Genomic DNA, 44,238 nt, shown 5'->3' with positions numbered 1-44,238 from the left:
TCGCCACCGCGGCGAACTGCTCGACGAAGGTCGGCGCCTCGAAGGTCTTGTACATGAACATGGATGGCACCCCTTTCCGGCAACGGAGTGCGACGGTAGCAACCGCCATCGATGCTTGGCTTTAGGACAATTCTGAAAAATCGAAAAATTTTAGGAACAGACCGAAAGGGTAAGAATCACCTACCGCGCCTGCGCCACTCCACGTGGCCGAAATCCCGGAAGGTCCAGTGGCCACCCCAGGTCAACCCGAACTCCGTGGCCAACTCACCGAACAACCGATAGCCTTGCATGGCCCATGGATCCTTTTCGCTGATGACGAGCCGGCCATCCTTGATAAACGCACTGTCGGCCGCGAGCCCGTACTGGTGATAGCTCTGGTAGGCGGCAGCGCGGGTGACGTGGCTGCCCATGCCGGCCAGTTCGTTCTGGCGTTCCGGGCTTCGGTAACCTTCGATCAGCACCATGTCGTAGCCGTAGCGCTCCTTCATCAATTGATAGACGCGCAGCAGGCGCTGCGAGAACGCATCGTCAAGCAGGTCCCATTTACGGCTTGCGAAGGCTAGCCGCGGACGAACAAGTTCCACTTCACGTGTAGCGAAGATCGCTGGCGGGAGCGACGCCGGAGGCGTGAGGTGTTCCCCGCGAAGCAGTGCGGCAACGGCGCCATCAGGGAGCGTGTCGTAGGTTTCACTGCGGGCGAAGGATGCGAGGCGGGCATCGCCTCTCCATACGAGGATTGCGCTGGCTGGCACAGCCAGAGTGCAGACTAGTGCGACCGCAGGCCAACGGGGGCGCTTCGTTGACCTTGCGGCGCGTACCCACGTTTGCCGACTTCCTGCCCTGCGCAGTACGTGCCTGAGCGGCTGATACGTCGAAGCTGAAAGTCGTTGGGCGATCCGATGCAGCGTGTCGAAGAGGCGGCGGCGAAACCTCACCAGGGTCTCTGGATAAAGCAGGCTGATGCATATGGCAAGCGCAGCGGCGCAGGACAGCACAGCAAGCATTGTCGCGTGGTCTGCGACACCGTCGACGATGTACGTTATTTCCATGCCTCGTGATTACAGTTGGCACGTCGCGACGTGTTGTGTATGGTGCCTTCGATTCTTGAGGCACGCATGGAACCCGCGAATGGCAACGAACAGGCACATGGATTTGTTGGCCACCGACCCATCGGCGCGAGTCGATCCGTCGAAGCGTATGCTCGCTGGGTTGCCCGCTGGTCGTTTGCGCCGAAGGCGTTGGCGGATTGCTGGCGTCGCTGCGGTGTTGACCGCCGCTGCCTTCCTTGCTCTTGGGTTGAGGGGATCGCCTCCCCATGGCACCGCGGCTAGTGTCGTACACGATGATCCGCTGCCTGCCATACCGTTCGATCCGCTGTTCGTGCGCCCCGAGGTGCCGCGGGCGGTCTTCGATGTCATCACGCCGGAGCGGGTGGCTCGACGCCTTGCAACCGCTGCGTTTGTCAGTGGTCCGACCAGCGCAACATCGTCAGGCAAGCGCACACGACGTGCGACAAGACCCCCGTCGTTCGAGGTCGCCGTCCTCAGTGTGCTGGTCGAACATATCGATGCCGAGCGCCGCACGGCGCACGCGACGCCGCCCGGCGTGAAGTAAATGCTCCGCTTATTCACGGCGCGTCAGGGCGTTTATCGGCATCGAGGAGCTGGTTGAGTTGGCTCAAGGCATCGCCTTCGCCCAGTACCGCGTGCAGCCATATGTGCAGGGGCATCTCTCCCCAGCGGGCTGCCTTGTCGGCCAGATAAGCGACGGGGCTATGAGGCTCGGTGTCGCGAAAGAAGCGGGCGACGGCGCGGAGCGCCTGTAGCGCCTCCTCGCGGCTTTGCAGGCGATGATTCTCGCCTGTAATGGCCGTGACGGCTTTCTTCATGGTGGCCTGCTCGAAGGCTCGCGCGGGGACTGGCTGTGCCGATTGAGGTTTGTCCGCGGACCGTTCCACCCGGAGCAGGTCCAGTGCTTCGACGAGGGCCGCACCAGCCGCTGAGGCAGATGGAGCATCATCGCCCAGGTGTGTTTGCATCTGGGCATCCAAGGCATCCAGTGCAGCGAGCGCGGCCTCGACTTCTCTGGTCAGCAACTCCTGGTGCTGCGCCGGCATGGCTTCGCGCCACACGCCACGCCGCTCGGCAATCGCTTCGGGGCGACCGCCCTGTCTCACCGAGAGGTCGTCCAGTGTGTACGTATCGCCGAGAGGGATGCGTCTGATCCAGCCCGCGGATTGCACGATAAGCCAGCGTAGGGCGCCCGCACGCTCCTCGTCGTCGTCCGCCGGATGGAGCGTGGCCCAGAAGTCCCGGCACAGCGCGTGGGTGAGGGTGTAGCCCGCGGCAAGGCCAGAGAAGCCGTTAGCCTGAGTATGGGCCTCGGTGTACCAGCCCGCGACCCGGAGATCCTTGGTACGGCTTCCAAGCAACGCTTCACAGAGTCGGAGCACTCGTGGCCAGTCGGCCGTCTTGAGGTCGCGAGTCCATTCGCCCTGCGCGATCGTCGGATCGTCGTGCCGTCTGGCTTCGGCGATGGTGTCGAACTCCGCCGAGAACGTCAGATCTTCGCCGGCGGGAAGATCGCCAGCGATGGGATGCAGTAGATCGTCCATGGCGAAGGAGTCAGTCCTGCGCGTCGCGTGTATTCTTCTGGACCGCAATGGCTGCGAAAAGGCTCAGTGCGAAAGACATGGCGTAGAAGCCCTTTTCGCTGGAAGTGAGCGTGGCGTTGAACAGTCCGACGACGAGCAGCGTGATCGCAATGAGCAGCGATGCCCAGGCCAGGCCATAGTAGATAGCTGTCACCGGGATGTTCTGTAGCCGGTCTCGAACCGCCTTCTGTACAGACACGGCAGCGAAAAGGCCGTACATGATCACCGCGAAGTAGTAGCCCTTTTCATTGGATTGCATGTCCGAGCGCCAGAGGCCGGCGAAGAAGGTCACCATGCCTGCGACAAGAGCGAGCCAGGAGGCGCCGACGAAGGCAGGGGAGGGGCGTTGGGTGGTCGTGCTCATGGGTCACTCCTTTTCGTGGAGTGCGATGTTAGCGGCGAAAGAACGAGGAAACGACGTAGGCTCGAAAAAATCAGAATAGTCCTATGCCGGGCATTCTTTCGTAGCCTGTGTGTGGAGCTAAGACGTTTCTGAGTAAGGGAGCCGCGACGGCGCATTTCGGAATTCATTGCCGAACAGCAGGTCAGGGCCAGTAGCCCCTAAGAAGAGAGGCAAGCACGCACCACACGACCGCAAGGAGCGGGGGGCACCGGGCCGTCATCAATCCAACGAAGGCGATGACGGCGATGGCGAAATCCTTGCTGCCATGGATGGCGCCGATCCACACCGGGTCATAAAGTGCCGAGGCCAGCAGCCCAACCACCGCGGCGTTGACACCTGCCAGCATCCGAACTGCCTGCGTGCGCGCCGCCAACGCGCGCCAGACGGGTAGGGCACTGCTCACCACGAGAAGGCCCGGCAGAAAAATCGCCAGCAAACTGACGGTGGCGACCGCGACCAGTTTGAGGCCATGGATAACCGCCTGTCCCCACGTGCCTGCGAACTGGCTGCTGAATTCTGCATGAGTGCGTGCCCGGGCCGTGTGTGTTCGTGCGCGATATCGGTCATCCGGGTGCTCATGCTGCAACGCTGCATATAAGTCGGAACGGTTTTTTGCGCTCCAAGCGCCTGCATTAGAAATACCCGCGCACGCCCACGGAAACATTACGACCGGGGAGGGGTGCGACATCCTTGAACAGCGAGGTCGCCGGTCGCGCCGTCTGGTTCGTCAGGTTGTTGCCATCGACGAATGCTTCCCATTGGGTGCGCGGATCGTTGTGGAAGGTCCAGGCGAAGTGGGCATCCACAAGGGTGTAACCGGCCGTGTCGGTCTCGAACTCGGCCGTCTTGTCCTGCTTGAAGTAGCGCACCGCGCCCACGCTTGCGCGCAGATCCTCCATCGACCACTTGAGCTGCAGGCCGCCGCGGCCCGCGGGGATACGCGGCACGTTGCCACCGCCGTCCGACAGGGTGGCGCGAACGGTGTCTCCGAAGGCGCGGATATCCCAGTTTCCATTGGCGCCCTTGGCGACGTGGAACGTGGCCTCCGCTTCCGCGCCACGGAACTTGGCGTCGTTCTGTGCCCAGTTGCGGACGGGCAGGTCGTCTTCGACCTCACCGGTGTCGGCAAGGTAGATGAAGTTGTTGTAGCGGTTGTAATACACCGCCACCTTGCCCTCGATCAGGTCGCCATGCAGGTGCAAGCCGAGTTCTGCCTGGTTCGACTTTTCCTTGTCGAGGTTGGGATCGCCCACCTCGAACGTGCCCGACGCGTCATGCGGGCCGTTGGAGAACAGTTCTTCTTCGGCCGGTGCGCGCTCGGCGTGATCGAGGTTCAGGCTCAGGTGCCACATGTCCGAGAAGCGCCACGCGGCACCCGCGGAGAACGAGTTGGGTGAGAACGAGCGCTTGCGGCCGCCCTCGGGTGTAGCGTCCTGCTTGTCATGACGCGCACCGAGTTCGATCTTGAGAGGACCGAAGTCGCGCTGCTCGGTCAGGAACACGCCCACTTCCTTCGTGGTCGTGGCGGGCACGAACGTTTCGTCGCCCACCGCGGAGAACTGGCGATGCTCGGTCTGCACGCCAAACGCGCCGACCCAATCCGCCAGCGGGTCATGCGTAATGACCACGCGGCTCTGGTTGCTCATCGTGGTGAACGTGGTCCCCGGCGTGTCGCCGTCGTATTCGACGTGCTGGTAGCCGTTGTGCCCGAGGTTGAATTCGATCTTGCTGATGCCGTTGATCGGGCTGATGAGGCCGCCCTTCAAGTTGTAGTTGGTCTGAGCCATCTTGATGGTGACCGGATCTTCCCCTTCCGCCGGATCGCCGGGTTCGGCGGGGCTGCCATAGCGGTCCATGAAGCGCGACACGGATAGGCCCAGGAAACCCCAGTCTCCAAGCAGGGAGACGCCGACCGATCCTGCGGTGGTCTTTACCTGGCTGTTGGCCAGCGTGCCGCCCGGGATGTCGTAGCTGTCGTTGTCGCGGTGCATCGCGTCTGCATGCAGCGCAAACGACTTGTCGCCGGCATCCACGCGGAACATGCCCGTGTTGCCGTCCGACACCGAATCGTGGCGCGCTTCCACGCGGCCCGCGAATCCATTGTCAGGCGCCTTTTCCGGCACGCGTCCGTCCACCACGTTGACCACGCCACCGATGGCGCCCGATCCGTAGAGAAGGGTCGAAGGTCCCTTCAGCACTTCGATCTGGTCGGCGAGGAACGGTTCGAGCGTGACGGCGTGATCCTGGCTGACGTTCGAGACGTCCTGTGAGGGAAGCCCGTTTTCCAGAACGGAAACGCGCGGGCCGTCGAGGCCGCGAATGACCGGGCGGCCAACGGCGGTGCCAAGAGCCGTGCTCTGCACGCCCGGAATGGTCGACACCGTCTCGCCCAGCGATACGCCGCGCGCGTCGTCCAGTGCGCTGCCTGAGAGCACGCTGACGGGATGGACGATCTGGTCGACCGTCTGGCCGAGCGGAACGGCGTTGACGATGACGCCCTCGAGGTTCCGGGTTGCCGGAGTCGTCTGCGCGCTCTCCTGCGGAGTCGTCGCCTGCGTCGCCACGTTGGGGGTATCCGCAGCTTGAATGGTCGGTGCGGCGATGCCGAGAAGCGCGGCGATCGAAAGAGTGAGTGGGTTGTTGCGCATTTGGTCCTGCCCCTGGTGAAGATCGTAAGGTGCCTTGTACTGAATGTTATAACATACGGTTAATTCAAGTGGCACAACCATGTTGCAGGCCAGTCCGCATTGATCGGAGCCAGAAACTTCTTCAAGCTGGCGGTGGCGGGCACAACACGGTGGGTGACGAGAGCGATGGCGAGTCGAGGAGCCGAGGATGTGAGCCATACCCTCCCCATCGGAATGGTCCTGGTCGGAGCGATCTCTCCGCTGGCCGATTCTGGTAAACCCAGCGCCATCCATAAGGTTCCTGCGGATCGGCCCATGAGGGCCACCCGCACAGGCTTCGACGGCGACAGCCAGGCGGACCTGAAACACCACGGCGGCCAGGAGAAGGCCATCCATCACTATCCCTTCGATCACTACGCGGGGTGGCGCGATGAGATCGGTGCCGCACAGGTACTCGAACAGGCCGGCGCATTCGGCGAGAACCTGTCTACGAGCGGATGGACGGAGAAGGATGTGGCCGTCGGTGACGTCTTCAGGCTCGGCACCGCAACGCTCCAGGTAAGCCAGGGGCGTCAACCCTGCTGGAAGCTCAATGCCCGATTCCAGGTAGAGGACATGGCATCGCGCGTGCAGACGTCAGGTCGCACGGGCTGGTACTACCGAGTACTTGAAGAGGGCGAGGTATCGCCTGACGCCATGCTCGAACGCATCGACCGTGTTTCGCCGGAATGGACGATCGAGCGAGTATGGCGAGCGCTCTACGTCGAGCGACACAACCGTGAGTTGCTTCAATCGCTGGCAAGCCTTTCGACACTAGCGGAAGGGTGGCGGCAACTGGCTGCTCGCCGGGCTCGCTGACAGAGGTGCAGATCCGTAATAGACGCTTGCGGTAGCTCCTGTTCGATAACGTCCCGGACTTCCTGCACCACCGGACTATCCATCTCGGCATCGAGGAGGATCTTTCCCGATTCCTTCAACAACCCGATAGCCCAGCGTGCGACGAGGACGGAGCCAGCGACACCCATGACGGGGTCCAGCCAGGACGCGCCGTAAAATTTGCCGCCCAGGAGAGCAACGATAGCCAGCACGGAGGTGGCGGCGTCGGCGATCACGTGGATATAGGCAGACCGCAAATTCACATCGTGATGCCCGTGATGGTGATCATGGTCGTGCCCGTGCCCGTGCCCGTGGTGATGGTGGTCCGCGCCACGGAGCAGGCAGGCGCACAGCAGATTCACAAGCAATCCGAGCGCAGCGATGGCGATGGCTTCGTTGTAATGAATAAGGCTGGACTCGAAAAAACGTTCCACGAATTGGACAAGCATCAGGACGGCCACCACGCCGAGCAAGATCGCGCGGCTGAAACCGCCAAGGGGCGCGGTCAATGGGCTCATCTATCAAGTGATGGAGGGGCACCTGACTGCGCACCTTGGCGAGGACAACGTGAACCATGACGCTGAACTGGCGCCTGTGTTGGCCGTGTTGAAGACCTATCTGAAATGAGACGGTAAGTTATTGCGACTCATGGCGTGCGGCACATTGCACGGCAGACGGGCCGCCAGAGAGACCTTTCGCTCGTACGCAACCAGGCGTCCTGGCGCAGATTGTTGGCAGTGTGGAACGTGGCAACGAAGGGCAGGCTGCGGGTGGCTTGCTCACGTCAGGTGCTCCCGGTCAGGCATACGTTCTAAAATGGTCACCGGCTTCTCGCGATAGGTCCGCGGCTCAAGCATCCGGTAACCCAGCTTCTCGGCGACGCGGGTGGACCCCGTGTTCTCCGGATCGATAAGACACACGCTGCGCTGCTCTCCCTTGGTGTCGAATATCCATCGAAGCGCCGCCTCGGCAGCTTCGGTCGCATAGCCCTTGCCATGGGCATCGCTGGTAAGAATCCAGACAGCTTCCGCGCAGGAATCGAAGTCGGGCCCGAGCTCCCGCTGGAAGTGAACCAGTCCGGTTTCGCCGAGGTATCGCCGGGTGGTCTTTTCCCGTATGGAAAACATGCCGAAGCCGAACACAGACCAGTGTCCGATGCCCCTGAGGAACTTCGTCCAGGACTCGTTTCGCGTGAGGGGTGTATTACCGAAAAACCGGTACACCGGTGGTTCCGAGAACAGTGCGTGGTATGCATCGAAGTCAGCGATGGCCGGTGTGGACAAAATGAGGCGGTCGGTTTCAATCATGGAGATGGATCTTAGTGCGCCAGAACACCAGAGCCAACAGGCTGACGGTCGCACCCAGCAAGCAGACTCCGGTCCATTAACCTTGTTGCCTGATCCTCGCCAGCCAGCCGGCATCGGACGGCAGCAGCTGTCAGGAATACGTGCTCACGGAGCAGGGCGCGTTAATGGCTTTCGCACCGTGTTGACCCAACCCAAGCAATCATTAACTCCATGACCGCACTCTGGTGGCTAGTGCTGACTGGCACCCTCTTGTTGGCCACTTCCTTCCTGTCGGGGTGGATAAACAGGGGGCCGGTCACGACGTTCGCGATTTATCTCGTCGTCGGCATCGTCATCGGCCCAGCGATACTCGCCCTGGCGAAGCTTCCCTCTACAGCGGACCATATTCACTGGTTGCACTGGGCGACCGAGGCGGCGTTGGTCGTCTCCCTGTTCGTCACCGGCCTCAAGCTCCGCCTGCCGTTTAGCGATTCGGGATGGCGCATGGCGGTGCGGCTCGCGTTGCCGGCCATGGCGCTTACCGCATCGGGCGTGGTTGCCGTCGCTTACCTTGGCCTGGGCTGGCCCTTCGCAGCCGCACTGGCCCTTGCCGCTGTGGTCAGCCCCACCGATCCGGTACTGGCCTCTCTGGTCTCGGTCGACGATGCCCGCGACGACGACGCTCTCCGTGTGGCGCTGTCGGGCGAGGCCGGCTTGAACGACGGTACCGCGCTCCCGCTTCTTTTCCTCGCCCTTGCCTTGATGGATCAGGATGCCGGCACGGCGAACGTGCTCACCCATTGGCTGACGGTAGATGTTTTGTGGGGATTGGCAGGAGGCCTTCTCATCGGCTTCGTCGGCGGGTGGGGCCTTGGCTACGTGGGGACGCACCTGCGCCACGCATCCCGCGATGTCGCTCCAAGCGATTTCCTGGCGCTGGGCATCATGGTCGTCGTCTACGCGGTGAGTCATCTGGTGGAGGCATCCGGTTTCCTCGCCGCATTCGCGGCTGGCGTTGGTTTGCGCCGCGTAGAGCTTCAAGTCAGCAGCCGGAGTAAGGAATCGGTGGAGAAGGGCGAGGCGCCATTCGACGAGCCCGCGGAGACGCGGATCACTCCCAACGAGCGGGCGCAGGCGAGCGTCGTCCATCCGAAAGAAACCGTGGGCTGGGTCGTATCCGATGCCTTGTCGTTCGGCGAGACGATCGAGCGGCTGATCGCCGTGGCATTGGTGCTGGCCGTAGGCATCGCGGTCGTGCCGGCTGTCAACTGGCACGGCCTGATGCTTGCCGTAGTGCTACTGCTTGTGATCCGCCCGTTGTCGGTGTGGCTGGCAACCATTCGGAGCAGGGCACCCTGGCAACGGCGGCTTCTGATTGGCTGGTTCGGCATTCGCGGGCTGGGTAGCCTCAACTACATGGCTTTCGCGATCGGTCACGGATTCAGCGGGGTTCCGGGCCAGGTATTCGAGGGGGTAGTACTGACGGTGGTCGCGGTGAGCGTGGTCACGCACGGGATCAGCGTGACGCCTTTGATGCAATGGCGGGCTCGGGCGATGAAGGCGGCGGAGGGCAAAGCCTTCCGGGCCCCCGAGCAAGCCGATCGTCACCCGTCAGAGTGAGACAGCCATGAGTCCGGACTCGGAATGTACAGTAATCTGCAAGGTCAAGTCTGGGAGAATGCTCTAAGGCGGAGCAAGTACAGGCTGGGCGTCACTTCGCCAGCTCGAGCGGCACCGAGAGTGTCGGGCTTTGCCTGAGTCAGTGAAAGCGGCTCCCGACAAGAAAACTTGTAGGAATTTTGCTGTTGGTATGGACTCGGCCGCCAGCCGGGATGCCTTGATTCAAATTCTCCCGACAGGAAGAATATCCGGCGTTGGCAATCCGCCAATCAGGGGATCACGGAACGGACACTCAATTGGCTCTCGCCCTGGCGACCGTGGCGTCACGCATTGACGGTGGCAACCAGAATGCGAAGGTGCTCGCGGCACAGGCTTGGGATCGCGTCATGGTCAAGAATGGCAAGCCGCAGTGGTACCGCACCCAGTTCGTCAAGGACAAGGCCACGGGGCATTGAACGCCAAGTGACAGACCTGGGCAACCGGATCCTCAAGGTCAATCACGCCGGCGAGTTCGGCGCGGCCGGTGAAGGGGAAGAGCATGGAGGTCTTGCCGTTGCTTCCGCGGAAGCCGAAGGGACTCGAGGACCGCTCATAGACGCAGGGAAGTGGGTCTCGCGGACGCTCGTTGTCCGGCCAACGTCCGAAGCCGGTGTCCGCGGACACCTCACTTATCCCTTGGCTTGCTTCTAACCACCTGCCGTATCGGACGTTTTCGTTCCTTCCATCTGTGGCATGCCAATTGCAGACGTGTCCGAGAGCGGACGGGGTTCGCTGTCTATCAGGGGAAGGGATAAAGGCATGCTCAGGTACTACCTCGAATTGGCCGTGCGCAGCCTCAAGCGCAGCCCTGGCCTCACGGCCCTGATGGTTCTCGCTATCGGGTTCGGCGTCGCCGCTTCCATGACTACCTATTCGGTTTTCCGGGCGGTCTCGGGCGACCCGATTCCGTGGAAATCGTCGCGCTTGTTCGTACCGCAGATCGATGCCTGGGGCCCCAGCGCGCACCGCGACGGCAGCATCGAGCCGGTCGACGCACTGTCCTACACTGACGCTATGGCCTTGATGCGAGACCATCGCGCGAAGCTGCAATCGCCGATCTACATCATTTCTTCCTCGGTCGTGCCAACCCGGCCCGGCGAGCACCCGTTCAATGTCAGTGGGCACGTGGTGTATGGCGAGTTCTTTCCCATGGTCGAGGCACCGTTCAGATACGGCAGTGGCTGGAGTGCCGACGATGACAGGCAGCGTTCGGCGGTGGCCGTCATTAGCAGCAAGCTCAACCGGAAGCTGTTCGGCGGCGAGAACAGCATCGGAAAGTCCGTCAACGTCGAAGGCAGGAACTATCGCGTGGTGGGCGTGCTCGACGAATGGAATCCCCAGCCTCGCTTCTACGATATCCAGAATACAGGCGGATTCTCGACCGCGTCGGACGACTTGTTCCTACCTTTCGAGCGCGCCATCGAATGGGGCATTCCGAACGATGGCAACACCGGTTGCGTGAAACCACCTGAGGAATCCGGTTTCGTGGGCCTGCAGCGGTCCTCCTGCGTCTGGTTGGGTTACCTGGCGCAACTGGACAACGCGAAGGCCGTATCGGCTTATCGGGACTACCTGGAGAGCTACGCTCGCGACCAGCAGCACTCCGGGCGATTCACCTGGGCGCCGAATATCCGGCTACACGATCTTCCGGCATGGCTGGTAAGCGAGCAGGTGGTTCCGTCCGATACCAAGATATCGCTGCTTGTCGCACTTGGGCTCCTGGTCGTGTGTCTGGTCAACACGTCGGGCCTCCTGCTGGCGAAGTTCCTGCGCCGCAGTGGCGAAATTGGTGTCCGCCGTGCGCTTGGTGCAGGGCGGCTCGCCATCTACGCGCAGTTCCTCACGGAGGCCGGAATGATCGGCGTGGCGGGTGGCCTGCTGGGCATTGCCCTTACCGGCGTCGGGATACTCGGCGTGGGAGTCGTCCTGCCGAAGGGTACTGCCGCACTTGCGACACTGGATATGTCGCTGTTGCTGCTGACGCTCGCGGTGGCCGTTTTCGCCACGTTGTTGGCCGGCCTTTACCCGACATTCCGCGCAGCCCGCGTGCAGCCCGCGTGGCAGCTGAAATCGAACTGAGGACCAAGGATATGACCCTCCACCCCATACTCGCGGCGTTGCGCAAGCATAAATCCGGTGTCGTGTTGATCGCGTTGCAGATCGCACTCACCCTGGCGATTGTCTGCAATGCGCTTTTCATCATTGGCCAGCGGATACATAACATCAACCAGCCCACCGGCCTGGTCGAAGAAGACCTGTTCCTCGTATCCCAGCAATGGGTGGGTACGCCTGGCTCGGATACCGCGGCCGGAGCGGAGCGGCTCGATGCGATGCAAAAGGAAGATCTGGCGGCCCTGAGAAGCATGCCGGACGTGGCTTCGGTGGCGCCGACGACTTCCTTGCCGCTTTACAGCTCGTCGCGGGTAGGCTCGGTGGGCATCAATCCTGGCAACGGCGAGTACGACAGCACGAGCAAGGGCACCGCGCTTGCCAGCTATTTCTTCATGGACGAACAGGCCTTGACCACGCTCGGTCTGAAACTGGTGTCCGGCCGCTTCTTCCATGCCGACGAAGTGCAGCATTACTCGGGAGGCGAGCAGCGCACGCCGGACCTGATCGTGATCACCAAGGCGATGGCGGAAAAATTGTTCCCGGACAAGGACGCCGTGGGGCAGGTCCTGTATCTCGATGGTGCCGCGGCGCCCACCAGGGTCATTGGCGTGGTCGAACGTCTACAGGGTGCCGTTTGGGCGAAGACCTTCGCGTGGAACGGGGTGTTGGTGCCTGCGCGCCTCAACTCCACTTATTCGCGCTACGCCGTTCGCGCCCGGCCAGGAAGGCGGGACGCGGCAATGAAGGCGGTTCCTTCGGTGCTTTATGGGGTGAATCCGATGCGCGTGCTCGACGACGAAGAATCCGTGAAGTCGTTCGAGCGGATCCGCAACGATGCCTACCAGTCGGATATGGGCATGGCGATCCTGATGGGCGTGGTGTCCGTCATTCTTATCGGCGTGACGGCAACGGGTATCGTGGGACTGACCAGCTTCTGGGTCGGTCAACGTCGCAAGCAGATCGGCGTGCGCCGTGCGCTGGGGGCGCGCAAGGTCGACATACTGCATTATTTCCAACTGGAGAACCTCACCATCGCTTGCGGTGGGGCGATCATCGGCATCCTGTTGGCGCTAGGGCTCAATTTCTGGCTGATGCGGAATTTCGGGATGGACCGCATTCCAGTGCCGTGGGTCATCGTCGGCGTGGCGGCCGTGCTCTTGCTGGGGCAGTTTGCTGTTTTCGTTCCGGCCAGGCGTGCGTCGAACGTGCCGCCCGTGGCGGCAACGAGATCGGTGTAGGTCGATACAAAAACCGGTGTCTTGCATGCTTCGGGCGCGCCGTCTATCGCCTTGGTTCCACATACCTTCGTATAGACTTCCTTCTTTACCGGAGGAGCCCCCCGATGCTGAACGTCACTGGCCTGGTCAAGACTGTGCCTGGCGGGCGAATGCTCTTCGAGGGGATCGACCTGGCGCTGGCTCCCGGCGACTTCGTCGCCATTACCGGCGAATCCGGGGCGGGTAAATCCACCTTGCTGAACCTCATCGCGGGGCTCGACTCGCCGGATGCGGGGAGTGTGCACATCGCGGGTACGGACATCGCCAGTCTCGATGATGATGGTCGTACACGGCTGAGGCGTGACCGCATCGGCTTCGTGTTCCAGGCGTTCCATGTTTTGCCGCACCTCGATCTTGCCCATAACGTGGCCTTGCCGCTCGCACTCCGGGGATGCGATGCCGAGGAGTCGTTGGCCGCCGCCAACACCATGCTTGCATCCGTCGGGCTGGGAGGACGCGGCGACGCCTATCCGCGCGAACTGTCCGGTGGCGAACTGCAACGCGTGGCCGTTGCCCGCGCTCTCGTTCACCGCCCGAGCCTGATCCTGGCCGATGAGCCCACGGGCAACCTGGATCCCGATACGGCAGCCCGCACGCTCGCCCTGTTCGTGGAGCAGGTACGGCATGCCGGCGCCGCCGTGCTGCTCGTGACGCATTCCGCCGTGGCGGCCGCGGCAGCGGACCGGTCCCTCGTGCTGTCGCCCGCGGGTCTTGTCGAACGTGGCTAAGAGGCAGCTGTTTCCTGTCGCTCGCGGCTGGTTGCTGTGGAGCGAGTGGCGTGCCTATCCCGGGCGCGTGCTGGCGGCACTGTTGGCGATCGCCCTGGGTGTCGCGCTGGGGTTTGCCGTGCATCTCGTCAACGCTTCGGCGTTGGGGGAATTCGACAAGGCGGTGCGCTCCGTCAGCGGCACGGCGGACCTGACGGTACGCGCCACGAATGCGTTCGGTTTCGACGAGGCGCTTTATCCGCGCATCGCTCGTATCCCGGGACTTTCCGTGGCGCCCATCGTCACGACGCGTGCCGTTATCGACGGAAAGATTCCGGTGACGCTGGAGGGTATCGACGTTTTTCGCGCGGGAAGCATGGGTCAGGGGCCCAGCGGAAACGGCCTGGCGGGATATCAGGACTTCCTTGCAGGCAGGTCGATCATCCTTTCGGCGACCTCGCTGGCCGCGGCGGGGCGCAAGGTCGGCGAAACCATTCGTCTTGATGCCAATGGGCACGCGTTCCAGGTCAAGGTCGCAGGCACCTTGCCATCGGCAGCGGGAACCCAGCTGGCCGTCATGGACATTGGCGCCGTGCAGTGGCGCTTCGGCATGCTCGGCCGCCTTCAGCGTCTGGACGTCCATCTCGCATCCGGCGTAAATGCCGCGCAGGCTCGGAGAGCCTTGGCCGTGGTCTTGCCCCCGGACGCCATCGTCATCGATGCGGCGAGCGACGCGGCTCAGAACGACAGCCTGTCCGCAGCCTATCGGGTGAACCTCGACATGCTGGCCCTGGTCGCGCTCCTGACCGGAGGCTTTCTCGTCTATTCCGCGCAGTCCCTGTCGGTGGCACGGCGGAATGCCCAGTTCGCGCTGCTGCGCGTACTCGGTATGGAACGGAACCAGGTGCGGGGACAGGTACTCGTCGAGGCGGTGCTGCTGGGCGTGGTTGGCGCGGGCGCGGGTATCGGCCTCGGATTGCTGCTGGCGTCGCTCGCGCTCACGCTGCTCGGCGGGGACCTGGGTGGTGGGTATTTCCAGGGTGGAACGCCGCAACTCGTCTTCGCCCCATGGGCTGCGGGAATCTTTGGCGTCCTCGGTGTAGCCGCCGCGGTACTCGGCAGCATGGTGCCGGCACTGGCGGCCGCGCGTGCGCTCCCTGGCATCGCCATCAAGAATCCGGGCGACACCGTCGATCCGCGCGTTCGCGCTCGCCCATGGCGGGCCATCGTCATGCTGGCATGTGCCGTCCTGGCCTCCTTGCTGCCCGCGGTGCGGGGCATCGCCTTGTTCGGCTACGTGGCAATGGCGTTATTGCTTGCGAGTGGCGTCGCGCTCATGCCCTGGCTGGCTCGCGCGCTCGTTTCGCCGCTTCGAAACCTGCGGCTGAGGGCCGTGCCGTTTCGCCTGGCTACGGCGCGTCTCTGGGGCGCCCCGTCGCAGGCGTCCGTGGCACTGGCGGGCATTCTCGCGGCCACGGCGTTGACCGTGGCCATGGCGGTCATGGTGACCAGCTTCCGGGGATCGGTGGATCGCTGGCTTGGCGACGTGCTGGGGGCCGATATCTATTTGCAGGTCAACGACACGACGGCGGGTGGTTTCGACACGACTGCACAGGCGCGCATGCGCAAGGTGGCCGGCGTGGCATGGTTGGGTGTGCTCAAGGAGACGCCGCTGCGGTTCGACGAGCGGCATCCCGCCGTCATGCTGATAGCACGCACATTGGATGGTCCTGGGGCGCAGCACTCGTTGATCGGCAAGCAGGTCGCGGTTCCCCAGGGCGCGGTTCCCGTATGGGTTTCCGAGCCGGCTTCGCGTGTCTATGGCTGGAAGCCCGGGGACACGCTCGCGCTCCCGCTTGCCGGTTCGCCGAAGGTTACGGTGGCTGGCGTGTGGCGCGACTACGCGCGCCAGCACGGCGCCATCGTGGTGGACGAGCGAACTTACACGCGATGGACGGATGACGGTAGCCGCACCGCCGTGTCGGTGCTGGTATCGCCCGGTGCGACTATCGATGGGGTGGCTGCGGGCCTGCGCATGGCCATCGGCGCCGATAAAAGCGGCGTCACCGTGAGTCGCCCCCAGGACATCCGGCGGAAAGCACTCGAAGCATTCGACCGGAGCTTCCTCATCACCTATCTTCTCGAAGGCATCGCTGTGTGCGTCGGTCTTGCCGGCGTTGCCGCCACCGTCGGCGCGCAGGTGCTTGCACGCATCAGGGAGTTCGGCATGCTCCGTCATGTAGGCGCGACACGTGGCGAGCTTATGCGGATGCTGCTGATTGAAGGCGCGTTGCTGGGTGGAGTCGGCGGCGTGGCTGGCGTCGCCCTCGGCGTGGCCATGAGCCAGGTGCTCATCCATGTGGTGAACCCCCAGTCGTTCCATTGGACGATGGACACCATCCTGCCGTGGCCTTTCCTGTGTGGTGCCGTGGCGGGCCTGGTGGTGGCGACCGCGGGTGTCGCGCTCGTCGTGGGCCGAAGTGTCCTTTCCATGGATGCCGTGCGTGCCGTCAGGGAGGACTGGTAGTGCGGATGCGATGGTTGGCGCTCGTGCTGTCGACGATCGTCGGGTCGGGCCTGGCCGCCGATCACGTGGACTATGCCGCCGTCTCGCCGGATAACCCGGTGGTGTTGCCGCGCGATCACGGCGCACACCCGGCGTACAAGACCGAGTGGTGGTACCTCACCGGTTGGCTGGACACGAAGGGCGGGCCGGTTGGCTTCCAGGTGACGTTCTTCCGCACGCGGCTGCCGTTCGACGATGGCAACCCGAGCCGCTTTGCCGCACGCCAGTTGATCCTTGCGCATGTGGCGTTGGCCGACCCGGTCGTGGGACACCTCGAGCATGGGCAGCGGGTGGCGCGCGAAGGCTTCGGGCTTGTGGGCGCTTCCACCGCGGACACCGATGTGGTGCTGGATGACTGGCATCTCGAGCGCGACAAGGACGGGAGCTTTACGACAAAAGCGCGCAGCGATGGCTTCGACCTCGATCTCACGTTCGTGCCCACGCAGCCGCCGTTGCTCCAGGGTGATAAGGGGTACAGCCGCAAGGGACCCGGTGAGGGGGACGCGAGCGCCTACTTCAGCCTTCCGCATCTCGTGGTGAAGGGACGGCTTACGCGAGGTTCGCGAACGGAACAGGTGCGCGGCACGGCCTGGCTCGATCGTGAGTGGTCGTCGAGCTTTCTCGATGCACGCGCGGTGGGATGGGATTGGGCAGGATTGAATATGGACGACGGAAGCGCGGTGACCGTGTTCCGGGTACGCGACTCGCAGGGTCGCCCGGTCTGGGCGGGCGGCAGCATGCGCGCGGCGGACGGTTCGCTCACGATCCTCGGGCCCCACGATGTGAGGTTCGATGCGCGACGGATCTGGCGCTCGCCGCGGACGGGAGCCGGATACCCTGTGGAGACGACGGTATCGGTGGCGACTGCGGCCGGAATCAGGCGTTTCGTGTTGCAACCTCTGTTCGACGATCAGGAGCTGGATTCACGCCCCACGGGAGGTCCGTTGTATTGGGAAGGCGCAGTGCGCGTCGACGGCGGGCGAGGGTACCTGGAACTGGTGGGTTACGGCGGGAAGCTTCGACTCTAGCTACGCGTGGGTCAGGGATATGACGATTTCCACGACGATGAGTATGACGATGGCGATTTCCAGCCATTCGTTACGACGGCTTGAGGCCTCTTCGTAAAGGGCCGCATACGTGTCCCGGATGATCGACAGCTTGCGGTCCACTGAGGCGCTCAGTGCCTGCACACGGAACAGCGACAGGGCACTGCTGTAGATCCGCGCCAGGTAAACGTCCTCGGTGACCTGCAGCGCGTTGTCCACGCGCTCCGTGAGTTCGGTGACCTCGGCAACCAGTGCATATAGCCCGCGAGCCAGGTGGGCGAATCGGCGCGATGCCAGCAGGGAGGCGGTGGAACGCGCCTTTTCCACCTGGTCGTACATGTGCGGAAGCTCATCGTCCAGATGCAGGTCGTAATAACGCATCTCGACGAGCTGCGCATTGGCCACTTCAATGACGTCGGCCACGTCCGAGTCGCCGCGTGGTTCGTAGATGAAGGCGCGGTCCCAGGTCAATACGACGAGGTCGTCGGCGTAATAGGAGAAGCTGCGGGAAAGCAGTTCCTTCCGTGCGGAGCGTGACAATGGTCGCGTTTCGCCGGTGAGCACTTCGACGAGGTCCACCGTTTCCATCAGCCTTTCCGCATCCATGTTTTCGTTGAAGGCATGGACAGTCGCGATCAGGTGGTCTTCGTCCAGCCGTTCGCCTTCCGTCGGGCGTTCCAGGGACGGGCGGATCACGTCCTGCACGCGTTCGAGCAGGTCATTCCAGAACCGGGTGCCGGACGCGGGTCCGAATCGGGTATCCACGTCCGTGACGTCGCGCACGTAGGACGACCAGGGCTGGCCGGTGCGCCGGATGCGCAGGGACAGCGCGGCAAGCCCGAAATCGTATAGCCGAACCGACATCGTGGCGCGTGCGGGACCGCTCGCGAGCACCACCTCCACTTCGCCCAGCGACAGCCATAACGGCGGTACGCCGAAGCTGATGGCTTCCGGTGGCGTGCTGGACAACGAGGAGCGGGCGAACGCGGTGCTTCCGCGTTCCGTCCACAGTCGTTCCGCATGCGCCAGGTCGACGCTGTAGGCGATGTCGATCAGGCGGAGCGCGGTGACTTCACCGGAGGAAACCACGAGGTTCGCGGATGTCACGGTAGCTTCCGAAGCACCGCGGGGAGGCGGTGCGTACAGCCGATATGCTAGCAGCGGGGGTGTTGCCGTCGCTATCGTGGGGGGTGGTCGACCTCGGCAGGCGGGTATCTGGGCGCCCGGGGCGTAGGAACCTGCGAGTCGGACGGGAGGGCTGTAACCGATCGAGGCACGAAACCGAATGCGTTCGTTGTACCTTCCCTCATCAGCCACATGGCAACGGGCGTCACATGACCATCCACTTTTCATGCACGATGTGCGGACGCTGCTGCCATGGCCTGCGTTTACCCATCGGCGTCGACGAAGCCATGGCGTGGTTGCGCGATGGAGGCAACGTGCAGCTGTTCTGCGAGGCGATTCCTTGGCCGGAGGAGCCACCGGCCGACAATCACCTCGCATGGTACAAGCGGCGTCGATCGTTTGCGGCGACCAGTGGGCAGCTTCCGGTACGCGTCATCGTATCGTTGATGGCGGTCTTCGAAGGCGCGTGCCCGAACCTGCAGCCGGACATGCGCTGCGGCATCTACGAGCGGCGGCCACGGGCATGCCGGGTCTATCCCGCCGAGGTGAACCCGTTCTTCGCGCTGGATCGCGACACGAAGCTCTGTCCGCCCGAGGCATGGCAAACGCAGGACGTACTCCAGGGCGAGGATGGCGAGTGGAAAGACGCCGAAGTGGCTCAGTCGATCGCCGGCATGCGTGAGGCAGACGCACGCGATGCGGCAGTCAAGGCAGAGCTTTGTGCCGTGCTGGGCATTTCGTCCAGCGGTCTTTCCAACGAAGGCGTCGTCGTCCATGCGCCGGACCGTGCGCGCCTCCTCTCGGCTTTGGAAGAGGCAACGACGGCCGGTGGTGACGTCGCCATGACCGCATGGCATGTCGTGTCTCACCGGCGCGCCACGCTGGAACTCTTGCAGTCCGCCGGTACCTCGCCGCTGCCTGCCTCCGCGCTGCAAGGCACGGAGGCGAGTTTCATGGGCTTCGTTGCAGGCGATGCCGACTAAGCGACAGGCTCCGGGTCAACGCGGCACGAGCAACCGGAAGAACGCAGCGACCAGGCCGACGGCGAGCACACCGCCGACATAAAGCATCGCGAACCACGCGGCTTGTCGCCAGCGGCTACGCGTGGTCATCAGTGATACCCCGGATCGTCCGCGCGCACCTTGCCGCGGAAGACCCAGTAAGCCAGTGCCGTATAGGCAAGGATGATCGGAATGACGATGGCCGCGCCGATCAGGGTGAACAACTGGCTGGAACGTGGGGCGGATGCCGTCCAGATATCCAGCGACGGGGGCACGATGTTCGGAAAGATGCTGATGATCAGGCCCGTATAGCCGAGGAACAGGATGGCCAGGGTCAGCAGGAACGGCGTGCGATCGGCGCCCCGGCGCAGGGTGACGAGGATGCCGACGAGGCACGCGAGGACGAGCACGGGCACGGGCAGGAAGAAGAACAGGTCTGGCGTCGAGAACCAGCGCGTCGCGACGGCCTCCTGGCCGAGGACCGTCCACAGGCTGACGATACCTATCGTTGCGCCGAGGACGAGGGTCAGTGGGCGCATCAGCACAGCCATGCGACGCCTCAGTTCGCCTTCGGTTTTCATCAGCAGCCAGCCGCAACCGAGCGTGGCATAGGTCACCAGCAGGCCGATGCCGGTGAAGAGGTTGAACGGCGTGAACCAGTCGAACGGGCCGCCGGCGAACCTTCCGTCGCGTACTTCGATACCCTGCAGCAGGGTGCCCAGGATCACGCCCTGGGCGAAGGTGGCGACGCCGGAGCCACCGATGAAGGCCAGATCCCACAGGTGCTGGGTGCGCCGTGCCTTCGCGCGTATCTCGAAAGCGACGCCACGAAAGATGAGGCCGCAGAGCATCGCCACGATGGGCAGGTAGGTCGCCGGCAGCAGGACGGAATAAGCGAGGGGAAACACGGCGTACAGCGATGCTCCGCCCAACACCATCCACGTCTCGTTGCCATCCCATACGGGAGCGACGGTATTGAGCATGACCTGGCGTTCGCCTTCGCGGTCGAAGAAGGGGAAGATCAGGCCGATGCCGAGGTCGAAGCCATCGAGCATCACGTAGAGGAATACGCCGAAGCCGATGATGGCCGCCCAGATGACTGGCAGATCGATGGTCATGGCGATCACTCGTCGATAGAGTCGGTGGGACGCGACATCGGGCGGTGATCGAACCGCTCGCGGCCGCGGCCGGTGTCGGCGGCTTCCGCAGCCGCCTCGTCGTGCGGGAAATTCGGTCCCTTCGCCATGAGCTTCAGCATGTAATAGATACCCGTGCCGAAGACCAGGAAGTAGACCATCACGAAGATCATCAACGAGGTACCCACCTGCTGCACGCTGAGCGCCGAAACGGCGTCGCGCGTGCGCAGCACGCCGTACACCACCCAGGGCTGGCGTCCGGCTTCGGTGGTCACCCATCCGGCGAGCAGCGCGATCAGGCCCGTCGGCCCCATATAGAGAGTGAAGCGCTGGAACCAGCGCGCGTCGTAGAGACGGCCGCGCCGTCGAAGGGCCAACCCGGTCAGTGCGAGGAGCAGCATCAGCGTGCCCATGCCCACCATGATGCGGAAGCTCCAGAAAACGATGGTCGAATTCGGGCGGTCTTCCGGTGCGAAGGATTTCAGGCCACGCACTTCGCCGTCCCAGCTGTGCGTGAGGACCACGCTGCCAAGATGGGGAATCCGCCAGGCATAGCGCGTGGTTTCGGCCTTCATATCCGGCCACCCGACCAGGTTGAGCGCTACGCCTTTCTCGGTTTCCCAGAGGCCTTCGATGGCGGCTATCTTCGCGGGTTGGTATTCACGGGTGTTGAGTCCATGCGCATCGCCCACCGCAATCTGGATCGGCACGACCAGCAACAGCATCCACAGCGCCATCGAGAACGCCTTGCGGATGGCGGGATCCTTGCGGTCGCGCAGCAGGTGCCACGCGGCGCAGGCACCCACGAGCAGGGCGGCCACGATGAACGCGGCCAGCGACATGTGCACGAGTCGATACGGGAACGACGGGTTGAAGACGATCTTGAACCAGTCGGTGGGAACCACCTTGCCGTCGACCAGCCCATATCCCTGCGGGGTCTGCATCCAGCTGTTCGACGAAAGGATCCAGAAAGTGGAAATGAGGGTGCCGGTGGCGACCATCAACGTGGCGAAGAAGTGGGCCTTCGGCCCCACCTTGGTCCACCCGAAAAGCATGATGCCGAGGAAGCCGGCCTCGAGGAAGAATGCCGTCATCACCTCGAAGGTCAGCAGGGGGCCCGTTACCGAGCCCGCGATGGCGGAAAATCCGGACCAGTTCGTGCCGAACTGGTAGCTCATCACCACGCCGGACACCACGCCCATCGCGAAACCGACGGCGAAGATCTTCGACCAGAAGAAGAACAGCTCCTTGTAGACGAGCTTGCCGGTCTTCAGCCACAGGCCTTCGAGGACGGCGAGATAGCTCGCCAGCCCGATACTGATAGCCGGGAAGATGATGTGGAACGACACGGTGAAGGCGAATTGCCAGCGTGCCAGGAGGAGTGCCGTGTCGGGAACGTTCATGGGATTCTCCGTCTCGTGCACAGTCTAGACCACTATGCACGCACGGCTTGCCGGCGCGACACTTTGGCGCGTGAACGATTGTCGCAGGACGGAGGGGGGCGCTGGATTGCAGCGTCTTGCTGCTACTCCGCGGCTTGTGGCTTGCGCAGGCCGAACAGGGCGGAAATGTTCATTTGCATGTTAAGACCGTACACCAGGATGTCCTTCGGCAGCACTTTCGTGTTCGCGATGCCCGAATTGTCCGGGTGCGCGATGTACTGGATGTTCGGCATGAGGGTGATGCCGCGGGCCACGTGCCAGCCGTAGTTGAGTTCCACGGTGTACTGGTGCGGATTGTTGCTTCCGTGGCCGCCGGCCTTGATCCGGGCGTCGCGCAGGTAGTCGCGCTCGGCGTCGGTCATGTCGAAGTACGAAAGAGACAGGCCCACGGTGTCCTGCGGACGGCCCGCGAATGGCCCCGTGAGGACGAAGCCCGTATAGATCTGCTGCCGCATGATCTCGTCGGTTTCAAGCTGCTGTGCGATGCCGGCGAAGACATTGAGGTTGCGCGACGAGGTGGGATGGGGACGCCACACCACGTGGTCGGCCATGAGGTACGCACCGGAGCGGTTCGTATCGGCGTGTCGGGCGGCACCGCCGTGCAAGCCCCGGGATTGGCCCTTGGTGTTATAGAACGGATCGTTGAGCGGCGCCGTGCTGAGGTACCCGCCGAGCTTCACCTCGAAGCCGTACGGGTAAACCCTGGGATCGGTATGTGTCCACCCGAACTCGACGGGAATCGTCACGCCGGTGGCGTTGGCCACGGAGAAATCGAGGCCGTTGCTGGCGGACGTCGTGGGGTTCACTTCGTATACGCCTGTTTCGACATAGGTGTGCTTCGAGGTGTGGTACTTGACGTTCATCGCCCAGGTGGCCGACGGGAGCAGGCTATAGCCGCCCTCGGAATTGATCAGGCGCGGCACGCCGCAATGGACGCCGGACTGGAACTGGCAGTTGGTGGCAAGATGCGCGTAGTAGCTGGTGGTACCCAGCCGCCCGACCAGGATGTCGAGGCGATTGTCCAGCAGCTTCTGTTCGTAGGCGAACAGGCCAAGGTGCCACTGGGGGAACTCGTTCTTGTAGATGTATTGCTGCTTCGAGAACGTGCCGGTCACGTCGTGGTTCAGGCCATTGCCATAGTCGCGGTACACGGTGAAGTGGAAGCTTCCGCCACCGGCACCGAGCAATTTGTCGAGGTCGAGGTCGGCCCCGATGTTGAACTGGCCCACGTTGGTGCGGCCCTGGTCCACGCCACCGCGAGGATTGGTCGCGTACTGGTTGATCAGGTTGGCCCGCAGGAACACGCCGCGCGCCGCAAGGCGCTGCAGGCTGGCGGAAAGCGAATCGTCCTTCCGTGTGCTGCCTGCGCTCGACGTTACCGCGGCGGTGTGCGTCGCAGCGGTATCCCCTGTAGCTGCGGGAGACCCGAAGGCCGGGCCCGCGGCCAAGCAGCAAAGGCTGCCCAATCCCACGGCGGTGGCGCCGAAGGTGTGATGGTTGAACTTCATGTAACGTCCCCTCCCCAGGTGGACTGGTGGATCAGTGGCACCCCCGTACCCGCGGGCGGTGCGAACGAGCGTTGGCTCAGGTGGGCTGGAATCCGTTGTCCAGCTCGGTATGCAGACGCTCCTTGTCGACGGCGTGCTCCCACTGGCCGACCACGATGGTGGCGACGCAGTTGCCCGCGATGTTCGTGAACACGAAAGCGGAAGAAAGGACCCTGTGCACACCCAGGATCAGGGCGATGCTGCCGACCGGAATGGTCTTGGTGGCTGCAAGCGTCATGGCGAGCACGGCGATGGCGGAACCCGCGACGCCCGCGCCGCCTTTGGACGTCACCAGCAGGATGACCAGCAGCGACAGCTGCGCCTCCCAACCGAGCGCTGTACCCGTCGCCTGCGCGAGGAACACGCTCACGGCCGCGAAATAGAGGCAGGTGCCGTCATGGTTGAAGCTGTACGCGGTGGGCAGCACGAGGCCCACGACGGACTCTTCCACACCAAGCCTGGTCAGCTTGCTCGTGAGCTGCGGAAACACGCTTTCCGATGAACTCGTACCGATGACCAGCGCAAGCTCTTCCCTTACGTAGCGCATCAGCTTGAGCAGGCTGAACCCGGAATACCACGCGATCGGCGTCAGCACCACGAGGAAGAAGATGAGACAGGTGAGGTAGAACTCGCCGATCAGCGCGCCCAGCGCCACCAGCGAGTGCAGGCCGAACTTCGCCACGGTAAAGGCGATGGCGCCGAACGCCGCTATGGGTGCGATTTTCATCGCGATGCGGATGATCCAGAACAGCGCCTTGGAAATCGTATCCACCGTCTCGAGCACCGGCCTGGCCTTGTCGCCCAGCGAGGCCAGGCCACAGGCGAACAGCACCGAGAAGACCAGTATCTGGAGAATCTCTCCCTCGGAAAACGCGTGCACGGCCGATTTGGGCACGAGGTTCAGAAGGAACTCCCCGAAGGTCATATGGGCGGCAGGATGGACGGCAGCGCCAGCGGTCTGGAAGCTCGCGGGATCGATATGCATCCCCATGCCGGGCTTCAGGATGTTGATCGTCACCAGGCCGATCACCAGCGCGAAGGTGGTCACCACCTCGAAGTACACGATGGCCTTGATGGCGATGCGGCCGACCTTGCCGAGATCACGCACGCTCGCGATGCCGTGGGTCACGGTACAGAAGATGATCAGTCCTACCACCATCTGGATCAGCCGGATGAACACGTCGCCCAGCGGCTTGAGTTGCTTGCCGATGTCCGGGAAAAAAGCGCCCACGGCCACACCCAGCACCATGCCCGCGAGCACCTGGAAGGTCAGGTCCTCGTAGAAGCGGCGCGGCTTCCGCGGTGCGTCAATCAATGCCATGACCGAGGATCCTCCTGGCAGGTGCGAAAACTTCGTCTACGCCGGGCCGGCGGGGCAGGAGCCCCTGGCGCATGCAGGCGTCGATGGTGAATGCCACGGGCTCGCGCAGGCTTTCGAAGCCGAAGCGGAAGGGTACGGGCCCGACCGGGTCGGCACCCACCTGGCCGGCGGCCTCGCGCAGCAGTTCGTAAGCGGCCCTGATCGCGGCGGGGCTCTGGCCGGCGGCGGAGCGCGATGCGGCCACCATGTGGTTGATCGGCATGAAGCGATGCTTGCGCCACCATGCCAGGTCGCGGTCGTTCGCATCCGCGATGACGGGGCGGAATTCGTCGCCCTTGGGCATGTCGTTTCCGAGGATGGCGGCGTCGATGTCGCCATCGCGCAGCATGTCCAGCAGGCTCTTGTCGCTATCGTCGTGATGGACGAAGGCGGGATCGCCGTATTGCTCGACATGCGCGCCGTCATGGGTGATCCACTCTATCGCACCCGTGTCCATGTCGAAATCCTCGGCGAGGTGCGAACGCACCCACATGCCGGTCGTCTGCGTATAGGCACGCACGCCGACGCGCCTGCCGGGCAGATCCTGGGGCCCGATGGGCCGGGAACCGTGCGCGATAAGGCAGCCGCGCTGGAAGCGCGAGGCGACGACGATGGGAAGCAGCACCACCGGGCGATCGTATGCCACGGCCTGCAACGCCGTGACGATCGCGAGCTCGCACAAGTCGTAAGCCTCGTTGCGCACCATCGGCGCGAATGCCTTGTGCACCGGCGAGACTTCCTGGAAGTCGAGCGTGACGTCCGCGTGGGTCACGCTCCTGTCCTTCAGCGCCTTCGTGTGCGGATAGTTGCCGAGGACCGTCTTGAGGGTGGTCGTAGTCATGCCATGCTTCCGCGTCGCGCGAAGGGATAGATCCGACGGGCCGTGCCGCTGAAGATGGATTCCTGGGCTTCGAGGGGCAGTTCGGTCAGGGCTGTCCTCGCGGTGGCCGCCAGTTCGTCCAGCGTGCCGGCGGCGGCCGGGAAATTGGAGCCCCAGGCGATGCGCGTCGCGCCGAAGACGGCCACGATCGCTTCGAGGAAGTCGGCAGGACGGGAGGCGCCCTGTGCGGCGGCCTCTAGCGTGCGATTGGTCAGTTTCAGGTGCACGCCTGGGAAGGCGGCCATGTCGAACAGCGCCTTGGCTGCGCTGTACGGCTTGCCATCCTTCAGGTCGGGGCGTGCGCAGTGGTCGAGCAACACGTTCGCGCCGGGAAAACGCGTCATGAGCTCGCGCAGCTTCGGCAGGCCGTCCATGGTCATCTGCAGGCACACCGGGATGCCGTGTGCCTCCGCATGCGCCCAGGCGGGGTATGAATCCTCGTGCCCCAGCCAGTCCGCCTGGCCCGGCATCGTGCTGCCGGTAGTGAAGAGGCGGAATCCCGCGAGTCCCTGCGACTGCCAGTGGTCGATGCGCGCCACTGCATCCGGCGCCATCGCATCGATGGAGTAGACACCCACGAAGCGGTCGGGGTGGGCGCGCACGGTGTCAACAACGTAGCGATTGTCATGGCCATAGACGGTCGATGCCTGGACGACCACGGCCTGTTCAATGCCGGCGACGTCCATGGCGCGAAGCAGGCCGTCGGCATCCACGGGGCGATCGTGCGACCACTCGGACTGGCGGCCGCCAATGGGGGCGACAGGATAGCTGTTCGCGTCCGGCGAAATGACATGTGTGTGCGTATCGAGAAGGATCACGTTGCCTCGCCCATTCAGAAAAACTATAGAAAAATGTTGCACTGCAAAATCGATGGTCCTGTCCAGGCCTGAAATATGCGCTGCGGCGCGCCTCGGGGCCAAATTCGATTTATGATTGAGGTATCGAAATAAGTTAATGATCTCATGAGCGTTGTTTTCTCCCTCAACCTCCGCCACCTCGACGCGCTGCTTGCCGTTTCGCGGGCGGGGACCATGAGCGCCGCGGCGGCCGAGATAAGCCTTTCCCAACCGGCGCTTGCCCACGCGGTAGCGAACATGGAGCGCGCGCTGAACACGCGGCTGTTCGACAGGCACCCGTCGGGGGTCACGCCCACCGAGCACGGCGCGCGTTTCATCGCGCGCGTGTCCCGTGCGTTGCGCTATCTGGCACGCGGCATCGTCCAGGTGCGGCGCCCAGCGCGCATGCAGGCCATCGCGCATATCGAGCGGCGCATCACCATGGGTCAGCTTCGCGCGCTGGTCTCGGTAGTCACCGTCAGCAGCTATGCCGCGGCAGCCGCGGAAGTGGGCATTTCGCAGCCGGCGCTGCATCGGGCCATGCGCGAACTGCAGGAAACGACCGAAGTGCCGATGTTGGTGCGAGTGGGGCGCTCGGTGCGGCCCACCGATGCCGCGGCGAAGCTCGTGCATTTCGTTCGCCTGATGCTGGCGGAACTTGCCGCCGGTATCGACGAACTGGCGCCGTCGGACGACGCCACCGGCAATATCCGTATCGGCGTCCTTCCCGTGGCGCGAGCCCATTTCCTGCCGCAGGTGCTGGCACGGTTTTGCGAGGACTATCCGGGTGCTTCGATCGAAGTCATCGAAGGACCGTACATGGAATTGCTCCAGCGGTTGCGTCATGGCGAGATGGACCTCCTCATCGGTTCACAGCGCCAGTCGGTGCCGGCACGCGATGTCCGTCAGGAAGGTCTGTTCGACGACGAACTCGTCATCGTCGGCCGGGCAGGACATCCGTTGCGCGGCACGGCGCGACCGTCGATCGATGCCTTGCTTCACTATCCATGGGTGGTACCGGCACGTGGCGTGCCCATGCGGCTCAACTGGGAGCGCATGTTTCATGACCGCGGAAGGGACCCGCCAAACCTGAAGGTTCAGTGCGCCTCGGTAATGATCATGCGCGGGCTTATGCTGGAGGGCGACTGGCTCACCTTGATGTCGCGCGACCAGTTCCTGCTGGAAAGCCGCGCGGGTAAGCTCGTGGAGATAGGGACGAAGGGGCCGGGCTTCTGGCGTCGCATCGCGATGACGCGGCGTATCGAGTGGCAACCCACTCGGCTGCAGTCGGCCTTCGTGGCTCTCCTGCAGCAAATGGCCGCGCGAAAGACGGCGCTACGGGAGGCCACGGGGACAGGGGCCATCTAAGGAGGTAGGATTCGATCATCCACCATCAGGATTCATGGAGGCAGCGATGGAGATCTTGCGCGGCGAGCGGTTCCTTCCGGTAAGCCTCGTCACCTGCGCCATCTTCCTGATCGCACCAGAGGTGCTGCTTTCCGGTATGGAATCGCCGGGACGCCTGATCGTCATGTTCACATGGTTATTCGTGGTGATCCTCGGCTCCGCGATCGCCGTCGTGCGTCATGCGGAACACCTTGCGCATCACCTCGGCGAACCGCGCGGTACCTTGATCCTGACGCTGGCCGTGACCTCCATCGAGATCATGAGTATCGCCGCGGTGATGCTCCATGGCGCGAACAACCCCACGCTGGCCCGCGATACCTTGTTCTCCGTCACCATGATCGTGTTGAACGGCATGGTCGGCCTCGCCCTGATGCTCGGCGGCCTCAAGCATCGAGAGCAGACCTACAACCTGCAGGGCGCAAACGCCTATCTCGGCCTCATCATCCCGCTCGGTGTCCTCGGCATGGTCATGCCGACCTTCGCGCGCGATGGGATCGATTCGCACCTGCGCCTGTCCCACCAGTTGTTCCTGGCGTTGTCTGCCATCGTGCTGTACGCGACCTTCCTGTTCCTGCAGACGCGGAGCCTGCGCGGCTATTTCATCTCGAACGAGCCGGCGCCGCACGAAGAAAGGCTGGAGCGGAGCGCGGGCAAGGGGCCCAGAGTGGCCGCCTTGTTCCTCATCGCCTATATGGTTCCGGTGGTGTTCCTCGTGGATAAGCTGGCCGTGCCCATCGATTACGTGGTCGAGACGATGGGCGCGCCCGCGCTGCTGGGTGGCCTCGCCATGGCCGTGCTGGTAGCCATGCCCGAAGGCATGGGCGCCATCCGCGCGGCCAATCGCAACGAACTCCAGCGCTCGGTGAATGTCCTGCTGGGGTCGGTGTTGTCGACGATCGGCCTTACCATTCCGGCCATCCTGGTCATCAGCCGCATGACGAATCATCCGGTGACGCTAGGGCTCGAGGACACGGACGTGATCCTGTTCGTCCTTACGCTGATCCTGTCCATCGTCACGTTCTCCAGCCCACGCACACACCTTCTCCAGGGCGCGGTGCACCTGCTGGTCTTCGGCTGGTTCGTCTTCCTGATCTTCGCCCCGTGATGTATGAGCGCGCCCTGCGCGCGACGGATTTTCGCGAGGAGCGACAGGTCCTGAGGCTCACGGCCTCAAAAGCTGTCGCGCGCAGGGCGCGCTCCTACATGTGCGGCGCGTGTTGCCACTGCATGGACGGTAATGCTGCGTCCACGCGTGTGGCGTCGATGGCTTTTGCGACGATGGCCCTGAACTCTTCAGGCGTGCATTCGCCGACAGCGTGGCAACCCGCCACTCTCACGGGCGATGTCTTCATGTCGGTGTAGCGGTTGGTGCGCAATTCCAGCATCGATGGCATCAGGTCGCGGATGCGGATGACATCGTGACCCTCATGGTGCACGAGGGATAGCAGGAGCGCGCCGCCGGGCGGGTAGTCGTCGGGGCGTTTCGGGTCGTGCCAATCCAGGCCGAGGACGCCGGCGACATTGGCCAGGTTGGTGTCGTGGCCGACCAGGACGACGATGCCCTTGCGCGACGCGAGCAGCGGTTCCACGTCGGCTGGCCTGGCGGGAGCGAGGCCGAAGGTGGAGGCGATGTGCGCGACGAGATTGGAGCCGGCCTGGGCCGCCGCGGGCATGGATTTCTTCGTCGCCGCGAACTCGTCGTTATGCAGCGTGATCAGGCGGCCGAGCAGGTCGACGCCGCCGCGGTTGAAGGCCACGTCGTCCATCAGCATGCCTTGAGCAAAGGCGAGCATCAGGTTTTCGCTCAGGGTGCCGGTGAGTTTGGTTGCCTTGTCAGGGTCGGTCGGGAGTAGCTTCTTGCCGTCGCGTTTGGCGATGGCGGGGCAGGTGGTGGGGGTGCAGCCCAGGAGGGTGGATTGGAGTTCTTCCAGGGCTGGGGGTTGCGGCGAAAGGCTGTCGCGCGCGGGGCGCGCTCCTACGCCGTCTTCTGCTTCGTGGTAGTGGAAGAGGGGGTTGTTCGACGCGCCTTCGGTGGCCAGGAAGCCGGTGTCGCAGCCTGGAGCCAGGCCTTGCACGAGGGCTTCGCTGCTTTCGCGGTTGCGTGGGGTGCTGTCGCCGATGACGACGAAGGACGAGGCATCCGGGCACGTCTGGCCGAGCAGGCGGTCGGCGGTGAATTGGTCGCGCAGGCGCGCCCCGATGCCGATCATCCCGTCACGTCCGTGCGACGTGAGCATGCCCGGCGCGACGGGCCATTCGGGCCACTTCGCGTTCGCGTAGTCGGCGTAGTTCGACGCCGGCTTGGTGGGCGAACGAACGCCGTGGCGCATCAGTACGACTTCGAGCCTCACCTCGTCGCCGGCTGCTGAAGCCACCGACGAAACCACGGTGAGCGCCGCGAAGGCAAGGGCGAGCAGCGCCCTCACAGTTTCACCGACAGGTCGAGGAAGATGCCGCGGCCGGGGAGACCGAAGTAGAGCGGATCGCCACTCACCGCCTGCGTGCCGGCATAACCCGTGAACTTGTGCACGTTGAACAGGTTGTTGAAGTCGACGCTGATCGAAAAACCCTTCGTGCCGGCCGGACCCTTGTCCGTGCGATAGCCTGCGGCGGCATCCACGGTCAGGTAGCCCGCGATGCGCTGGTCGTTGTGGAAGGCGAGATTACCATCGTCGTCCGTGGTGTTGTCCACGCCGTACTGGTGGCCGAGGAACTTGCCCATCAGCGAGCCGAAATAGCCGTTGTCGCCACTGTAGAGCAGGCCGAGGGCCGCGGTGACCTTAGGCGTGCCGGCGATCTGCACGCTGCTGTCCTTGTACGTGGCCTTGTTGTAGCTGGCATTGCCGTAAAGGCTAAGCGTGTGCGTCAACGCCCAGGTGGCCTCGAACTCCGCACCCTTGTAGATGGCCCCGCCACCGTTTATGAAGGTGTCTTCGTTGCCGTTATCGGTGGCAACTTCGGTCTCGGAGATGTAGTTCGAGAAGTTGATGTAATAGACGTCGGCCCCGAAGGTGAACTCGCGCGAGGCGTAGGCCGTGCCCAGCTGGTAGTTGCGCGTGGTTTCCGGTGACAGCCCGCGTGAGCCGTTTACCTGGATCACGTCGACAGGCGGCGCGAGGAAACCCTTGGCGGCCTGCGCATACGCGCTCCACGAATCGCTGAGGCGGTCGTGGACGCTGATCGAGGGCAGGCTGGCGTGGTAGGTGGCTTCCGCATCGAGCGGCACCGGCGGTGACACTTTATTCAGTGGCGCGTCGATGCTACGGGTCACTTCGGAGTAGCGCAGGCCCGGACTCACCGTGATGTCGTCGGTAGGCTTCCAGTCGTACTGCACGTACGGCTGCACGGTATCCGTGCGGTCGTCGAGCACGTAATTCTCGACGGGGCCGTACTTCGTGCCGGTCTTCTCGCCCGTGGTCAGGTCCAGGGGATACTGGTAGCGCGAATCGAGGCTGCGTTCAAGCCAGATGCCTGTAAGGAAGGTGCCCGGACCCAAGTCATGCCCGAGGCGCAGCACGTTTCCGAAGGAGTGGAAGCCGGAATCCGAAAGCTTGCCCGGAAGATCCGTCGCGATCGTGGAAACCTTCTTTCCCTTGGCGTTGTAGAAGGTAACACCGTTATTCGCGGGATCGATATCCGAGGCGTCAGCGGCCTTGCGCGCCCAATGGTCGAAGCTGTTGTAGTAGATCTTGTCGTCGAGATCCCAATCATCAAGCTGCGTGGCCAGGCCGAGATAATTGAAGCTCGAGTAATAGGCCGCGTTGTTGGCGCCCTTGTCGTTCTGCACCGCCGGGTCGTTGCCCAGGCCGAAGCGCCAGCCGAAGCGATCGATCTGGTCCTTCGTCGCGCCTTGCACGGTGTTCTGGTGCTCGCGGTTGTAGCTGGTGACGAACGTAAGCGTGGTAACGGCGCCGAGCTGACTGATCGTCTTCACGAACACGTGGTCGCGCTTGTCCTCGGTACCCTTGAGGTAGGTGTCGCTCGATTCCTTGGAGATATCGGCGAATATGCGCGTATTGCCGAGGGATTCGTCGGCGGCCACGCCGCCGGCACGCGTGTTCCAGCTTCCGACAGTGAGGTACGGCGTGATGCCCGGTTCGTCGGACGGCTCGCGTGAACGCAGCGCGATGGTACCGCCGAAAGTCGCGTTGCCGATGGTGCTGCCGCCGCCGGGACCGCGATCGATCTCGGCCTGGCCGAGCACGTGGTTGTTGAAATAGGCTGAGGTTGTGTGGTGCAGGTCGCTGGCATCGCCGAAAGGAATGCCATCGAAAGTGATATTGAACTGGCCGTCCTGGAAGCCGCGTAGGCTGATGCCTTCGTTCTTGCCGAGGCCCGGGCCTTCCGGCGAGGTGACCGTGATGCTCGGGGCGTACTTGATGATGTCGTCGAAGTTGGCGTTGAAACGCAGGCCGTCGCGGATGAAACGCTCGTCGATGACCGAGGTAGGCTGCGTGGCATCCAGCGGCGCAGCGCTGGGCGCCAGGGTATCCACTGCGTTGGCATGGACGCTTACGGGGGCAAGAGTCCTCGCCTGGTCACGGGTGTCGATGGGCGGTAGAGCGGAGTCGGCCGGCGCCGGGCCGGCGCGGACGTTTCCCGGGACGATCTTCACCGTGGTGGGCGTGACGAAATGGTAAGTCATGTTCGTGCCGCGCAGGAGCGCGGCAAGCTGCTGCTCCGCGGGTACGCCGCCGGGGGCGGGCGCGCTGTGCACGGTACCGGAAACCCCGGAGTCGTAAACCACCTGCCAGCCCGATTCGAGCGCGAACCGGTCGAGTGCCTGCGAGAGCGGCATGGACTCGATGGCCGTGGTGGACGGGGGTACTGCGAAAGCGGCGAGGGGAGCACCGGCCGCGAGGGCCATGGCAATGCGGAACGCGAGCGGATGACGCATGGAGGACTTCCTTCGATAGTGAGTTTCAAGGACGGCTCTTTCCCGTCCAACACCATCGAAGAGTCTGTTCGCGGAACATCGGGTACCGCGAATTCGATGAATTTTTTCTTACAACCGCTTGCCACTCCGCGCCGCGACGAATCGAATGTGTTCCGGATCGTCGAGCACGGTCACGCCAGGAAGGCTGGCGAGGTAACTGACGAAGGCCGCGGCATCCCGCGCATGGAACACGCCGCTGATCCGCTTCCGTGCAAGGTTCGGGTCCTCGACAGTCAGCGGTCGCGGCGTGTAGGTGTTAAAGCGCCGCGCCACTTCCGCCACGGTGCTGTCGTGGAAGCGGATCTCGTCAGGCAGCCATGTAGCGGCTGTCGACGCATCGATGAAGCCGCGCGACACCAGCTTCCCATCCGTCGATACGCTGGCCGATTCGCCACCGCCGAGCTCGACGATGTGCTGGCGTGGCGCGCCCTCGCCCGTGAGCCGGCGGCGTGCGCGATCGAGCCACGGCGACGCGGTGCTGGAGACGGTGACGCGACCGCTCACCACCGAAACCTCCGTGACGGTGGCCCCGAGGCTCACATCGAACACCGTGCCGATGTCTTCGATGCGCTGTTTTCCTGCCGCGACGGTCATGGGGCGGTGCACATCCTTGCCGATATCGAACGAGGCATCGCCTTTGATCAGGGCGATATGTCTCGAATGCTCATCGAAATGCACGTCCACCATGCTTCCGGGGGATAGCTGGAGCTGCGTGTCGTCTTCGAGCGCGACCATGCGCACCTGGCTGGCGCCGGCCACGTAGCGAACGGCGGGTGGCTCTGACGCCGGCCACGCGAGGAGCAGGGCGGCGGAAACCATCAACAAGGCGGCGACCGCGGCCGAGATGCCGCCGATACGGAGCGTGTTCCAACGCCTGCGTGTACCGGCGGCAGGCGCGGCGGCGCGCACCCGCTCCGGCTCGCGGCGAAAGGGCACGACGCTGGGTTCGCTCGCGGCAAGCTCGCGCAAGCCTTCGAGCGATGTCGCGTCCATCGCGGCGGCGGCGCGCATGTCGCCGTGGAGTTGCGCAACGGCCAGGTATTCGGCGACGTGTTGTGCCGATCGGTGCAACCAGCCCGAGAAACGGTCCCGGGTTCGCGCATCCACGTCCTCACGCATGGTGAGGTACCAGTTCGCGGCTTCTTCGGTGAGGCGCCGTCCATTATTCATAGCGAAGCAATCCTTGGCGGCAGACGGCCAGTCCTTTCACGATGTACTTCTTCACCATGTTCGGCGAGATCGACAACTGTTCGCCGATCTGCTTGTACGAAAAATCGTCGCGGTAGTGCAGGACCAGTACGGCACGGCACTTGGGAGAAAGTCGACCGATCAGGGCGGACAGCCGCTGGCGGCGCAGTTCGCGGTCGATGTTCACGGCCGCGTCGCAAGGCGTGGAGAGGCGTTCGATCACTTCCTCGAGGCCTTCGCTGCTTACTGGTGCCCGCGAGCGCATCTGCGCGTGTTCCTTCACCAGATTGGCGGCCACGGTGAACAGGTAGGCTTCGGGATTGCGCACCTCGCCCGCGTCGGCCTGCCCATGACGGAGCAGGCGCAGGTACACCTCCTGAACGAGGTCCTGCGCATCCCAGCGATGGGCCACGCGACGGAGGAAGTAATTGGCAAGCGAGGGGCCTTTGTCTACCAGAAGGCGCGCCCAGCCCTGCGGCGTCTCGGTCGACACGATGGCTCCAGGTTCTTATGACGGAGCCTAAGCGGAGAACATGGCAGTTTTGTGAAACCCCGGACCAACCGTGTAGGAGCGCGCCCTGCGCGCGACATGTTTAAAGACCGAGCCTCGAATCTGGCGCGCCAGCTCCGGGTCATGGCCTCAAAACATGTCGCGCGCAAGGCGCGCTCCTACCCCTCATTTACCGAGGTTGCTCAGGAAGCGCTTCGTGTACTCCAGCACGGTGGTGCCGGGCATCGAGTTGCAGGTGGGCGAGGCGAATCCACCACCGCAGGGATTGTCACGGTCCAGCGACCAGAAGTGCACGCCGGCCAGCTTGTTGGTGGCGGCATAGGTGGTCACGGTGTCGATGTCCGCGATGGTAAAGGTCTCGCTGGACACGTCGTTCACCCCGATCATCGGCGTGATCTCAATTTTCGTCAGCGGGATGCCATACGTGTGCTGGAGGTTCTTCACCGCCTGGACCGCGGACTGACCCATGTTGCACTTGCCGTTCGCCACCACGCAGATGCCCGGCCCGGCGGTGCCGTAGTCCATCGTCATCAGGTTGATGGTGTAGTTCTTCAGGCCCGATGACTTCACGGCGCGAACGACCGCGTCACCCGTGGAGTTCACGCCGCCGAAGCTGCCGTCGGACGCGGCCAGCGTGGCGAGGGTGAATGAGAAACGCAGGTTCGGATACAGGCTCTCCGCATACACGGCGTTGCTGACCAGGGCATTGAGTTGCGCCGTCGACTGTCCGCCCTCGATGTCGAAGTCGACACCGACCAAGTGCGGGCTCATGTAGCGGGATATGAAGTTCGCCATACCCGTGGCGCTGCTGCAGGTAAACACGCCCGCCTGACCGCCGGTGGAAACGACGTAGTTGACGCCTGCGTTGTTGAGTCGGGAGATGTTGGCGCCGGCAAAGGCCGCCGCCGGTACGCCGCCCCAGTTCTCGCTGCCGCATTCGCCCGTGGCGAAGGCGAGCGTTATGGCGCCCAGGTTCGGCACCTGGGTGGACACCAGGCTGCCGCTGCCGACCACGGGCAATCGGGTGCCGGTCACCATCGTCGACATGATGTTGGTGTTCCAGTCGAGGTTGATGGTGATGTCCTTGTACGGACTGAAGATCAGGTCGCCGGCGGCGGGGGGCGGATTGTCGGGCGGGTTATCCGGCGGATCGTCGGGAGGCGTACCACCGCCTGTACACGATCCCTGCGATGTCCAGGGCTGGCCGGAACCGCTGCCACCGTTGTTAGTGGCAGGGTCGTTGCCCTGGGTCCACCAGTTGGCGATGTAGTTCGTGTCGTTTTCGCTGGCCGTATTGCCGCCGGTGTAGACCTTGCCGGCTTCCCACGCGGGTGCGCAATCGGCGGCGTGCGCCTCATGCCAGGGAAAGAATACGGAAAGGCCGAGAGCGATAGCCGAGAGTTTCAGGATCATTGAGCGCCTCCAGTATCGGTATGAGTGGGAGGCCTCCCTGCCTCGACGACCTGCTGCGAAAGCGGCTCTGGTTTAGGTCCTGAATGACAACGTTGTCTATTAGCCTTTCAGCGAAATGTGACGGGTTAGACAAATGAATCGATACGCATTTTCGGCGAACATTGACAACGAAAGACACGACGCCAGCGAAGACGACGCCGCCCTGGTAGGAGCGCGCCCTGCGCGCGACATGTTTTGAGGCGGTGACTAGAGGCTGCCGCGTGAGCCCCCAGCGCGTGAGCCTCTGACATGAGCCGGAAGACCGGGAGAGAAGATGTCGCTCGCAGGGCGCGCTCCTACCGCGTATAGCGGGGTTCGGCTTCGACGAACTTGTCGTAGTAGCGGACGACCATCTCGGCCACTTCGGTGTTGATCGCGTTGCCGTCCATCTGAGGATTGTCGACCACCATTTCCGTGGCCGCGTACATCACTTCGGTGGAGAGGCGCATGGCAATGCGCAGCGCGCCTTCGTCTGCGGTCGGGTAGCGACTGCGCAGACCCTTGATCGTGGTTTCCGTGACGTCTTCGTGCGAATCGAGACGGATGTGGCGCAGTGTGGGCACGGCGCGCAGCGCGCGCATGATCCACACGGCGCCGGGGAACGCGAGCGTGACGGCATTGATGGCCCCCTGCATGTCGCGAAGGCCGCGAATGGAAGCCTCGCGCGACCCGTCGTAATCAAGCTGCTGCTCTTGCGCAAGCCACGCCCGGTAGGCCTCGTTCTGGCACTTCATGAGGCGCTCGCCGAGCTCCTTGAGGATGGCGTACTTGTTCGGAAAGTAGCGATACAGGGCAGGGGGCGAGATGCCTGCGTGTTCGCAAACGAGATTCGTCGACAGGCGTTCCACGCCCACCTCACCGAGCAGGCGCGCGGTGACCTCGAGGATCGACTCGAACGTTTCCACGGAACGTTGCTGCACCGGCTGTTGCTTCGTGCCCAGCGGAATGGCCGACCGCGCGGCGGATGTCGTCCCACGCGAAACGCTTTTCATGGAATGTCCTCGGCGAAGCGCCCCACGGTCCTGTGAGGCGAATTGGTTTCAGATGATACGGACTTGCGACCCGTTGTCACACGCCACGCCAGCGTCAACCGAATGTCATAGATGAACAGTAGCGTTCACTACTGTTTTTTGCCACCCCTCCCCAAAACCCATCCCCCCCCTTCCTTCGGGCTCGACCAGAGCTGGCCGTTGCGGGCGACCTCGCGGCCGGAAAAGCAGGAGTTTTCCCACGATGCATCATGCAGTACGTCTTGGCCTTGGCCTGACCGCCCTTGCCGCCGCTACCGGCGCCCTTGCGCAGAGCACGAACCAAACCACGAACCTGCAAGGCGTCGCCGTTTCGGCCGCCGTGGACGATCCCAATCTCGCGCCGCCGGGCACCGCGGCCGCCCTTGCGCCTTCGCAGGGCAGCCTGTTCGAAATCGAACCGCAGTCGGTGCTCAGCCGTAGCTATATCCAGACCATCGCGACGCCGAAGGCGGATTACCTGGCCCTGCTCGAACTCACCCCGTCGGCGGTGAATGCCTCCCCGAACGGCGCGGGTCTCTCCAGCAAGAGCGGCACCGTTCGCGGCTTCCAGGACGGCGAGTACGACGTGACGTTCGACGGCATCCCGTTCGGCGATCCCGGCGCTTTCGGCCACGCCACTACCGCGTTCTTCCCCGGACCTTCGCTGGGCAAGGTGGTAGTGGACCGTGGCCCGGGCACGGCAAGCAACCTCGGCAACGCCACCTTCGGCGGCACCGTGGCGCTGTATTCCGCGCCGACTACCGACAAGCCTTCCGGTCAGTTATCGACGATGTACGGCAGCGGCGCCACATGGCAGGTGGCGGGCGAGGGCAATACCGGCACGCTGAACAAGGTCGGTACCGAAGCTTCGGTGAACTACAGCCACCTGGAATCCGACGGCCTGATCGACAACGCCGGCTTCCGCCAGGACAACGTGCTGTTCAAGGTGAAGCAGCCGCTGGGCGATCACACCACGCTGACCCTCGTGGCCGACTACAACAAGGTGAAGTGGAACACGTTCACCGCGCAGCCGAAGAAGCAGAGCGACCGCTTCGGCCTGGAATTCGGCGGCCTGAACCGCGATCCTGAATCGCAGGGTTTCTCCGACTACAACATCGACGACCGCCACGCCGACTTCGAATACCTTCAGCTGCATGGCGACTACAACGGCTGGCGTTTCGACAACAAGTTCTACACCTACGGCCTGCGCGACAGCGGCCCCGGCGGCGTGGACCTGCTCGGCAACACGCCGAACGCGGCGCTGCTGCCGAATGGCGGCGTGCCGGGCGCGATCAACCACAGCCGCTATCGCGCGGCCGGCGACATGCTCGCCGTGGAGAAGGATGTCGGCAGCGGCTGGCTGGACAGCACCTTGCGCGCGGGTGTCTGGGCCGAGCGCACCTACCAGGTGCAGGACCAGGTGACCGTGGACCTCTCCACGATGACGCCGCGCGTGCTCGCAGGCACGCCGAACGCCAATATCATCGACACCGACCAGCACACCAACACTACGCAGAGCTATCTCGAGGTGGAATGGCGTCCGCTGGAAAACCTCAGCATCACGCCGGGCGTGAAACAGATCGTATTCAATCGCACGCTGGATGGCGTCTCCAACTTCCTGCCGGTGGGTGGCGCAGGGCATTTCGCCACCACGCTCGCCACGCTTTCGGCCAACTACCGCATCGACTCGGGACTGGCCGTATACGGCCAGTACGCCGAGGGCTTCCAGGCGCCCAAGGTGAACATCCTGCAGGGCAACGGCGGCCACGTGGACCCGCAGCAGACGAAGAACTACCAGGCGGGCATCGTGTGGAAAACGCCCACGACGGTGGCCGACCTGGACGTCTATTACATCGATTTCGCCAACCTCGTCAGCAGCGTCGAGGAGCCGATCGGTCCGGCCGGGTCGCTGGTGAGCGTGTTCACCAACCAGGGCGGCGTGATCTACAAGGGCGTGGAAGGCGAGTACACCCACATCCTGGGCGACTCGGGCTTCAGTTTCACCGCCAACGGCAGCATCAACACCGCGTACTCGAAGACCACGCACCGGCAGATCTCCAACGCACCGGAATCCACCGCTGACGTGGGCTTCATTTATGACCAGGGCCCGCTCTACGGTTCGTTCCTCGTCAAGTACGTGGGCACGCGCTTCACGGGCGTGGGCGAAACGGGCGCGGAGAATTACAACCCGAACACCAGGCTGCCGACGTACAACTACACCAACTTCAACATCGGCTACCGCTTCACGCCTGACCTCAGACTGCAATTGTCGACCAATAACCTGTTCGACCACCGCACGCCGATCCAGGGCAACGGTGCGGCCAGCAACCCCACGTACTACTACCTCGCAGCGCGTAACTACACCGCGCAGCTGACCTATACGTTCTGAGGCCCCCTTGATGCGAACTCCCGGCTTCACCTTGCGACGCGCCCTTGCCGTCGCCATTGCTTCCCTGGTTCTGGCGGCGCCCGCCGCCATGGGAGCCGACCATGTCGGCGACGTCGATCCGCTCATCGGCACGGACTGGTTCGGCGATATCTTCGTCGGTGCCACCGTACCCTTCGGCATGGTCAAGCTCGGCCCCGACCTGCATGGCTATGGGCAGCGAAAGGGCTTCCAGAGTGTCGGCGAGATCCGTGGCTTCACCCATCTGCACCTGAGCGGTGGCGGCGGCAAGTACGAGAACATCCGCGTCGCAGCCAGCACGGGTCCGCTCGAACCCACGGACTTCCATTCGCCTCGGATGGATGAAGTGGCGAGCCCGGGCTATTACGCGGTGGCGCTGCCGCGCTATGGGGTGAAGACCGAGCTGACGGCCACACGGCGAGCCGGCATGCATCGCTACACCTTCGCCAGGGACGGCGAGGCGCATGTAACGCTCGACCTCGACCTGCTCTTCAAGGGCAAGGGCGAGGAAACCCAGCAATTCCTCGGTGGCGACGTACACGTGGTGTCGCCGACGGAAATCACCGGGATGGGCCGTTACATCGGTGGGTGGAACGAGGGCGGGGAATACGATGTGTATGTCGACCTGATCGTCGACACGCCATCCGCCGCCGCGCGCACGTGGCTCGGCACGGCACTGGGCTCCGCGGCGACGGCGCATGCGCCAGGCGACATGCCCATCGGCGCGGCGCTGGATTACCAGGTGATGGCGGGACAGGCGATCCAGGCCAAGGTGGGCGTTTCCTTCGTCAGTCAGGCCCAGGCGCATGCCAATGCCGTGAACGAAATCCACGGCTGGAACTTCGACGGCGTGCACCAGGCCGCCGTCGCCGCATGGAACAAGGCATTGGGCCGCATCGAGGTGACCGGCGCGGACGACGAGCGCCGACGCATCTTCTATACGGCGCTGTACCACACGATGATGATGCCTTCCAACCACACGGGCGAGAACCCGAAGTGGAAGTCGTCGGAACCGTATTACGACGACTTCCAGGCGATCTGGGACACGTTCCGCAGCCAGGGACCGTTGCTCACGCTGATTGCGCCGGACGTGCAGCGCGACATCGTCCGCTCGCTCGTCGACACCTTCCGCCACGCCGGTTACATGCCCGATGCACGCGTGGGCAACGACAACGGCCGCACCCAGGGCGGCAGCAATGCCAACGTGCTGGTCGCCGATGCCTACGTGAAGGGTCTTGCCGGCATCGATTACGCCACCGCATTCAAGGCCATGCAGAAGGACGCGAACGTGGCGCCGGAGAACGCGCGAAAGGAAGGGCGCGGCGGTCTGGACACGTACAACCGGCTCGGTTACGTGGCACAGCCGACCGAGCGCGCGGGTTCCCGTACCGTCGAATATGCGTACGACGACTTCGCTATCGCCGAGGTGGCATGTGGTCTGGGACACGACGACGAGGCGCGGCGCTATCGGAAGCAGGCTGGCAACTGGGCCAACTTGTGGGACGCGACCGATACGCACGAAGGCGTCACGGGCTTCCTGCGGCCGCGCAATGCGGACGGCAGCTGGGCGCCGCAGTACCTGGTCCGCCGCGGCACGTGGCCGGACTTCTATTACGAAGCCGACCTCTGGACGTATTCGCTCTATGCACCGCAGGACGTGCGCCAGCTGATCGCGAAGTCAGGCGGGAACGAGGCCTTCGTAAAGCGCCTGGACACCACGTTCGACGGCTTGCACTTCGACATCTCCAACGAACCTGGCTTCCTCATTCCCGACCTGTACCTCTGGGCCGGCAGGCCGGATCGCACCGCGGATCGTGTGACAACCTTCCTCCGCCGTGCCTTCGGCCCGGATCGCGGCGGTATCCCGGGTAACGACGACTCAGGCGCGATGTCGAGCTGGTACGCGTTCCAGTCGATGGGCTTTTACCCGAACGCGGGGCAGGACGTGTACCTCATCGGCACGCCGTCCTTCGGTGATTCGACGATCGATCTGGGCGGCGGCAAGGCCTTCCATATCCACGCGGAAAACTTTACCGCGGACGGGACGAACCGTTACGTGCAGTCGGCGACGCTCAACGGCAAGCCGCTGGATACCGCCTGGTTCCGCCACGGTCAGATCGCCCACGGCGGCACGCTTGGCCTCGTGATGGGGCCGTCGCCCTCGAGTTGGGGCACCGCCACGCCACCGCCATCGCTGTCCGACGAAGGCTTCGCCCTGTGCAAGCGCCTGTCCCATTGACTTATTCGAAAGGAATATCCATGTCGTTTCTTCGCTCCTACACGCTGTGCATGGCGGCAGCGTCCTTCCTGCTCGTTTCCGCGCCGCTGCTCGCCACGGACAGCGTCCGGATAAACCAGATCCAGCTCATCGGCACGCATAACAGCTACCACGCCGGCTTCGCTCCCAGCGCGCGACGCGTGATGATGAAAGAGGCGGCGCAGCAGTTCGCCGCGATCGATTACAGCCACCCGTCGTTGACGAGGCAACTCGATGATGGCGTCCGTCAGGTGGAGCTGGACGTCTTTTCCGACGCGAAAGGCGGGTTATACGTCGATCCGGTGATCGACCGCATGATCGCGCTCAACGGCTTGCCGGCCGATCCCGCAACCGCCGCCCCGGGTACCTGGGAAAAGCCGGGCTTCAAGGTCATGCACATTCAGGGCGTGGACCAGCGCAGCACCTGCCAGCCGTTCACCGCGTGCCTGGAGGAACTTCGCGCGTGGTCGAAGGCGCATCCGCGTCATGCGCCGTTGTTCGTCCTCGTGGAGACGAAGCAGCAGCCCTTGCAGGCGAAGATCCCCACGGTAACGCCGGAGCCGTTCACTCCAGCCGTCTTCGACGCGCTCGATGCGGAGATCGCCTCGGTGTTTCCACGCAACGAGATGGTGACGCCGGACGACGTGCGCGGCCAGCACGCCACGCTGGACGAGGCGGTGCGTTCCGGCGGATGGCCCACCGTGGACCAGGCGCGCGGCAAGATCGTGTTCCTGCTAGACCAGCGCAAGATGGAATCGGTCTACACCGACGGGCACCCTTCATTGCGCGGGCGCCTTATTTTCACCAATGCGACGCCGGGTGCGGACGATGCCGCCTTCACCGAGTGCAACGAGTGCTCGGCCAGGGACATCGACGCGCTGGTGAGCCGTGGCTACATCGTGCGTGCCCGTACCGACGATCCGGCGCAGGGCCAGGGCCTGAAGAACGACGGCACGCGGCGTGACGTCGTCCTCGGCACCGGCGCGCAGCTGGTGAGCACGGATTATCCGGCGGGCGAGCCTTCGTCCGCTGGCTATGCCGTAGGTTTCCCCGGTGGCGTGAAGGTACGGTGCAACCCAGTGCTCACGAAGAAGAGCCAGTGCAGCGACCGTAGCCTGGAAACACCATGAGAGTGCCGACGGCGATGCCTGCGATGTAGGGATCGTCGATTTCCAAGAAGCATGTGCCGGTGACACGCGTTCACGAAATAATCAAAGAGCGTCGATCCGCGTTGAACGTAGCACAAACTATTCCAGGCCGGAGAGCGTGCTCTCCGGCCTTTGTTTTGAATGATAGATCGTGCAGCTCTCAGACCCCGAATGAGATTGCTATGTTCCTAAAGGGGCAGAGTTACGTACGGGGTGGACGGTGTTCGTCGATGGCAGTGGCTCGGTGGGCAGGGCTGCCGAAGGAGTGCTATTGCCCGACTGGAGCCCGCGCGACCTTCCTACGGACGCCGCTGGACCAAGGCAACTACGTTCCACGCCGTGAAGCGGCGAGTCTTGAATGACAGCAAGCGCCGACCTCTCGGCGACCTGTAATCCGAAGTCGGAGACTGTATGGCGACGCACGAACGACGCTGTCCTGCCGCCCTGGATCAGAGTATGGAGCCAGCGCGGAGATATCTGGTACCGATGGAATTAGCGGAGCGAGAAGCGCGATTTCTGTCACACATTAAGGATCAGTCGGTGAATACCTACCCAAAAGTAGGAATTCCCCTACATAACTTCTTTGGGCTGGAAAGCAGCATATCAGCAGCGAGCGCTTTTTGCCGAATTTGTGCGACGACTGCATCGCGTGCATGCGCGTAATTGCCAGGGGGAAAAATATGCGATTCATCATTCTAGTCATGGCCTTGGTGGTGGCAGGTCAAGTCCGCGCGAGCGAGTTCTACTACGTCGTTTTCAACATTCCGCCTCTCGCGGATGTCCATTTCCCAAGTCCAAATGCCGCATGTCAGAGCGCGTATCAGTACGACCAGTCAGTGACATTCAAAGCATGGGCGGGTGATGAAGAACTGGAGCCGCTTCCTTATGAGGCGCCGCACATCTTCCAGTCGTTTCCGCCAAAGTTGCTTAAATATCAATGCGACACGTCTGCGAAGGTTACCTACAGAGACGAGAATGGAAACATCACCGGTACCTACACGCTCATGAACGGTTACTACATCAATCGCCAGGGCAACGATTGTAAAGATGGTCAGTACTACAATCCCGTAACCGGTTACTGTCAGACCTCTGATCAGGAGCAGGCGAACAAAGAACTCGGAAATCCTGAGCATTTGGTGGGTACGGTGAGTTGTGCGGATCCGATCAATATCGGTACTGGTAACGTCTTCGAACAAGAAACGGATTACGCCGATCAAGACGGCGAACTCAGCTTCTCACGTACTGACCTTGCCCCTGATTTCCGTATCCCTTAACCACATTGGCTGGCAGCTTGCTCATCCTGCCATCGCTTTTCGAAAGTCATCGGGCTGACGTAGTCGAGCGTCGAGTGTAAGCGCTCTTGGTTGTACCAGAGGATCCAGT

At 63.4% G+C, this 44,238-nt stretch carries 37 protein-coding genes and 1 pseudogene; 17 read left to right on the top strand and 21 right to left on the bottom strand.

All coding sequences use genetic code 11. From position 1 onward, the window contains the following. Window positions 1-176: 176 nt before the first annotated feature. Entirely contained in the window at window positions 177-752 is a 576-nt protein-coding gene (locus VGM71_RS07825; protein ID WP_331543695.1) for a M15 family metallopeptidase, read from the bottom strand. A 147-nt stretch (window positions 753-899) separates the two neighbouring features. Here VGM71_RS07825 and VGM71_RS07820 point away from each other — a divergent pair, with 147 nt between their 5' ends. After that, a complete protein-coding gene (locus tag VGM71_RS07820; RefSeq protein WP_331543693.1) occupies window positions 900-1,058 on the top strand; it encodes a hypothetical protein in 159 nt (52 codons plus the stop codon). A gap of 88 nt (window positions 1,059-1,146) precedes the next feature. Further along, on the top strand, window positions 1,147-1,614 hold the full coding sequence (locus tag VGM71_RS07815) for a hypothetical protein (protein ID WP_331543691.1): 468 nt from the start codon (window positions 1,147-1,149) through the stop codon (window positions 1,612-1,614). Between the two features lie 13 nt (window positions 1,615-1,627). Here the strand turns inward: VGM71_RS07815 and tssA are convergent, their stop codons facing one another. The 4 genes from tssA to VGM71_RS07795 all read right to left on the bottom strand — a co-directional run bounded on the left by tssA (window position 1,628) and on the right by VGM71_RS07795 (window position 5,704). Continuing rightward, entirely contained in the window at window positions 1,628-2,614 is a 987-nt protein-coding gene (tssA, locus tag VGM71_RS07810) for a type VI secretion system protein TssA (RefSeq protein ID WP_331543689.1), read from the bottom strand. Between the two features lie 10 nt (window positions 2,615-2,624). Next, window positions 2,625-3,017, bottom strand: coding sequence for an inner membrane protein YiaA (yiaA, locus tag VGM71_RS07805; protein ID WP_331543687.1), 393 nt, complete (start codon window positions 3,015-3,017; stop codon window positions 2,625-2,627). A 181-nt stretch (window positions 3,018-3,198) separates the two neighbouring features. Next, entirely contained in the window at window positions 3,199-3,642 is a 444-nt protein-coding gene (locus tag VGM71_RS07800) for a chromate transporter (RefSeq protein WP_331543685.1), read from the bottom strand. Between the two features lie 46 nt (window positions 3,643-3,688). Next, window positions 3,689-5,704, bottom strand: a complete 2,016-nt coding sequence (locus VGM71_RS07795) for a TonB-dependent receptor (protein WP_331543682.1) — start codon at window positions 5,702-5,704, stop codon at window positions 3,689-3,691. 165 nt (window positions 5,705-5,869) lie between these two features. Here VGM71_RS07795 and VGM71_RS17665 point away from each other — a divergent pair, with 165 nt between their 5' ends. Further along, on the top strand, window positions 5,870-6,541 hold the full coding sequence (locus VGM71_RS17665) for an MOSC domain-containing protein (protein ID WP_414675105.1): 672 nt from the start codon (window positions 5,870-5,872) through the stop codon (window positions 6,539-6,541). On the opposite strand, the pseudogene VGM71_RS07780 reads toward VGM71_RS17665, so the two are convergent. Next, a pseudogene (locus VGM71_RS07780) lies at window positions 6,529-7,056 on the bottom strand (cation diffusion facilitator family transporter); the annotation flags it as partial. The gene VGM71_RS17665 and the pseudogene VGM71_RS07780 overlap by 13 nt on opposite strands. Before the next feature lie 282 nt (window positions 7,057-7,338). Beyond that, window positions 7,339-7,866: a GNAT family N-acetyltransferase gene (locus VGM71_RS07775; protein WP_331543680.1), complete on the bottom strand. Its 528-nt coding sequence runs from the start codon at window positions 7,864-7,866 to the stop codon at window positions 7,339-7,341. A gap of 210 nt (window positions 7,867-8,076) precedes the next feature. On the opposite strand from VGM71_RS07775, the gene VGM71_RS07770 reads away from it, so the two are divergent. From VGM71_RS07770 to VGM71_RS07740, 7 genes are all read left to right on the top strand, one after another. Beyond that, a complete protein-coding gene (locus tag VGM71_RS07770) occupies window positions 8,077-9,465 on the top strand; it encodes a cation:proton antiporter (protein WP_331543678.1) in 1,389 nt (462 codons plus the stop codon). 296 nt (window positions 9,466-9,761) lie between these two features. After that, window positions 9,762-9,920, top strand: coding sequence for a hypothetical protein (locus VGM71_RS07765; RefSeq protein ID WP_331543676.1), 159 nt, complete (start codon window positions 9,762-9,764; stop codon window positions 9,918-9,920). Window positions 9,921-10,263: 343 nt separating this feature from the next. Continuing rightward, window positions 10,264-11,583 carry an ABC transporter permease gene (locus VGM71_RS07760; protein WP_331543674.1) on the top strand — a complete coding sequence of 440 codons (1,320 nt, stop codon included), beginning with the start codon at window positions 10,264-10,266 and terminating at the stop codon, window positions 11,581-11,583. Between the two features lie 11 nt (window positions 11,584-11,594). Further along, entirely contained in the window at window positions 11,595-12,854 is a 1,260-nt protein-coding gene (locus tag VGM71_RS07755) for an ABC transporter permease (RefSeq protein ID WP_331543672.1), read from the top strand. A 104-nt stretch (window positions 12,855-12,958) separates the two neighbouring features. Next, window positions 12,959-13,621, top strand: coding sequence for an ABC transporter ATP-binding protein (locus VGM71_RS07750; RefSeq protein WP_331543670.1), 663 nt, complete (start codon window positions 12,959-12,961; stop codon window positions 13,619-13,621). Beyond that, the gene (locus VGM71_RS07745; RefSeq protein ID WP_331543668.1) at window positions 13,614-16,127 is read left to right on the top strand and encodes an FtsX-like permease family protein; all 2,514 of its coding nucleotides are present in this window, start codon (window positions 13,614-13,616) and stop codon (window positions 16,125-16,127) included. The genes VGM71_RS07750 and VGM71_RS07745 overlap by 8 nt, the downstream gene beginning before the upstream one ends. 5 nt (window positions 16,128-16,132) lie before the next feature. Beyond that, window positions 16,133-17,194: a carotenoid 1,2-hydratase gene (locus VGM71_RS07740; RefSeq protein ID WP_331543666.1), complete on the top strand. Its 1,062-nt coding sequence runs from the start codon at window positions 16,133-16,135 to the stop codon at window positions 17,192-17,194. On the opposite strand, the gene VGM71_RS07735 is transcribed toward VGM71_RS07740, so the two are convergent. Further along, window positions 17,195-18,319, bottom strand: a complete 1,125-nt coding sequence (locus tag VGM71_RS07735) for a hypothetical protein (RefSeq protein WP_331543663.1) — start codon at window positions 18,317-18,319, stop codon at window positions 17,195-17,197. It lies immediately after the preceding gene. Window positions 18,320-18,546: 227 nt separating this feature from the next. On the opposite strand from VGM71_RS07735, the gene VGM71_RS07730 reads away from it, so the two are divergent. Next, window positions 18,547-19,320 carry a YkgJ family cysteine cluster protein gene (locus VGM71_RS07730; RefSeq protein ID WP_331543661.1) on the top strand — a complete coding sequence of 258 codons (774 nt, stop codon included), beginning with the start codon at window positions 18,547-18,549 and terminating at the stop codon, window positions 19,318-19,320. A 128-nt stretch (window positions 19,321-19,448) separates the two neighbouring features. Here VGM71_RS07730 and cydB read toward each other — a convergent pair whose 3' ends face one another. The 6 genes from cydB to VGM71_RS07700 all read right to left on the bottom strand — a co-directional run bounded on the left by cydB (window position 19,449) and on the right by VGM71_RS07700 (window position 26,521). Next, complete coding sequence (gene cydB, locus VGM71_RS07725; RefSeq protein ID WP_331543659.1) at window positions 19,449-20,456, bottom strand: cytochrome d ubiquinol oxidase subunit II; 1,008 nt, start codon at window positions 20,454-20,456, stop codon at window positions 19,449-19,451. Between the two features lie 5 nt (window positions 20,457-20,461). Then, window positions 20,462-21,877: a cytochrome ubiquinol oxidase subunit I gene (locus VGM71_RS07720; RefSeq protein WP_331543657.1), complete on the bottom strand. Its 1,416-nt coding sequence runs from the start codon at window positions 21,875-21,877 to the stop codon at window positions 20,462-20,464. Window positions 21,878-21,999: 122 nt separating this feature from the next. Further along, window positions 22,000-23,424, bottom strand: coding sequence for a carbohydrate porin (locus VGM71_RS07715; protein WP_331543655.1), 1,425 nt, complete (start codon window positions 23,422-23,424; stop codon window positions 22,000-22,002). A gap of 76 nt (window positions 23,425-23,500) precedes the next feature. Beyond that, entirely contained in the window at window positions 23,501-24,784 is a 1,284-nt protein-coding gene (gene dctA / locus VGM71_RS07710; RefSeq protein ID WP_331543653.1) for a C4-dicarboxylate transporter DctA, read from the bottom strand. Then, the gene (locus tag VGM71_RS07705; protein WP_331543651.1) at window positions 24,771-25,664 is read right to left on the bottom strand and encodes a hypothetical protein; all 894 of its coding nucleotides are present in this window, start codon (window positions 25,662-25,664) and stop codon (window positions 24,771-24,773) included. Before VGM71_RS07705 ends, dctA begins: the two co-directional genes overlap by 14 nt. After that, window positions 25,661-26,521, bottom strand: a complete 861-nt coding sequence (locus VGM71_RS07700; RefSeq protein ID WP_331543649.1) for an amidohydrolase family protein — start codon at window positions 26,519-26,521, stop codon at window positions 25,661-25,663. The genes VGM71_RS07705 and VGM71_RS07700 overlap by 4 nt, the downstream gene beginning before the upstream one ends. Before the next feature lie 144 nt (window positions 26,522-26,665). Here VGM71_RS07700 and VGM71_RS07695 point away from each other — a divergent pair, with 144 nt between their 5' ends. Both VGM71_RS07695 and VGM71_RS07690 read left to right on the top strand, forming a co-directional pair. Then, window positions 26,666-27,907, top strand: coding sequence for a LysR family transcriptional regulator (locus VGM71_RS07695; protein WP_331543647.1), 1,242 nt, complete (start codon window positions 26,666-26,668; stop codon window positions 27,905-27,907). A gap of 46 nt (window positions 27,908-27,953) precedes the next feature. Continuing rightward, window positions 27,954-29,051, top strand: a complete 1,098-nt coding sequence (locus VGM71_RS07690) for a calcium:proton antiporter (protein ID WP_331543645.1) — start codon at window positions 27,954-27,956, stop codon at window positions 29,049-29,051. A 94-nt stretch (window positions 29,052-29,145) separates the two neighbouring features. Here the strand turns inward: VGM71_RS07690 and VGM71_RS07685 are convergent, their stop codons facing one another. From VGM71_RS07685 to VGM71_RS07660, 6 genes are all read right to left on the bottom strand, one after another. Further along, on the bottom strand, window positions 29,146-30,372 hold the full coding sequence (locus VGM71_RS07685; RefSeq protein ID WP_331543642.1) for a histidine-type phosphatase: 1,227 nt from the start codon (window positions 30,370-30,372) through the stop codon (window positions 29,146-29,148). Beyond that, window positions 30,369-32,843 carry a TonB-dependent receptor gene (locus tag VGM71_RS07680; protein ID WP_331543640.1) on the bottom strand — a complete coding sequence of 825 codons (2,475 nt, stop codon included), beginning with the start codon at window positions 32,841-32,843 and terminating at the stop codon, window positions 30,369-30,371. The genes VGM71_RS07685 and VGM71_RS07680 overlap by 4 nt, the downstream gene beginning before the upstream one ends. Window positions 32,844-32,951: 108 nt before the next feature. Then, on the bottom strand, window positions 32,952-34,052 hold the full coding sequence (locus tag VGM71_RS07675) for a FecR family protein (protein WP_331543638.1): 1,101 nt from the start codon (window positions 34,050-34,052) through the stop codon (window positions 32,952-32,954). Next, window positions 34,045-34,563 carry a sigma-70 family RNA polymerase sigma factor gene (locus VGM71_RS07670; protein WP_331543636.1) on the bottom strand — a complete coding sequence of 173 codons (519 nt, stop codon included), beginning with the start codon at window positions 34,561-34,563 and terminating at the stop codon, window positions 34,045-34,047. The genes VGM71_RS07675 and VGM71_RS07670 overlap by 8 nt, the downstream gene beginning before the upstream one ends. Before the next feature lie 183 nt (window positions 34,564-34,746). Continuing rightward, window positions 34,747-35,994: a carbohydrate-binding protein gene (locus VGM71_RS07665; RefSeq protein ID WP_331543634.1), complete on the bottom strand. Its 1,248-nt coding sequence runs from the start codon at window positions 35,992-35,994 to the stop codon at window positions 34,747-34,749. Between the two features lie 335 nt (window positions 35,995-36,329). Then, on the bottom strand, window positions 36,330-37,025 hold the full coding sequence (locus VGM71_RS07660; RefSeq protein WP_331543632.1) for a helix-turn-helix domain-containing protein: 696 nt from the start codon (window positions 37,023-37,025) through the stop codon (window positions 36,330-36,332). Window positions 37,026-37,266: 241 nt separating this feature from the next. Between VGM71_RS07660 and VGM71_RS07655 the strand changes: the two genes are divergently transcribed. The 4 genes from VGM71_RS07655 (at window position 37,267) to VGM71_RS07640 (ending at window position 44,129) form a co-directional block, all read left to right on the top strand. Beyond that, on the top strand, window positions 37,267-39,432 hold the full coding sequence (locus VGM71_RS07655; RefSeq protein WP_331543630.1) for a TonB-dependent receptor: 2,166 nt from the start codon (window positions 37,267-37,269) through the stop codon (window positions 39,430-39,432). Window positions 39,433-39,442: 10 nt separating this feature from the next. Beyond that, window positions 39,443-41,689: a GH92 family glycosyl hydrolase gene (locus tag VGM71_RS07650; RefSeq protein ID WP_331543628.1), complete on the top strand. Its 2,247-nt coding sequence runs from the start codon at window positions 39,443-39,445 to the stop codon at window positions 41,687-41,689. A 20-nt stretch (window positions 41,690-41,709) separates the two neighbouring features. Next, window positions 41,710-42,837 (top strand): phosphatidylinositol-specific phospholipase C1-like protein, encoded by a 1,128-nt coding sequence (locus tag VGM71_RS07645; protein WP_331543626.1) that lies wholly within the window; start codon window positions 41,710-41,712, stop codon window positions 42,835-42,837. Window positions 42,838-43,556: 719 nt separating this feature from the next. Then, window positions 43,557-44,129, top strand: a complete 573-nt coding sequence (locus VGM71_RS07640) for a hypothetical protein (RefSeq protein ID WP_331543624.1) — start codon at window positions 43,557-43,559, stop codon at window positions 44,127-44,129. Here the strand turns inward: VGM71_RS07640 and VGM71_RS07635 are convergent. After that, a partial coding sequence (locus VGM71_RS07635) for an IS3 family transposase (protein WP_331543698.1) occupies window positions 44,126-44,238 on the bottom strand: 113 nt, incomplete at its 5' end. The two genes, VGM71_RS07640 and VGM71_RS07635, sit on opposite strands and share 4 nt — an antisense overlap.

It is taken from the genome of Luteibacter sp. (assembly GCF_036499525.1).
GTDB lineage: Bacteria > Pseudomonadota > Gammaproteobacteria > Xanthomonadales > Rhodanobacteraceae > Luteibacter.
The sequence above is the reverse complement of the archived record's forward strand: the minus strand, read 5'-3'. Positions and strand labels throughout refer to the sequence as shown.

What these genes read in the sequence shown, in the direction of transcription:
- VGM71_RS07820 (WP_331543693.1), top strand. Translation starts at nt 900, where the DNA reads ATGCAGCGTGTCGAAGAGGCGGCGGCGAAACCTCACCAGGGTCTCTGG.
- VGM71_RS07815 (WP_331543691.1), top strand. Translation starts at nt 1,147, where the DNA reads ATGGATTTGTTGGCCACCGACCCATCGGCGCGAGTCGATCCGTCGAAG.
- tssA (WP_331543689.1), bottom strand. Translation starts at nt 2,614, where the DNA reads ATGGACGATCTACTGCATCCCATCGCTGGCGATCTTCCCGCCGGCGAA.
- yiaA (WP_331543687.1), bottom strand. Translation starts at nt 3,017, where the DNA reads ATGAGCACGACCACCCAACGCCCCTCCCCTGCCTTCGTCGGCGCCTCC.
- VGM71_RS07795 (WP_331543682.1), bottom strand. Translation starts at nt 5,704, where the DNA reads ATGCGCAACAACCCACTCACTCTTTCGATCGCCGCGCTTCTCGGCATC.
- VGM71_RS17665 (WP_414675105.1), top strand. Translation starts at nt 5,870, where the DNA reads ATGGCGAGTCGAGGAGCCGAGGATGTGAGCCATACCCTCCCCATCGGA.
- VGM71_RS07775 (WP_331543680.1), bottom strand. Translation starts at nt 7,866, where the DNA reads ATGATTGAAACCGACCGCCTCATTTTGTCCACACCGGCCATCGCTGAC.
- VGM71_RS07770 (WP_331543678.1), top strand. Translation starts at nt 8,077, where the DNA reads ATGACCGCACTCTGGTGGCTAGTGCTGACTGGCACCCTCTTGTTGGCC.
- VGM71_RS07760 (WP_331543674.1), top strand. Translation starts at nt 10,264, where the DNA reads ATGCTCAGGTACTACCTCGAATTGGCCGTGCGCAGCCTCAAGCGCAGC.
- VGM71_RS07755 (WP_331543672.1), top strand. Translation starts at nt 11,595, where the DNA reads ATGACCCTCCACCCCATACTCGCGGCGTTGCGCAAGCATAAATCCGGT.
- VGM71_RS07750 (WP_331543670.1), top strand. Translation starts at nt 12,959, where the DNA reads ATGCTGAACGTCACTGGCCTGGTCAAGACTGTGCCTGGCGGGCGAATG.
- VGM71_RS07740 (WP_331543666.1), top strand. Translation starts at nt 16,133, where the DNA reads ATGCGATGGTTGGCGCTCGTGCTGTCGACGATCGTCGGGTCGGGCCTG.
- VGM71_RS07730 (WP_331543661.1), top strand. Translation starts at nt 18,547, where the DNA reads ATGACCATCCACTTTTCATGCACGATGTGCGGACGCTGCTGCCATGGC.
- cydB (WP_331543659.1), bottom strand. Translation starts at nt 20,456, where the DNA reads ATGACCATCGATCTGCCAGTCATCTGGGCGGCCATCATCGGCTTCGGC.
- VGM71_RS07720 (WP_331543657.1), bottom strand. Translation starts at nt 21,877, where the DNA reads ATGAACGTTCCCGACACGGCACTCCTCCTGGCACGCTGGCAATTCGCC.
- VGM71_RS07715 (WP_331543655.1), bottom strand. Translation starts at nt 23,424, where the DNA reads ATGAAGTTCAACCATCACACCTTCGGCGCCACCGCCGTGGGATTGGGC.
- dctA (WP_331543653.1), bottom strand. Translation starts at nt 24,784, where the DNA reads ATGGCATTGATTGACGCACCGCGGAAGCCGCGCCGCTTCTACGAGGAC.
- VGM71_RS07705 (WP_331543651.1), bottom strand. Translation starts at nt 25,664, where the DNA reads ATGACTACGACCACCCTCAAGACGGTCCTCGGCAACTATCCGCACACG.
- VGM71_RS07695 (WP_331543647.1), top strand. Translation starts at nt 26,666, where the DNA reads ATGAGCGTTGTTTTCTCCCTCAACCTCCGCCACCTCGACGCGCTGCTT.
- VGM71_RS07690 (WP_331543645.1), top strand. Translation starts at nt 27,954, where the DNA reads ATGGAGATCTTGCGCGGCGAGCGGTTCCTTCCGGTAAGCCTCGTCACC.
- VGM71_RS07680 (WP_331543640.1), bottom strand. Translation starts at nt 32,843, where the DNA reads ATGCGTCATCCGCTCGCGTTCCGCATTGCCATGGCCCTCGCGGCCGGT.
- VGM71_RS07675 (WP_331543638.1), bottom strand. Translation starts at nt 34,052, where the DNA reads ATGAATAATGGACGGCGCCTCACCGAAGAAGCCGCGAACTGGTACCTC.
- VGM71_RS07665 (WP_331543634.1), bottom strand. Translation starts at nt 35,994, where the DNA reads ATGATCCTGAAACTCTCGGCTATCGCTCTCGGCCTTTCCGTATTCTTT.
- VGM71_RS07660 (WP_331543632.1), bottom strand. Translation starts at nt 37,025, where the DNA reads ATGAAAAGCGTTTCGCGTGGGACGACATCCGCCGCGCGGTCGGCCATT.
- VGM71_RS07655 (WP_331543630.1), top strand. Translation starts at nt 37,267, where the DNA reads ATGCATCATGCAGTACGTCTTGGCCTTGGCCTGACCGCCCTTGCCGCC.
- VGM71_RS07650 (WP_331543628.1), top strand. Translation starts at nt 39,443, where the DNA reads ATGCGAACTCCCGGCTTCACCTTGCGACGCGCCCTTGCCGTCGCCATT.
- VGM71_RS07645 (WP_331543626.1), top strand. Translation starts at nt 41,710, where the DNA reads ATGTCGTTTCTTCGCTCCTACACGCTGTGCATGGCGGCAGCGTCCTTC.
- VGM71_RS07640 (WP_331543624.1), top strand. Translation starts at nt 43,557, where the DNA reads ATGGCCTTGGTGGTGGCAGGTCAAGTCCGCGCGAGCGAGTTCTACTAC.